This is a genomic window from Rhodocista pekingensis (assembly GCF_042665545.1).
Classification (GTDB): domain Bacteria; phylum Pseudomonadota; class Alphaproteobacteria; order Azospirillales; family Azospirillaceae; genus Rhodocista; species Rhodocista pekingensis.
The window spans coordinates 1-55,192 of the sequence record NZ_JBHTCM010000003.1 but is presented as its reverse complement, the minus strand read 5'-3'; the positions used below and the strand labels follow the sequence as shown (position 1 = coordinate 55,192).

The window sequence follows — 55,192 nt, the reverse complement described above, 5'->3', positions numbered from 1 at the left end:
TCGTGCCCCAGACCTCCTTCGAGGCCTGCATCTTGCGCGCGATCTTGTCCGTCCACCCGTGCGGAACATGGCAGTCCGGGCAACTCGCCCGCACGCCGGAACGGTTGCTGAAATGGATGGTGGTCTTCAGCTCCTCGAAGACGTTGTCGCGCATCTCATGGCAGCCGACGCAGAACGCCTCGCGGTTGGTCAGCTCCAGCGCGGTGTTGAATCCGCCCCAGAACAGCACGCCGGCCAGGAAACCGCCCAGCGTGAGGAAGCCCAGGCTGAGCCGGGTCGCCGGCCGGGAGAAGACCTGCCAGGACCGCGTCAGGAATCCGGGAAGCCTCATCGCCCGCCGCCGTCGCCGGGCGTCGGCTCCACCAGTGCATCGAAGGGCCGGAAGCGGTTCTCCACCACCGGCTGCGCGTCGGTCTGCGGGACATGGCACTGGGTGCAGAAATAGCGGCGCGGCGCCACCGCGCCCAGCGTCTGCCCGTCGCGCGTCTGATAGTGGCTGATGCTGACCATCGGCGCCTGGACCTGCTCGGTATACTGGCGGCTGTGGCAGGTCAGGCACTGGTTGTGTTGGAGATTGACCTGATAGCCCGCGATGTTGTGGGGGATGACCGGCGGCTGTTCGGGATAGTTGCGGGCCCGCCGCCGGTCGTCGGTGATCTCCCTGGCCAGGGGCGGGGCCGCCACTTCGTCGGTGAAGCCGACCGGCGGCCGGAAGGGCGTGGGCTCAACCGTGTTGTCCCGGTCGCCCCGGCCCGTGCCCTCCTGGGCCGCTCCCGGCGCCAGCGCGGTGCACGCGACCACCAGTCCGCCCGAGAGCAGCGCCATCCGCAGGGTTGCGCGCATCCCGTTCCCCTCCCTATGCCTGCACCGGCACTACCTTCACGGCGCATTTCTTGAAGTCGGTCTGCTTGCTGATCGGGTCCGTGGCGTCGAGCGTCACCTTGTTGATCAGCCGCGCGCTGTCGAACCAGGGCACGAACACCACCCCGCGCGGCGGGCGGTTGCGGCCCCGTGTCTCCACCCGGGTGCGGATCATGCCGCGGCGCGACGCCACCTCGACCTCCGAGCCGCGGCGCAGGCCGCGCGCCTTCGCGTCGTCGGGGTGCATGAACACCACCGCCATGGGAAACGCCTTGTAGAGTTCCGGCACCCGCATCGTCATCGAGCCGGAGTGCCAGTGCTCCAGCACCCGCCCCGTCACCAGCCAGAGATCGAATTCCGCATCCGGGGATTCGGCCGGGGCCTCGTAGGGGTAGCTGATGATCTTGGCCTTGCCGTCGGACATGCCGTAGAAGCGCACTCCCTCGCCTGCGGGGACGTAGGGGTCCAGGCCCTCGCGGTAGCGCCAGCGGGTCTCCTTGCCGTCCACCACGGGCCAGCGCAGCCCGCGCACCTCGTGGTAGGTGTCGAAGGGCGCCAGATCGTGCCCGTGATGCCGGCCGAAGGCGGCATATTCCTCGAACAGCCCCTTCTGGACATAGAAGCCGAAATGCTCGGACTCGTGGTTGGCATAGCCCGCCGCGATGTCCGACAGGGGATAGCGGTCCGTCTCCCCGTTGGCGAACAGCACCTGGTAGAGCGTGCGGCCGCGGTAGGCGGGATTGGCGGCCAGGATCTCCTCCGGCCACACCTCGTCCGTCGTGAAGCGGCGGGAGAACTCCATGAGCTGCCAGAGGTCGGAGCAGGATTCTCCGGGGGCGGGGACGAGCTGGTGCCAGAAATGGGTGCGCCGCTCGGCATTGCCGTAGGCGCCCTCCTTCTCCACCCACATGGCGGCCGGCAGCACGAGGTCGGCCGCCATGGCGGTTACCGTGGGATAGGCGTCGGTGACGACGATGAAGTTGTCCGGGTTGCGGTAGCCGGGCCAGGTCTCCTGGGCCGTGTTGGCGGCCGCCTGGAGGTTGTTGTTGCACATCACCCAGTAGGCGTTGAGCTTGCCGTCCTTCAGCATGCGGTCCTGCAAGACCGCGTGGTAGCCGGGTTCGCCGCTCAGCAGGCCGGCGGGGATCTTCCAGATTTCCTCCGCCCGCTGCCGGTGGCCGGCGTCCGTCACCACCATGTCGGCGGGCAGCCGGTGGGCGAACACGCCGACCTCCCGCGCCGTGCCGCAGGCGCTGGGCTGCCCCGTCAGGGAGAAGGGGCCGTTGCCGGGCTGGGAAATCTTGCCCGTCAGCAGGTGGATGTTCGTGACCAGATGGTTGCACCAGACGCCGCGGACATGCTGGTTGAAGCCCATGGTCCAGAAGGACACCACCTTGGTCTTCGGGTCGGCGTACAGCTCCGCCAGCGCCAGCAGGCGCTCCTTCGGCACGCCGGTCAGCCGGGCCGTGTGCTCCAGCGTGTAGGGTCTGACCAGTTCGGTGTAGCGGGCGAGGTCGCAGGGCTTGGCGTCCGCGGCCTCGCGGGCATGGGTCGCCCGCATCTCCAGCTCATGCTCGGGACGCAGGCCGTAGCCGATGTCGGTCGCACCTTCGTGGAACGTGGTGTGCCGGGTGACGAAGTCCTTGTTGATCCGGCCGGTGCTGATGATGTGGTTGGCGATCCAGTTCAGGATCGCCAGATCGGTGCCGGGATGGAAGACCATCGGCACGTCGGCCAGATCGAAGGTCCGGTGCTCGAAGGTGGAGAGCACGGCCACTGTCACATGCGGGGCGGACAGGCGGCGGTCGGTGACCCGGGTCCAGAGGATCGGGTGCATCTCCGCCATGTTGCTGCCCCACAGCACGAAGGCGTCGGCCTGCTCGATGTCGTCGTAGCAGCCCATGGGCTCGTCCATCCCGAAGGTGCGGATGAAGCCCACCGCGGCCGACGCCATGCAGTGCCGGGCATTGGGGTCCAGGTTGTTGGACCGGAAGCCCGCCCGCATCAGCTTGGACTGGGCGTAGCCCTCCCAGATCGTCGCCTGGCCGCTGCCGAACATGCCGACGGCCTTCGGCCCCTTCTCCTTGAGCACCCGCTTCCACTGCCGCGCCATCTCGTCGAAGGCGCGGTCCCAGGTGACCGGCATGAACTCGCCGTCCTTGGCGTAGCGGCCGTCGCGCATGCGCAGCAGCGGCGTGGTCAGCCGGTCGGCGCCGTACATGATCTTGGACAGGAAGTAGCCCTTGACGCAGTTCAGGCCGCGGTTGACCTCGGCCTGCATGTCGCCGTGGGTGGCGACCACGCGGTCGTCCTTGACCCCCACCATGACGCCGCAGCCCGTGCCGCAGAAGCGGCAGGGCGCCTTGGACCAGCGGAGCTGTGCCGCCTCCCCGACCGCGAGCGGGGCCTGCGCCGAGGCCGGCAGGCTGATGCCGGCGGCCACGGCGGCGGTGGCCACCGCCTGGGCCTTGATGAAGTCGCGCCGGGACAGCCCGGTCGGGATCGTCTGCATGCCCGTCATCTCGTCCCCCCTTCCGCACCCGCTTCCCGTTCCGCCACCTCCTGGTGGTGGAACACCATCACCGCCGACATCACGCCGGGCAGGAGCTGGATGCGGGTCAGCGCCTCGGCGATGGCCCCGGCGCTCGCCCCCTCCACCGTCACGATCGCCTTCGCCCCCTCCTCGACCTGGAGTTCGGCGCCCGGCACCCCGGCCAGCCCCGCCCGCACCGCTGCGGCATGGCCGGGGGCGCGCTGGACCAGCAGGCTGGCGATGTGGAGTTCCCCGCTGTCCTCAGTCCCCATGGCCAGCCTCCCCGGGCAGGGCCTCTGCGGCGGCCACCCGCACGACGCCGGCGGGACAGGCGGAGACGCAGGCGCCGCAGCCGGTGCAGGCATCCGCCGCGACCGCGGGATCGGCCCGGCCGCCCAGGCGCACGGCGAAGCGGATGGCGCCGGCCGGACAGGCGTCGCCGCAGCTCCGGCAGTAGGTGCCCCCGGCGGCAAGGCAGCCGGAACCGATCTCCGCCCGCAGCCGCCAGGGCGGCAGGGTCCGCGGCAGGAACAGCGGCTCCGGACAGGCCTCGGCGCAGGCGGCGCAGAAGCTGCACTCGCCGCGGCCGAAATCCATCGCCGGAAAGCCGCCGTCGCCCGTCGTCAGCGGCCCCGGCCCGCAGGCCGCCACGCAGGCGCCGCAGCGGGTGCAGAGATCGGTGAAGGCCCGCTGCACGGACCAGGGGGGCCGGACGGGGTCGGGGATGGGGCGGCCGCCGCGCAGGAAGCGCCGCCGCGCAAGGTCGATGTCGGGCATGGCGGGGCCCCTAGACCTGCGGCGGGCCGGGCGGGCCCATGACGAGCTGGTACATCCAGACCAGGAAGCCGTAACCGCCGACCACGGCCACCGCCAGGAAGGGCCAGATCACGAAGGCCAGGAAGAAGAAGGCGACCAGCTCGACCCGGCGGCGGTCGCGGGAACCGCGGCCGTCGGGGTCGGCATCGGAGGGGCCAGAGGGCGGGGCGGACTGGGCGGACGCGGACGGGGCAGGAGCCTGGGACATGACAACCCTGCTGGGCGAACCGGAGGATCTGGCCGGATGCCGGCCGCCGCGGGAGTCCGTCGGCGGGAACCCCCTCGGCGTGCCCCCCTCGGCGCGCCCCGGTCGGTGAACGGCAGCCTCTGTCCTGCCAACCTGGGGCGGCGCATTTGGTTCCTGGCGTTCCCCCGGCACCGGAATTTGTCCCCGCCGCCTGTTCAGGCGGCCGGGCCGTCACGCGGCCGGCAGCGTTTGGCCGGATAGGAAGCCGTCAGGGGCGGAACGACGATGACAGGGATGAGGCGGATGACGGGCAGGATGGGAAGACGGGCGCCGGCCCTGCTGCTGGCTGCCGCCCTGGCCGGCGCTGCCGCTCTGGCGGCCCCCGCCGGGCAGGCCCGCCCCCAGGGAGCCGGAGCGGCCGATCCTGCGACGGGTGGCCCCGTGGCGACCGGGTTCGACGCCACGCACCTGCAACAGGCCTACCAGCGGGGGCTGGGGGAACTGGCGCAGGCGGAGCTTGCCCTGTCCCGGACGACGCGGCCGGAGCTGCGGGCACTCGCCCAGGCCGCGCGGGAGCGGCTGACCGGGCTGAACGGAACCCTCGCCGAGATCGCCCGCCGGCTCGGCGTCACGCTGCCGACGGAGCCGCTTGCGGAGGACCGTGCCGTGCAGGACCGGCTGGCCACGCTGGAGGACCCGGCCTTCCAGGACGGCTTCCTGCGCGACCGCGCCCAGGGCCTGATGCGGCAGGTGAACACGCTGGAGAAGCTGGCCGCACAGGCCACCGATCCGGCGCTGCGGGACGCGGCGGCGCAGGCCCTGCCCGGCCTGGACGCGCTGCGTCGGCAGGCCCTCGACCTGCGGGTCGCCCTGGCGCCGGTCGGGGACGGGCCGGTGGGTGCCGTGCCGGGCGCGGACCGCCCGGCGGGGACCGCGCCCCCGTGAGAACGGTGGGCGTCATCCTGGCGGGCGGGCAGGCCCGCCGGCTGGGCGGTGGCGACAAGGGGCTGGTGCCGGTCGGCGGGACCCCGATGCTGGAGCGGATCGTCGCCCGCTTCGGCCCGCAGGTGGACCGGCTGGTGCTGAGCGCCAACGGCGATCCGGGACGCTTCCGCCGCCGCCCGTCGCTGGCCGGACTGCCGGTGCTCCCCGATGCCGGCGTGGACGGGGCGCCAGCGGGGGGAGATGAAGACGGCGCCGGCCCCCTGGCCGGCATCCTCGCCGCCCTGGACTGGATCGCCGGGCAGGGGCTTGACGCCGCGCATCTGGTGAGCGTGCCCACCGACTGCCCGTTCCTGCCGGCCGACCTCGTCGCCCGCCTTGCCGCGGCCTCTGGCGCTGCCCCGGCTCCCGGCACGGTGGCCGTCGCCCGTTCCCGCCCGGACGGCAGCGGGCGGACCCCGCCCCGGCTGCATCCCGTGCTGGCGCGCTGGCCGGTCGTCCTCCGCCCCGACCTGTGCTTGGCCCTGCACCGGGACGGGGTCCGCAGCGTCGGGGCGTTCCTGGCGCGCTGTTCCGTGGTCCCCGTCGATTTCGCCCCCCTCGATTGCGGAGCCGGGACCGCCATCGACCCCTTCTTCAACGTCAACACCCCCGGCGATCTGGCCGCCGCCGACCGCCTCGCCCGCGCCCTGGGCACGGACTGACGCAGCCCCCCGACCGGCGGCGGCACGCCGCGCCCCTACAGGAAAGACTTGCAGCGGGCGGCATTTTTCAGAGACTGCGGGCTGTGCCGGACTGCCATGCCTGCCCAGGGTTGAACCATGCTCCGCTTCATCCACGCGGCCGACATCCATCTCGACAGCCCGCTGGCGGGTCTCTGCCTGCGGGCGGAGCATCGCGCCGACGACTTCGCCCGGGCGCCGCGCCGCGCCTTCGAACGCCTGATCGACCACGCGCTGCGGGAGCGGGTGGACCTTGTCCTGATCGCCGGCGACCTGTTCGACGGCGACTGGCGGGACTTCTCCACCGGCCTCTTCTTCGTCTCGCAGATGGCGCGGCTGCACGGGGCGGGCATCCCGGTCGGCATCATCAAGGGCAACCATGACGCCGCCAGCGTCGTGACCCGGGCGCTGAGCCTGCCGCCGAACGTGCATGTCTTCGGCACCTCCCGGCCCGAGACCTGGGAGCCGCCGGGGCTGGGCGTCGCCGTCCACGGCCAGAGCTTCCCGAACCGGGCGGTGCCGGAGAACATCGCGCTGGACTATCCGGCGCCGCGGCCCGGCCTGCTGAACATCGGCCTGCTGCACACTTCGCTGGACGGTCGGCCCGGGCATGCGCCCTACGCGCCCTGCGCCCTGCGCGATCTGGCCGCCCGCGGCTACGACTACTGGGCGCTCGGCCATGTCCACGGGCGCGAGGTGGTGTCGCGGAACCCGTGGGTGGTCTATCCCGGCAATCTCCAGGGCCGCCACGCCAACGAGACGGGGGCCAAGGGCTTCACCCTGGTCACGGCGGAGGGGCAGTCCATCCGGTCGGCGGAGCCTGTCACGGCCGACGTGGTGCGCTGGGCCCGCGTGGCGCTGGACCTGACGGGCTGCGACAGTTTCGACGACGCCTGCGGGCGGATCGGCACGGGGCTGGAGACGGAGCTGGAGGCGGCGGACGGCCGGGCCCTGGCCGTCCGGCTGACGCTCTCCGGCCGCACCGCGGCGCACCGCGCGATCGCCGGCGACCTGGAGCGCATCCGCGCGGAATGCGCCGCCCTGGCCGAGCGGGCCGGCGATGTCTGGATCGAGCGCGTCGTCGTGGAGACGGCGGAGCCCGGCCGCGACGGCCCCCCCTCGGCCGACGCCTTCGCGGAGCTGCTGCGCACGGTCGAGGCCATCAAGGCCGATCCGCAGGAGATGGCCGAGCTGCGCCAGGACCTGGAGCAGGCGCTGGCGAAGGTGCCGCCGCCCGCGCGCCGGCTGGTCGGGCTGGAGGAGCTGGACGACGGGCGTCTGGCCACGGTGCTGGAGGGGGCGGCGGCCACGCTGCTGCACCATCTGCTGGACGGGTCGCGGTAGGGAGGCGGCGGTGCGGATCGACAGGCTTGTTCTGGAGCGTTACGGCCACTTCGAGGACAGGGAGCTGGACCTCTCCGGGTCCGACGTGCTGCTGCACGTCGTCCACGGCCCGAACGAGGCCGGCAAGTCCACGACCTTGCAGGCGATCTACGACCTGCTGTTCGGCTTCGGGCACACGACCGACTACGCCTTCCGCCACGACACCGGCAGCCTGCGGATCGGCGCCACCCTGGTGAACCGGGACGGCCGCTCCTTCGCCTTCCGCCGGCGCAAAGGGCGGGGCGACACCATCCTGTCCGCCGACGGCACCGCCCTGCCGGAGGCGGTGCTGGCCCCGTTCCTGGGCGGCACGACGCGGGAGGAGTTCGAGCGGCTGTTCGGCCTGGACCACCGCCGCCTGCGCGAGGGCGGCGACGCCATGCTCGACGCCCGGGGCGACATCGGCCGCAGCCTGTTCGAGGCGGGCAGCGGCACGGCGGGCCTCTCCGCCGTGGCGGAGGCGCTGAAGGCCGCCGCCGACGAGATCGGTGCCCCCAACGCCCGCGCCTCCGCGAAGAAGCCCTATTTCGCCGCCCTTGCCCGTTTCGAGGAGGCGCAGCGGCGCTGCCGCAACGACGGGCTGCGGACAGAGGACTGGACGAAGGCGGTCCGCGCGGCCGAGGAGGCGCAGGCCCGGCGCGACCGCATCGCCACGGATCTCTCCGCCCTCCAGGCCGAGCGCAACCGGATCGAGCGCCTGTGCCGCGTGCTGCCCCTGCTGCGCCGGTTGGAGGCGCTGGAGGCGCTGCTCGGCACGCTGGGGGACGGCCCCGACCTCGACGACGGGTTCGAGGCCGAGTGGCGCCAGGCGCTGGAGACGCAGCGGGCCCGGGCCGACCAGTTCCGCGCCCGGCGGGAGAACCGCGACGCCGCGAAGGCCGCGCTCGACGCGCTGGGCGGCATCGGGCCGTGGGCGCAGCACGAGAAGACGATCAACGACCTGGTCTCCGGCCTGGGCGAGTACCGCAGCTTCATGGAGTCGATCCCGAACCGGAAGCGCGACCTCGCCGCCGGCGGGGAGCGGATCGCCGACCTGCTGCGCCGGCTGGGGCTGCCCGGCCGCGACCCCGGCAGCGTCGCCACGCTCATGCCGGACGCGGCGACGGTGGCCCGCATCCAGACGCTGCGCACCGGGCGCACCACCCTGGACGCCGACCACAGGAACGCGGCAGAGGAACTGCGCGAGGCGGAACGCCGGACGGCCCGCGCCACGGCGGCCCTGGAGGCGGCCGGAACGCCGGCCGACCCGGCCGACCTGGAGGCGGGGTTCGAGCGGCTGCGGGAGATGGGCGATGTCTGGGCCCCGCTGCGGGAGGCGGACGCCGCCCTCGATCTGGCCCGCCGCGAACTGGCGGACGCCCTGCTGGCCGTGGGCCGCGGCGGCTGGCAGCCGGAGGCGCTGCTGGCGCTGCCCGTGCCGTCGGTGGAGTCCCTCCACCAGTTCGAGGCGCGCCGGAGTGCGCTCACCCGCCGACGGGACGAGCTGGAGGAGACCCGCGCCCGGCTCCAGGCCGAGCTGGACGGCATCGCGCTCGACCTGCGGACGCTCCGGGCCGACGGCGAGGTGCCGACGGAGGCGGCCGTCGCCGCCGCGCGGGAGCGGCGGGACACCGGCTGGCGGCTGATCCGCCGCCGCCATGTCGAGGGGGCGCCGGTCGCCGCGGAGGAGATCGACGCCTTCCGCGCCGGCACGCCGCTGGCGGACGCCTATGAGGCGACGGTGCGCCACGCCGACGGTCTGGTGGACCGCAAGGAGCGCGAGGCCGCGCGGGTGGAGCGGGACAGGCAGCTCCGCGGCCGGCTGGAGAGGACGGAGGCGGAGCTGCGGAAGGCCACCGCCGCCGTGACGGAAGCCGGGGACGCCCTGGCCGCCTGGACCGCCGAGTGGGAGGCGGCGTGGCGGCCGGCGGGCCTCAGCCCCGGCTCGCCCGACGACATGAAGGGCTGGCTGGAGCGGCGGCAGGCCGCGGTCGAGCGGCTGGGCGCCGTCCGCAGGGCGGAAGCGGCCCTGGCGACGCGGCGCGGCGCGGAGGAGGCGCTGCGCCGCGGGCTGCTGGCCCTGGCCGACCGGCTGTCCCTGCCCGACGCCGGGCGGCTGACGACGCCGGAACTGCGCGACGCCGTGAAGGCCGCGGTCGGCCGGGCGAAGGCGGCCTGGACGGAGGCGGCCGCCGCGCGCAAGGCACTGGCCGACGCCCGGACGGAAGAGACCGAGCGCCGCGGCGCCCTGGAGGCGGTGCAACGCCGGTTGGCGGACTGGATGGCGCGCTGGGCCGAGGCCGCGCCGCGGCTCGGCCTGTCGCCCGCGGCCACGGCGGAGGAGGCCGAAGCGGCGCTGGCGCTCTGGCAGCAGGTGGCGCTGGAGGAGAAGGGGCAGGCGGAACAGCGCCACCGGCGCGACCAGATGCAGGAGGCGACGGATGCCTACCGCGCCCGTGTCGCCGCCCTGCTGCGCGACCTGGGCGGGGCCGCCGGCGACATCGACCCGGCGGCGGACCCGACCGAGCTGGTCCCGCTGATCCAGAAGCGGCTGGCCGAGAACCGGGACCTGGGCATCCGGATCGCGGAGGCGCGGAGCCGGCTCGCCACGGCGGAGGACGAGGCGGGCAAGGCCGAGCTGGCGGCGCGCGACGCCGACGACGCCGTCGTCGCCCTGCGCGAGCGGCACGGGCTGGACGCGGCGCTGGACGTGATCGCGGCGACCCGCGCCGCCGCGGAGCGCCGCCGCCTGCGCCGGGAGATCGCCGATCTGGCCGGCCGGCTGCTGGAGGCGGGGGACGGGCTGGACGGGGCGATGCTCCGCGCCGAGGCCGCCACCGTCGATCTTGATGCCGCGATGGCGGAACGCCAGCGCCTGGAGCCGGAGATCACGCGCCTCCAGGCGGAGCTGGAGGCCGCGGTGCAGGAGCTGGCGACCGCCAGGGCCGAGCAGCGGACCCTGGAGAAGAGCGAAGGGGCCGCCGACGCCGCGGGGGAGATGAACAACGCCGCGGCGGAGATCGGGGCGCTGGTCGAACAGTGGCTGCGCACCCGCACGGCCGGAATCCTGCTCAACCGCGCCATCGAGCGCTACCGGCGGGAGAACGAGCATCCGCTCATCAGCCGGGCGAGCGCGATCTTCGCGGCGGTGGCCGGGACCGGGGACGACCCCATCGTCCGGCTGTCGGTGGACTATGCCGACGAGGCCCATCCGGTGCCGATCGCCCACCGCCGCGACGGCCGCCGGGTGCCGGTGACGGGGCTCAGCGAGGGGACGCGGGACCAGCTCTATCTGGCCCTGCGGATCGCGTCGGTGGAGCGCTACATCGAGAACCGGGAGCCGCTGCCCTTCATCGCGGACGACCTCTTCATCACCAGCGACGAGGAGCGGACGGCACCGGGCATCCGGGCCCTGGCCGAACTGGGGCGGCGGACGCAGGTCATCCTGTTCACCCACCATCGCTATGTCGTGGAGGCGGCGCAGGACGCCGTGCCGGCCCGCCAGCTCCGGGTCCATTCGCTGGCGCCGCAGTCGCTGCTGCAACCGGCATAGGGCGGACGCCCGGGGCCTGTATCGGTTCCATGGATCGGGCCGGTGGATCGAACCTGCGGATCGGCCCGTGGATCGACGTTGACAAGGCGGCGGGGGACGTTATAGTCCGCCCCCTCTGGAAACGGGTCGGACCGCTGCCTGCCGGCAGGGGAGCCCGGTCGTTCGTATTTATGGAAGGCGGCCGCCGGTCACGGGTGATCGGTCAGGCACCTGATCCGATCAGTGGTGGGCACAATGTTCGCAGTCATCCGCACCGGCGGCAAGCAGTACAAGGTCGCCAACGGCGACGTGATCAAGGTCGAGAAGCTGGTCGCCGATGCCGGCGCCACCGTCACGCTCGACGACGTGCTGATGGTCAGCGACGCCGGCAAGACCACCATCGGCACCCCGGTGGTTCAGGGCGCTGCCGTCACGGCCGAGGTCGTGGCCCAGTCGCGCGGCCCGAAGATCATCATCTTCAAGAAGAAGCGGCGCCAGAACTACCGCCGCAAGAACGGCCACCGCCAGGACCTGACGGTGCTGCGCATCACCGGCATCCAGGCCTGACCGCCGTCCAGGAAAGCAGGAGTCCCAATCCATGGCACATAAAAAGGCAGGCGGTAGCTCCCGCAACGGCCGCGACAGTGCGGGCCGTCGTCTGGGCGTGAAGCGGTTCGGCGGCGAGCAGGTGCTGTCGGGCAACATCATCATCCGCCAGCGCGGCACCAAGTACCATCCGGGCGCCAATGTCGGCCTGGGCAAGGATCACACGATCTTCGCCACCACCGACGGCACCGTGAAGTTCCACACCGGCCTCAAGGGTCGGACCTTCGTCTCCATCGTTCCTATGGCGGACGAGGCTGTTCCGGCGGTCGCCGCCGAGTAACGCCTGTCCCCCTCGGGGATCACGGGACTTGCGGTCGGGGGAGCGGGCAACCGTTCCCCCGATCTGCGTTTGCGGGGCGCGTCACGTCGGTGGGGCAGGCCGCCCGGACTGCCGACGGCGTACCCCGGTCCCTGTCGCCCCTACCGGTCCCGCCCCTCTTTTCCGCCCGGGCCGTCTCCCCTCCGGCCGGGCCTGCGCTATGCTGGGGCGGTGGCCCCGTCCGGTTCCGCTGTCCGCGCGTCCCGAAAGTCCCGACCATGAAGTTCCTCGACCAGTGCAAGATCTACCTGAAGAGCGGCGACGGCGGTCCCGGTGCCGTCGCCTTCCGGCGTGAGAAGTTCATCGAGTTCGGCGGGCCCGACGGCGGCAACGGCGGCCGTGGCGGCGACGTGATCATCGAGGCGGTGGACGGCCTCAACACCCTGATCGACTACCGCTACCAGCAGCACTTCAAGGCCAAGCGCGGCGGCCATGGCATGGGCCGGTCGCGCTCCGGTGCCAAGGGCGAGGACGCGGTGCTGCGGGTGCCGGTCGGCACCCAGGTGCTGGACGACGACCAGGAGACGGTGCTGGCCGACATGACGGAGGTCGGCCAGCGGATCGTGCTGCTGAAGGGCGGGGACGGCGGCTTCGGCAACGAGCACTACAAGAGCTCCACCAACCGCGCGCCGCGCCACTTCACCCCCGGCTGGCCGGGGGAGGAGCGCTGGGTCTGGCTGCGCCTGAAGCTGATCGCCGACGCCGGGCTGGTCGGCCTGCCCAATGCCGGCAAGAGCACCTTCCTGGCCGCCGTCAGCCGCGCCCGGCCGAAGATCGCCGATTACCCCTTCACGACGCTGACCCCGAACCTGGGCGTCGTGCAGGCGGGGGAGGAGGAGTTCGTCCTGGCCGACATCCCCGGCCTGATCGAGGGCGCGCACGAGGGGCGCGGCATCGGCACCCGGTTCCTGGGCCATGTCGAGCGCACCCGTGTGCTGCTGCATCTGGTGGACGGCACGCAGGAGGATGTCCAGCTCGCCTACCGCACCATCCGGCGGGAACTGCGGCTCTATGGCGGCGGCCTTGCCGAGAAGCCGGAGATCGTGGCCCTGAACAAGATCGACGCGCTGACGCCGGAGGAGCTGGAGTTAAAGCGCACCAAGCTGCGCCGCTCGGCGAAGAAGCCGGTGATGCTGCTGTCCGGCGCCACCGGCCAGGGCGTGCAGGAGGTGCTGTTCGAGCTGCTGCGGCACATCCGCGAGGCGCGCGGAGCCGAGGCCGAGGCAGCGGAGGCGATCGAGCGCCGCATCCGCTACGCGCCGATCGAGGAATAGGGCCGGCGGCGGCACGGCCCGCGATCGCCGGCATTGACCGGCGGGGAACTCCGCGCCGATAACGGGGGCTCCCCAGCCTGCCCGCGTGCCGCCATGTCCGCTCCCACCGAGTCTCCCGCCGAGTCCAGCGCTGTCTCCACCGACGCTCCCCTGGCCGGGGCGCGGCGGCTGATCGTCAAGATCGGTTCGGCCCTGCTGGTGGACGACCACCGCATCCGGCGCGACTGGCTGGACAGCGTGGCCGACGACATCGCCGCCCTGCGCGCCCGCGGGGTGGAGGTGGTGGTCGTCACCTCCGGCGCCATCGCCGTGGGTCGGGAGCATCTCGGCCTCGTCGGCCGCCCGCTGCGGCTGGAGGAGAAGCAGGCCGCCGCCGCCACGGGGCAGATCCGCCTTGCCGCCGTCTACCAGGAGACGCTGGCGCGCCATGGCATCACCGTGGCGCAGGTGCTGCTGACGCTGGACGACACGGAGATGCGGCGGCGCCACCTGAACGGCCGCGCCACCATCGAGGCGCTGCTGAAGCTCGGCGCCGTCCCCGTCATCAACGAGAACGACACGGTCGCCACGGCGGAGATCCGCTTCGGCGACAACGACCGGCTGGCCGCCCGCGTGGCCCAGATGATCAGCGCCGACACGCTGGTGCTGCTGTCCGACATCGACGGGCTCTACACCGCCGACCCGCGCAAGGACCCCGACGCCCGCCATGTCCCGGTGGTGACGGAGGTGACGCCGGAGATTGTCGCCATGGCCGGGGAGCCGCCGCCGGGCTACAGCTCGGGCGGCATGGTGACGAAGATCGCGGCGGCCCGGATCGCCATGGCGGCCGGCTGCCGCATGGCCATCGCCAAGGGCAAGCGCCTGAACCCGCTGGCCGCCCTGCTGGAAACGCCCGCCGCGGGCGGGGCGCCGGCGACCTGGTTCCTGCCGCAGGCGGAGCCGCTGACGGCGCGCAAGCGCTGGATCGCCGGGGCGCTGAAGCCGCACGGCCGGCTGACCGTGGATGCCGGCGCGGTGGCGGCGCTGGCCCGCGGCGGCAGCCTGCTGCCGGCCGGCGTGCGGGCGGTGGAGGGGGAGTTCGAGCGGGGCGATCTGGTCCAGGTGCTGGGGCCGGACGGGCGCGAGGTCGGGCGCGGCCTGTCCGCCTATTCGGCCGAGGATGCCCGTCGGCTGGCCGGGCGCCGCTCGGCGGAGATCGAGGCGCTGCTCGGCTACCGCGGCCGGGACGAGATGATCCACCGCGACGATCTGGTGGTCGGCTGAACGGGCCGGCCGGCGGGAACCGGCACGGACGGCGTCCGGGGCCGGGAACGCCATCCGGGCCGTCAGACCCGCATCAGGAGGCGGGCTGGCTCGACAGCACGCAGTTGTCCTTCTCGTCCATCAGGAACAGCACGGTGCCGGCGGGATTCTGCAAGCTGGTGTCCAGCGCGAAGATCAGCCGGTTGATCTTCTTGGCGGCCAGAGACTCCGGCACCCCGTCGGACATGAAGTTGTAGGTGCCGGAGATACCCAGCGGGAACATCCGCACCTGCGCCCCTTCGTAGGTGGCCTCCGCCGACATCATCATCGAGCTGGAATCGATCTTCCAGGCCGTCGTCATGCTGCTGCCGACGAAGCCGCCGAACGCCTTCTTGCAGGCAGCATCGGCGCCGGGGTTGCGGCTGCCGTTCTGTTCCACGCCATAGAGGTTCGTCAGCGTCACCGTGCTGGTGCCCGACTGTTCCGCAGCAAGGGCGGGCAGGGCCGTGAGGGAGAGAAGGGCGAGACCGCTCGCAACGCTCTTCCAGGGGCTCATGGGATTCCAGGTGTTCATGGGTTCCTCCGTTCCGGGTCGTGACGGCATCCAGGCCATCCGACCGGTTGTTCTATGACCATCACGATTGATGGTGGTCACGACTATCGGCGTGTTCCCGGAAACGAGTCAACAATTCGGCGCGCATTTCCCTCTGGACCGGATTCGTTAGGGTTGCAACCGATGGCGCCGGATCAGCCGCCGGACACAGGTTTGCCGGCAACCTTGGTGCTGAGAACCAGCAGGGAATGGGTGGTGCCGAAGGGGGCGAGGTCGGTCACCACGCGGTCGAGCTGGCGGACGCTGCCGGCCGCGATCTTCAGCAGGTAGCTGTCCTCCCCCGTCACCTCATGGCATTCCAGCACCTCGCCGCGGGCGGCGGCGAACGACTCGATCTCGCCGTCGCGTCCGGGAAAGGCCCGGATGCGGACGAAGGCGGTCAGGGCAGCTCCCAGGGCGGCGCGGTTGACCTCCGCCCGGTAGCCCTGTATCAGCCCGGCCAGTTCCATCCGTCGTACCCGTTCCGCGACGGCCGGTGCGGTCAGCCCGACCCGGCGACCCAGCTCGGCGAAGGGCAGGCGGGCATCCCGTTGCAGCTCCTCCAGGATGCGCCATCCCGTGGCGTCCAGAGGGCGGGAGGCGGCGACAGAGTGTCCGGGTGGGGATGACGGGGCGTCCATGCGCGTGATTCTATATCGCCGCGCACCCATTCCGCCATTCTGCCGCAACGGCCGGAAAGGCATAGTCGGCGTCGTGTCAGGCCAGACGGAGTTCCCCCGTTGCTTGCAGAGATCGGTGTCTTCCTCCGGGGCATCATACTCGGCATCGCCATCGCCGCCCCGGTCGGCCCCATCGGACTGCTCTGCATCCGGCGGACGCTGGAGCGCGGCATCGCTGTCGGTATCGCCACCGGCATGGGGGCGGCCATCGCGGACGCCCTGTTCAGCGCCATCGCCGCCTTCGGCGTCAACGCCATCCTGGAACTGGTGATCGGGCACGAAGGCGAACTGCGGATCGTCGGCGGCCTGTTCCTGCTGGGGGTGGCGCTGCACAGCTTCCTGCGCGAACCGCGCCCGCCGGCGCAGGAGCCGGAGGCGCGGAATCTGCTGGCGGCGACCGGCAGCGGGCTGGCCCTGACCATGGGCAATCCCGTCACCATCCTGGGCATCACGGCCCTGGTCGTGGGCTTCAGCGGCGGGCTGGAGACCTATCAGGCGGTCACGCTGGTGGCCGGCATCTTCGTCGGATCGGGGATCTGGTGGTTCATCCTGTGCGGCGGCGTCAGTCTGGTGCGCCACCGCATGACCCGCCGCTCGGTGCTCTGGATCAACCGGGGGACGGGGATCATGCTGGGCGCCCTGGGCATCTGGGCTCTGGGTGGGGTCGGCTGGAACTGGCTGGTCGGCTGAGGGGACGCCCCGGACGCCGGAACGCGGACAGCGTGTCGCGCTTGCATGAGATGCCGGGATTGCCACCTGGGATGCCATGCGGCGCCCTGCGCCCGACGCGGGCGTGTGTGCAGATTTAAATCCACTTTTTCTGGCGTGGTGTATAGGCCACCCTCTGATCCCTGTCTGGCGGAGCCCTCCTGTCGATGCCTGTGGTGCTTGGTCCGCAAGACGATGTCCCCATGCTCCGTGCCGACGGGGTCGCGGCCGCCGCGTCCGCACAGGAGGCGGCGCGTGACGCGCTGAACGTGTTGCCGCTCGCCATGCTGCCGCTGGAGACGGCGGGCCTCGCCGGGGCCCGGCTGGTCAAGACCACGCGCCTTGAGAGCCTGGTGGAGGTGTTCGATTCCGGCGGGGCGGGCAGCGGCCGGCGGGAAATCGCGGCGGCTGTCGGTGCCATGGCCGGACCGGCCGACTCCACGGAGCGGGATGTCAGGCTCTTGCAGGCGGTCGCCCGCATGGCGTCGTTCGACGTCTTCAACCTCTGCACGGCGCTCCGCGAACTCCGGGTCGCACCGCCGCGGGGGGAGCGGGTGGGGCTGTCTCCGCGCAAGCGGCGGGAGCTGGCGGGCCATCTGCGCCCCTACACCCGCGCCCTGACCGACGGGGTCTTCGGTGCCACGGTTCCGGCCGGGGTGCCGCTGGATGACGGGCTGGTCCAGCTCCACCGCGCGGCGGTCCGCGCCAACCTGGACGCCATCGCCCGCCGTCTCCGGATCGACCGGCAGGCGCTGCCCGACCTGCTGACCCGCTACGCCGACGCCGCCCTGTCGCTGGCCTATTACCAGAGCTGCGACCGCGGCCTGCGGCATCTGCTGGGGGACTTCTCCGCCTGGCTGGGGGCGCTGACGGCGATCGCCGTCGTCACCGGCACGCCGGCGAACATGCGGCTGGTGCAGGAGGTGCAGGGGGCGCTGGCGGAACTGACCCTGCGGCTGGACGACTGTCTGCGCCACCTGGAGCGGCATCTCCAGCACTACTGGCGGCAGCCGACCCCGCTCACGGGCGCGCAGGGCCAGCGGGTGCTGTCCGCCTACCAGGGCGCCATCGGGGCCATGCTCTGCGGGCTGGTGACGAAGCTGACCGGCTGGGAGCAACGCTTCGGCGATGTGCCGGGCTCTCCCGGCCAGCGCATCGACTGGCTGCGCCAGGAGATGCTGCCGGGCCTGCCCGAACTGCGCCTCACCTCGGAGCAGGCGGTGCTGGACATCACCCGCCTGTCCGCCTGACGCCTTTCCGCCTAACGCCTGTCTGCCCGGTCCGGGGCGCGCCTACGGCCGTCGGGATCAGGGTATCGGGATCAGGGCAAAGGAAAGCCCCGGACGCGGTGTGCGTCCGGGGCCCGGAGTTGTCGAGGACGGAGGCGGGGAACAAGGGGGAACCCGCCGCCTCCCGTCCGCTCAGGCCGCCACGGCGGTGGAGCCGTCCTGACCGGACAGCGCCGCCTCGGCGTCGAGCACCGTGGCCACGGCGTGGATCACCGCGGCGATGCGGACCGCATCCTGGATGTTCTCCGTGGACATGCCCTTGTGCAGCACCTCGCGCTCATGCGCCTCGATGCACATGCCGCAGCCGTTGACGGCGCTGGCGGCAAGCGACCACAGCTCGAAATCCACCTTGTCCACGCCCGGATTGCCGATGACGTTCATGCGCAGCCGCGCCGGCAGCTTCTTGAAGTCGGCGTTCCCGGACAGGTGGACGGTGCGGTAATAGACGTTGTTCATGCCCATGATGGCGCCGGCCGCCTTCGCGGCGGTCAGGCCGGCGGCGTCCAGGTGCTGGGCGGCCTCGGCCACGATGGCGCGGGTCACGTCGTCGTTGCGCGCGGCAAAGGCGGCGGCGATGGCGGCGCCCCAGGCCTGTCCCGGCTTCAGCGACGAGGTCGTCAGCACGGAACCGAGATTCAGCCGGAGGTCCTTGGCGTAATCGGGCAGGCGCGCCTTCAGCGCATCGATCGACATGGGTCAACTCCCCTTGATCGGTGATGATGTCGCCGCGGCCGCACGCCGGGCGCGACACCGGAAGGGGCGCCGGAAGGCCGCGGGCGGTGGGCTTGACGGACGGGGTCGGATTTTCGGAGGTTCGCAGGCGGGCGCCGATGGGCGCCCGCCTGCTGGGGGCCTGTCAGGAGGGTCAGGCCGCCTTGAGAACCTCGTCGCCCTTCTGCCAGTTGCAGGGGCAAAGCTCATCGGTCTGAAGAGCGTCAAGGGTCCGGAGAACCTCATTGACGTTCCGGCCGACCGAGAGGTCATGGACCGAGGCGAAGCGGATCACGCCTTCCGGGTCCACAATATACGTAGCGCGCAAAGCGACGCCTTCAAGCTTGTGCAGGATGCCCAATTCGCTGGAAAGCTCGCGCTTGAGGTCGGCGAGCATCGGAATCGGCAGATCCTTCAGGTCGGCGTGGTGCTGGCGCCACGCCAGATGCACGAACTCGCTGTCCGTGGAGGCGCCGAGGACCTGGGCGTCGCGGTCGGCGAACTCCCCGCTCAGCTTGCCGAAGGCGGCGATCTCGGTCGGGCACACGAAGGTGAAGTCCTTCGGCCAGAAGAAGACCACCAGCCACTTGCCCTTGTAGGTGTCGTTGTTGATCTGGGTGAAGGCGGTCTTCGGGTCGGTGGACACCACGGCCTTCAGGTCGAAGGCGGGGAACTTGTCGCCAACGGTCAGCATGATCTCACGCTCCAATTTCAGGTCGGGAAAAGAGGGGGATCTGGAAACGAGGCTCCGCGTGCTGCAAAGCAGCGTGTTTTTAGAACCGTTCGAAACTTGGCGGTTGCGCTGCGGAATTGCCAATCGAAATTTCCGCTGGCCGTGATAGGAAGAAGCGATGACCGCCATCACGCTGCGCCAGCTCCGCTATCTGGTCGCCCTTGCCGACACGCTGCATTTCGGCCGGGCCGCGGCCGCCTGCCATGTCAGCCAGCCCAGCCTGTCGGCCCAGATCCAGCAGCTCGAATCCATCCTCGGGACGGCGCTGGTGGAGCGGACGAAGCATCGCGTGCTGCTGACTCCGGCCGGGACGGATACCGTCCGCCGCGCCCGCGACGTGCTGGCGGCGGTGGGCGATATGTCGCAGATGGCGCGGGCCGCGGGCCAGCCCCTGTGCGGTGCCCTGCGGCTGGGGGTGATCCCGACGATCGGTCCCTATCTGTTGCCCCGCGCCCTGCCCGGGCTGCGACGGGACTACCCGACCCTGCGGCTCTATCTGCGCGAGGATCTGACCGGGCGCCTGCTGGACCGGCTGCGCTCGGGCGACCTGGACGCGGCGGTCCTGGCCCTGCCGGTGGCCGAGCCGGGGCTGGAGACGGTGGATCTGTTCGAGGAGCCGTTCCTCGTTGCGCTGCCGCAGAACCATCCCCTGACGGAGCGTGCCGCGGTGCGGCAGTCCGACCTCTCCGGGGAGGTCCTGCTGCTGCTGGAGGACGGGCACTGTTTCCGCGACCAGGCGCTGGATGTCTGCCGCCTCTCCGGCGCGCGGGAGGACCCGGGCTTCGCCGCCACCTCGTTGCCGACCCTGGTGGAGATGGTGGCCGGTGGCCTCGGCCTCACGCTGCTGCCGGCGCGGGCGGCGCCGCTGCTGACGGCGGCCGGGCAGGTCGTGCTGCGCCCCTTCGCGGCTCCCGTGCCGGTCCGCCGTGTCGGCCTCGCCTGGCGCCGCGGCTCGGCCCGCGAGGCCGACCTGCACCGGCTCGCCGGCCATCTGGCCGAGGGCGCGCGGGCCTGCCCGGGCTGAGCCGGGCCGGGCATCCGCGGGGGGCCACCGGTCCGTGGCACCGGACGGCGCGCCGTCTTTACGGCTCCTTTATGCGGCCGCGCGAACCCCGTCTCGATCCTTTATGCGACCTTCACCGATCCTGCCCCCCGTGTGAGACCACGCAAGGGGGGAATCCCATGCCCGATATCGTCTTTCTGGGGCTCGTGCTGGTGGCCTTCGCTGCCTTTGCCGGCCTGACCTACGGCTGCGACCGGCTCTGACGGAGGCCTCCGATGATCGTCGATCTGATCGCCGGCGGCCTCGTGGCGGCCGGCCTGCTCGTATATCTCGTCTACGCGCTGCTGCGCCCCGAGGAGTTCTGACGCCATGACCGCGGAAGGACTCCTCCAGATTCTCCTCTATCTCGGCCTGCTGGCGGCGGTGACGCCGCTGCTCGGCCGCTACATGGCGCGGGTGTTCGAGGGTGAGCGCACCCTGCCGGGCATCGTGCTGGGTCCGCTGGAGCGCGGGCTCTACCGCATCGCCGGGATCGACCCGAGGCGCGAACAGCACTGGACCGGCTACACGCTGGCCCTGCTGTCGTTCAACCTGCTGGGGCTGCTGCTGCTCTATGCCCTCCTGCGCTTCCAGGCCTGGCTGCCGCTGAACCCGGCGGGGCTGGGGCCGGTCGGGCCGGACCTCGCCTTCAACACGGCCGTCAGCTTCACCACCAACACGAACTGGCAGTCCTACGGGGGTGAGACGACGCTGTCCTATCTCTCCCAGATGCTGGGTCTGACGGTGCAGAACTTCGTCTCCGCCGCCACCGGCATCGCCGTGGCCATCGCGCTGATCCGCGGGTTCGCCCGGCGTTCGGGAAAGACCATCGGCAATTTCTGGGCCGATCTGGTGCGGGCCACCCTCTACGTCCTGCTGCCCTTCTCCTTCCTGGGGGCGCTCGTCCTCGTCTGGCAGGGTGTTCCGCAGAACTTCGACGCCTATGTCACCGCCACCACGCTGGAAGGTGGGAGCCAGGTTCTGGCCCAGGGACCGGCGGCCAGCCAGATCGCCATCAAGCAGCTGGGCTCCAACGGCGGCGGGTTCTTCAACGTCAACTCCGCCCATCCCTACGAGAACCCGACGGCGCTGACGAACCTGCTGGAGAGCTTCTATCTGCTGATGATCGCCGCGGCGATTGTCTACAGCTTCGGTCGCATGGTCGGGGATACCCGCCAGGGCCGCGCCCTCTGGACCGCCATGTTCGTCCTGTTCGTGGCCGGCCTGGCGGTGACCTGGTGGAGCGAGGCGCAGGGCAACCCCGCCGTCACCGCCCTGGGCGTCGAGACCGCCGCCGGTGGCAACATGGAAGGCAAGGAGGTCCGCTTCGGCACCGCGCTCTCGGCGCTCTGGGCCGTCGCCACCACCGCCGCCTCCAACGGTTCCGTCAACGCCATGCATGACAGCTTCATGCCGCTCGGCGGCATGGTGCCGATGCTGAACATGATGCTGGGCGAGGTGATCTACGGCGGTGTCGGCGCCGGGCTCTACGGCATGCTGGTCTTCGTCATCCTGGCCGTCTTCATCGCCGGCCTGATGGTCGGCCGCACGCCGGAATATCTCGGCAAGAAGATCGAGGCGCGGGAGATCAAGCTGGCCGTGATCGCCGTGCTGGTGTTCCCGCTGGGCATCCTGGGCGGGGCGGCGCTGACGGCGGTCGTGCCGCAGATGCTGGCCAGCGTGCAGGACCCGGGGCCGCACGGCCTGTCGGAGATCCTCTACGCCTATACCTCCGCCACCGGCAACAACGGGTCCGCCTTCGCCGGCTTCGGGGCCAACACGCCCTGGCACAACACGGGCCTCGGCCTCGCCATGCTGCTCGGCCGTTTCGCGGTGATCGTGCCGACCCTCGCCATCGCCGGATCGCTGGTCGCCAAGCGGGCCGTGCCCGCCGGGCCGGGCACTTTTCCGACCCATGGCGGCCTGTTCATCGCCCTGCTGATCGCCACGATCCTGATCGTCGGCGGCCTCACCTTCTTCCCGGCGCTCGCCCTCGGCCCCGTTGCCGAGCATCTGAGCCTGAACGCCGGCACCCTGTTCGGAGCCGTCCCATGACCGACCATGTGAAACGAGCCGAAGCCGCGCACCGGCGCATCTGGCGACGCTACACGAAGGACAACAGCGCCCCCGTCCTCAACTCCACCCAGGCGACGCTGCTGGACGGACGGATCGCGCGGCAGGCGCTGGGAGAGGCCTTCCTCAAGCTGGACCCGCGCCGGCTGGTCCGCAATCCGGTGATGTTCGTCACCGCCGTCGTGGCCCTGCTCACCACCCTGATCTTCGTCCGCGACCTCGTGACAGGGGGCGGCGCCCTTGCCTCCCGGGAGATCGCCTCCTGGCTGCTGCTCACCGGCGGCGACCCCTCCGTCACCGGGCAGATCGCGGCCTGGCTCTGGTTCACCGTGCTGTTCGCCAACTTCGCCGAAGCCGTGGCGGAAGGGCGCGGCAAGGCCCAGGCCGCCAGCCTGCGCCGGACCCGGACGGAGACCCCGGCCAAGCGCGCGACCACGGCGGACGGCGCCTTCTGGGAGCAGGTCCCGGCCACAAGCCTGCGCGCCGGCGACCTCGTGGTGGTGGAGGCAGGCGACACCATCCCCGGCGACGGGGAGGTGGTGGACGGCATCGCCACCGTGAACGAGAGCGCCATCACGGGCGAGTCCGCCCCAGTGATCCGGGAATCGGGCGGCGACCGCTCCGCCGTCACCGGCGGCACGGTGGTGGTTTCCGATCGCATCGTCGTGCGCATCACCGCGAACCCGGGGGAGAGCTTCCTCGACCGCATGATCGCGCTGGTCGAAGGCGCCAAGCGGCAGAAGACGCCCAACGAGATCGCCCTGACCATCCTGCTGGTCGGCATGACCATCATCTTCCTGCTGGTGACGGTCACGCTGCAAGGGTTCGCCAGCTATTCCGGCTTTCTGATCCCGGTCGCCTTCCTGATCGCGCTGCTGGTCACGCTGATCCCGACCACCATCGGCGGGCTGCTGTCCGCCATCGGCATCGCCGGCATGGACCGGCTGGTGAAGTTCAACGTCATCGCCAAATCCGGCCGGGCGGTGGAGGCGGCCGGCGACGTGGGTGTGCTGCTGCTGGACAAGACCGGGACCATCACGCTGGGCAACCGTCAGGCGGCAGAGTTCCTGCCGCTCGGCGGGGTGCATGAGCGGGAGCTGGGGGAGGCGGCCCTGCTTGCCTCGCTCTCCGACGACACGGCGGAGGGCAGGTCCATCGTGGCGCTCGCCCGCCAGAAGTTCGGCTTTTCCTCCGGGTCCTTCGATCCGCAGGGCCTGGATTTCATCCCCTTCACCGCCCAGACGCGGATGAGCGGGGTGAACATCGGCCCGCGGTGCATCCGCAAAGGAGCGGCGGACACCATGCGGGCCTGGGTGGAGGGACAGTCCTCCATCGGTTACGCACCGGGCCGCGAGCTGGCCCAGCGGGTGGAACAGGTCGCCCGGTCCGGCGGCACGCCGCTGGTGGTGGCGGACGGCGCCCGTGTGCTGGGCGTCGTCCACCTGAAGGACATCGTGAAGCCCGGAATCCGCGAGCGGTTCACCACCCTTCGGGAAATGGGCATCCGCACCGTGATGATCACCGGCGACAATCCGCTGACCGCCGCCGCCATCGCGGCGGAGGCCGGGGTGGACGACTTCCTGGCGGAAGCCACGCCGGAGAAGAAGCTGGAGCTGATCCGGCAGTACCAGGCGGAGGGCAGGCTGGTCGCCATGTGCGGCGACGGGTCGAACGATGCCCCCGCCCTGGCCCAGGCCGATGTCGGCGTCGCCATGAACACCGGCACCCAGGCCGCGCGGGAGGCCGGCAACATGGTGGACCTGGACAGCGATCCCACCAAGCTCATCGAGATCGTCATGATCGGCAAGCAGCTCCTGATGAGCCGCGGGGCGCTGACTACCTTCTCCATCGCCAACGACGTGGCGAAGTACTTCGCCATCATCCCGGCCCTGTTCGTCGCGGCCTACCCGCCGCTCCAGGCGCTCAACATCATGGGTCTGGAAAGCCCGGCCAGCGCCATCCTGTCGGCCATCATCTTCAACGCCCTGGTGATCCTCTTCCTGATCCCGCTGGCGCTGAAGGGCGTCGCCTACCGCCCGGCCCCGGCGGCCACGCTGCTGGCCCGCAATCTTGCCCTTTACGGGCTGGGGGGCCTCGTCGTGCCGTTCCTCGGCATCAAGGCGATCGATCTCGCCATCACCAGCCTCGGCCTTGTCTGAGGAGAGAGACCATGTTGACGCATCTGCGCCCCGCCCTGACCCTGATCCTGGCCATGACCGTGCTGACGGGACTGGCCTATCCGCTGGCTGTCACCGCCGTCGCCCGCCTGGCCTTCCCCGAGCAGGCGGCGGGCAGCCTGATCCACCGTGCCGACGGTACGGTGCTGGGGTCCGCCCTGATCGGGCAGACCTTCACCCGGCCGGAGTACTTCTGGTCGCGCCCCTCGGCGGCCGGCGACGGCTATGACGCCGCCAACTCCTCGGGCACGAATCTCGGGCCGTCCAACACCGCTCTCGTCGCCGCCGTGCAGGCCCGGATGGACGCGCTCAAGGCGGCCAATCCGGACGCCGTCGGGCCGGTCCCGGTCGATCTGGTGACCGCGAGCGGCAGCGGCCTCGATCCGCACATCTCCCCCGCCGCCGCCCTCTGGCAGGCGCCGCGGGTCGCGGCCGCGCGCGGGCTGGAAACCGACCGGGTCGTTGACCTGATCGACCAGGCGACGGAAGGTCGCGTCTTCGGCTTCCTGGGCGAGCCGTCCGTGAACGTGCTAAAGCTCAACCTCGCGCTGGATGCCCAGGCGCCGGCGCCCGGCCAGCCGGAACCCAGCCGTCCGGATGCCCGGTGACGGTGCCGCGGGCGGAACCCGGTTCCGCCCGCCTTTCTTTCCCGAGAAGGCGCATGGCCAGACCCGAGGACCAGGACCGCCCGTCGCCCGACGCCCTGCTGGAGCAGGCCCGACGGGAGCAGCGCGGCAAGCTGAAGATTTTCCTGGGGGCCGCCCCCGGCGTCGGCAAGACCTACGCCATGCTGGAGGCGGCCCAGTCCGCCCGGCGGGACGGTGTCGATCTGGTCGTCGGCATCGTCGAGACGCATGGCCGGGCGGAGACCGAGCGGCTGGCCTACGGCCTGGAGATCGTGCCGCGCAGCCGCATCGACTACCGCGGCCGCTCCTTCGACGAGATGGACCTGGACGCCATCCTGGCCCGGCGGCCGGCGCTGGTCCTGGTGGATGAACTCGCCCACACCAACATTCCCGGCAGCCGGCACCTCAAACGCTGGCAGGACGTCGAGGAGCTGCTGGCGGCCGGCATCGACGTCTGGTCCACCCTCAACGTCCAGCACCTCGACAGCCTGAACGACGTTATCGAGCGCATCGCCGGGATCAAGGTGCGCGAGACGGTGCCCGACAGTGTCCTGCGCGGGGCGGACGAGATCGAGATGATCGACCTGCCACCGCAGGAGCTGCGCAAGCGCCTGGAGGAAGGCAAGGTCTATGTGCCGGCGCAGGCGCGCATGGCGGTGGAGAAGTTCTTCTCCGTCGGCAATCTGACGGCACTGCGCGAGATGGCGCTGCGGCAGGCGGCGGAGCGGGTCGATGCCCAGATGCTCTCCTACATGCGCCGCAACGGCATCGCCGGCCCCTGGCCGACCCGTGACCGCATCCTGGTCGCCATCGGGCCGGAGCCGAGCGCGGCGACCCTGGTGCGGTCGGCCCGGCGCATGGCGGACCGCCGGCAGGCACCCTGGACCGTCGCCTATGTCGAGACGCACCGCCATCAGACCCTGCCCGAGGCCAGGAAGGCCCATGTCACGGAGGCGCTGCGGCTGGCGCAGCAGCTCGGCGGCGAGACGGTGGTCCTGCCGGGCGACGACATCGCCGGTGAGCTGATCGGCTGGGCCCGCGCCAACAATGTCAGCCAGATCGTGCTGGGGCGGAGCCGACGCCGCCGCCTGCCCGGGCGGACCCTGACGGACGACATGCTGAAGCGGGCCACGGCCTACGATCTGCTTCTGGTCGGCGGGACGGAGGAGAAACCGGAACCGTCGGGGCAGGGGTCGGCAGGACAGGCGCTCGCGGGGCCGGCCGGATCGGACCGGCGGGGCTGGCGGGCCTATGCCTGGGCGGGACTGGCGCTGATCCTGGCCACGGTCCTGTCCTGGGGTGTCTTCAGCGTTCTGCCGGTGGCCAATGTCAGTCTCGTGTATCTGCTCGCCGTGCTGATGATCGCCACGCGGTTCGGGCTGGTCCCGTCCATCGTCACGGCGGTCCTGGCGTTCTTCGCCTTCAACTTCTTCTTCACCGAACCCCGGCAGACCTTCCTGGTCAACACCTCGGAGGACCTGCTGACCATCGGGTTCTTTCTGGTTGCGGCGGTGTTCACCGGCCATCTGGCCTCCCGGCTGCGCGCCCAGATCGAGCTGTCCCGGACCAGCCAGCGGCGGACCGCCAACCTCTACGACTTTGCCCGCAAGGTCGCCTCCGCCGCCAGCGAGGACGATGTGCTCTGGGCCGTGGTGCATCATGTGGCGGCGACCCTGAAGGCGAAGGCGCTCGTGCTGCTGCCGCAGGACGGGGAGCTTGCGATCCGCGCGGGCTATCCGCCGGAGGACCGGCTGGACCAGCGGGCCGCCGCCGCGGCGCAATGGGCCTGGAGCAACGGCGAGCGGGCCGGCCGCGGCTCCGACACGCTGCCTGCCGCCGAATGGCTGTTCCTGCCGCTGAAGACCCAGCGCGGCACCGTCGGCGTGCTGGGCGTGCAGGGGTACGAGGGCGGCAGCCGCCTGTCCGCCGATCAGGCCCGGCTGCTGGACGCGCTGGCCGACCAGGCGGCCCTGGTCCTGGAACGCACCCAGCTCGTGCGGGACATCGAAGCGGCCCAGATCGCCGGCGAGAAGGAGCAGCTCCGCGCCGCCCTGCTGTCATCGCTCTCCCACGATCTGCGCACGCCGCTCGTCTCCATCCTGGGATCGGCCAGCACCCTGCTGACCCTGGAGGACGAGCTGGACGACAATGCGCGCCGAGAACTCGCCCGCACCATCCAGGAGGAGGCGGAGCGGATGAACCGCTTCGTGCAGAACCTGCTGGACATGACGAAGCTGGGCAGCGGCGGGTTGAAGCCGAAGACCGACTGGACCGATCTTTCGGACATCGTCGGCCGGGCCCTGGCGCGGGCGAAGCCGCTGCTGAAGCGCCGCCGGATCAAGGTGGACCTCGCGCCGGACCTGCCGCTGCTCCAGCTCGATCCCGTGCTGATGGAGCAGGTCCTCTTCAACCTGCTGGACAACGCGGCCAGATACAGCCCGAAGGAGGGCGCCATCACGGTCTGGGCGCGCCGGCGGGGCGACCGGGTGGTGGCGGAGGTCTGCGACCAGGGCCCCGGCATCCCCGTGGCGGACAGGGAGCGGGTGTTCGACATGTTCTACCGCGTTGCCGGGGGCGACCAGCAGGCCGCGGGCACCGGCCTGGGGCTCGCCATCGCCAAGGGCATCGTGGAGGCGCACGGCGGCAGCATCGGCGTGCTGGACGGCATGCATGGCGTCGGCGCCTGTCTCGTCCTGCGCCTGCCCGTGCCGGAGGAGGCGCCGCCGGCGCCGACGGAGGTGCCGGCCGAGATGGCGGCGGGCGGTGGGCGGGCATGAGCCGCATCCTCGTGGTCGATGACGAGGCGCAGATCAGGCGCTTCCTGCGCATCAGCCTCACCGCCAACGGACACGCGGTCCTGGAGGCGGAGACGGGAGCGGAGGCCGTGGCCCTGGTGCGGGCCGAAGTGCCCGATCTCGTGATCCTGGATCTCGGCCTGCCCGACATGGACGGGCAGGAGGTGGTCAGCGCCATCCGGGAGATCGGCCGGGTTCCGATCCTGGTGCTTTCGGTGCGGACGGGAGAGACCGACAAGGTGGAGGCGCTCGACCGCGGGGCGGAGGACTATGTCGCCAAGCCCTTCGGCATCGCCGAACTGATGGCGCGGGTCCGGGTGGCGCTGCGCCGCTCCCCGCAGGAGTCCCGGCCGGCCGTCGTCGTCGCGGGGGGCGTCATGATCGACCTGGACCGCCGCGTCGTCGAGCGTGACGGGGCAGAGGTGCGGCTGTCGCGGCGCGAGCAGGACCTGCTGTTCGTGCTTGCCCGCAGCGCCGACCATGTGCTGACGCACCAGCAGATCCTGCGGGAAGTCTGGGGACCGGCGCATGTCGAGGACACGGCCTACCTCCGGGTCTATGTCAACCAGCTCCGTCAGAAGCTGGAGCCCGACCCCGGCCAGCCCGCCCTGATCGTCACCGAACCGAGCGTCGGCTACCGGCTGCGGACCGACGGGGGTTAGGGCACCGGTTCCCATGCCTGCTTCCGGCAGGCGGCTCCGCCTCAGTCCAGGGACTGGCCGAAGCCGCTTTCGCTGCGGTAGGCCGGTCTCCGGGGAGGCATGTCCGCGTCGCCGGGAGCCGGGCCGGGCTGTCCCTTGTCCGGCGCGGCGGGAGTGGCCGCGTCCTCCGGCCCGCCCTCGGTTTCCGTCCGTGGAGGCGCGGGGGCGTCGGCGGGGACCGTCTCCGGGGCGGAACCCCCACCGGCCGGGCTGTTCGCGTCGGGTGTCCTCAGCCGGGCGCGGAACTGCTCCTCCGCGACATCGGCGGGGGATTCGTTGCCCAGGGTTCCCGGCCGGTCGCGGCTGTCCGCCGTCATGCTCGCCTCCATGATCGTCCGGGCATCGGGCCCGGGCTCCTGCCCGGCAAACAGCGACGGGGCCGGGCCGTCACGCCCGGAACCTGTCCGGTCAGGCACCGGGGGCGAGCGCGAAATCCACGGCCGCCGCACAGTGAATCTCCGTTGTGTCGAAGACGGGCAGGGGGCTGTGCTCCTGGCCGATCAGCAGACCGATCTCGGTGCAGCCCAGGATCACGCCGTCCGCTCCGTGCGCCTGCATCCGGTCGATCACCCCGCGGTAGGCGGCGCGGCTGTCCTCCCGGATCTCGCCGCGGCACAGTTCCTCGTAGATGATCCGGTGGACGGTGGCGCGGTCCTCGGGGTCCGGCACCACCGGCTCCAGCCCGTGGCGGTGCAGCCGCTCGGCATAGAACGGATGCTCCATCGTGTAGCGGGTCGCCAGCAGCAGCGGCCGCCGGACGCCGGCCTGCCGGCAGGCCGCGGCGGTCGTGTCGGCGATGTGGATCACCGGCAGGCCCGCCGCCTCCTCCACCGCTGCGGCCATCAGGTGCATGGTGTTGGTGCAGATCAGCAGCGCCTCGGCCCCGCCGGCACGCAGGCGGCGGCCGGCATCGACCATGCGCTCCGTCAGCACGCTCCAGCGCCCCTCCGCCTGGAGGGCGGCGATTTCCGCGAAGTCCACGGAGAACAGCAGCAGCCGGGCCGAGTGCAGTCCGCCCAGCCGGTCCCGCACCATCCGGTTCAGCAGGCGATAGTAGACGGCCGTGCTTTCCCAGCTCATGCCGCCGATCAGACCCAGGGTACGCATGCGGAGGCTCCTTTTCCCGCACCGTGCGCGGGTCCGTGGTCGTCGCAGGGCCGGCACCGGCCGGCGGGATGCGCGCCTGCGCCGGAAAGCGGCCTTGCGGTGGCCGGTCCCGGCGCGGTATCGGGGACGGTACCAGTCCTTCAGGGGTTCCGCCAATGCGCCCGCGCCAGTTCGCCCTTGCCGCCCTTCTGCCCGTCCTGCTGACGGCCTGCATGGCCCCTCCGGCCCGGCGGGAGGCGCAGGGGTCCGCCACCGACGGCCACCAGGCCTGTCTTGCCCAGTGCAACCGGGAGGCCGATGTCTGCTTCGATCAGCGCTCGGCACAGGACGGCAACACGACCTACGGCATGGGCGCCACCTGCCAGACCGAGCTGAAGTCGTGCCTCACCCGCTGCGGCGGGCGCTGACCGGCGGGCGCTGACCGGCGGAGGCTGACCGGGGGCGCCGACCGGCGCGCGCGCCAGGCCGTCCCCCGGGGGCGTTCCCGCCCGGACGGGATCGCCCTTTTCCGGCCGTGATCGGCTGCTTACATTGCGACCATGATGCCCAGGTTCCTTTCTCCCCTCGGCCGCGGCGGTGTCGCGCTCGCACTCCTCCTCGCGGCAGCCCTTGTTCCCGTTCCGGCCTCGGCGCAGCGCGCGGTGCCGGACACCCGGGAACAGATCCAGCTCTCCTTCGCGCCCGTCGTGAAGCAGGTGACCCCGGCGGTGGTGAACATCTACACCACCCGCACGGTGCGCCAGCGGGTCTCGCCGCTGTTCGACGACCCGCTGTTCCGCCGCTTCTTCGGCGACGCTCTCGGCGGCGTGCCGCGGGAGCGGATGGAGGCGTCGCTCGGGTCCGGCGTGATCGTCAGCGCCGACGGACTGATCATCACGAATGCCCACGTCATCCAGGGCAGCGACCAGATCCAGGTCGTCCTGGCCGACCGGCGGGAGTTTCCGGCCAAGCTGGTGAGCCAGGACGAGCGGGTGGACCTCGCCGTGCTGCGCATCGACACCAAGGGCGAGCAACTGCCCTTCCTGCATCTGCGCGACTCCGACGATCTGGAGGTCGGCGACCTGGTGCTCGCCATCGGCAACCCGTTCGGTGTCGGGCAGACGGTGACCAGCGGCATCGTCTCCGCCGTGGCCCGCACGGCGGCGGGCGTGTCGGACTACAACTTCTTCATCCAGACCGATGCCGCCATCAATCCGGGCAATTCGGGCGGTGCGCTGGTCACCATGGACGGCCGCCTGATCGGCATCAATTCGGCGATCTATTCCCGCAGCGGCGGCTCCATCGGCATCGGCTTCGCCATCCCCTCCAACATGGTCCGCACCGTGATCGACGCGGTGGCCGCCGGCGGCAAGCTGGTGCGCCCCTGGATCGGGGCCGACGGGCAGGCGGTCACGGCCGACCTCGCGGCCGGACTCAACCTTGTCCGGCCCGGCGGCGTCCTGATCAACCAGGTCCGTCCCGGCGGCCCGGCCGACAAGGCGGGCCTGCGCCGTGGCGATGTCATCACCGGCGTGAACGGGCGCGAGGTGGACGGACCCGATGCCCTGCGCTACCGCATCGCCACCCTGCCGATCGGCGGCAAGGCGACGCTGACCGTGCTGCGCGGCGGCAAGGAACAGCAGCTCACGCTGGGGCTGATCGCCCCGCCGGAGGACCCGCCGCGGGAGGTGACGACCCTCCAGGGCCGGACCCCGCTGGCCGGGGCGGAGGTCGGCAACCTGAACCCCGCCCTGATCGAGGAGATCGGCTTCTCCGGCGCGCAGGACGGGGTGGTGGTGCTCCAGGTCGCGCGCGGCTCGCCCGCTGCCATGACGGGGCTGCGGCCGGGCGACGTGATCCTGCGGATCAACGGCACGGCCATCACCCGGGTGCGTGACCTGTCGGCCGAACTGGCCCGCCGGGCACGGTCCTGGACCATCGACGTGCAGCGCGGCGACCAGGTGTTGACCACCACGGTCGGCGGTTGACGCAATGGCGTTTGCCGCCCGCGGGCGGGGCGGGCATGCTGGGGCCCGGCCGCCTTCCGCCGCCCGGTGAGGACCATGTCGGGTACGTTGTTCGAGGATCAGGCCCCCCGCCCCCTGGCCGACCGGCTGCGGCCGCGCCGGCTTGAGGATGTCGTGGGCCAGGAGCACCTGCTGGCCCCCGAGGGACCCGTCGGGCGGCAGGTCAAGGCGCGGCGCCTGACCTCCATGATCCTCTGGGGGCCGCCGGGCTGTGGCAAGACCACCATCGCCCGGCTGCTGGCCCAGTCCACCGATCTGCATTTCGAGCCGCTGTCGGCCGTCTTCTCCGGCGTGGCCGATCTGCGCAAGGTGTTCGAGGCTGCCAAGGCGCGGCGCGCGATGGGGCAGGGGACCCTGCTCTTCATCGACGAGATCCACCGCTTCAACCGTTCGCAGCAGGACGGCTTCCTGCCCTATGTCGAGGACGGCACCGTCACCCTGGTCGGGGCGACGACGGAGAATCCCAGCTTCGAGCTGAACGCGGCGCTGCTGTCCCGCGCCCAGGTCTTCGTGCTGAACCGGCTGGACGAGGCGGCGCTGGAGAAGCTGCTGCAACGGGCGGAGGCGGAGACGGGCCGCCCCCTGCCGCTGGACGGGGATGCGCGGCGGGCGCTGAAGGCCATGGCGGACGGCGACGGCCGCTACTGCCTGAACCTGTGCGAGGAGCTGTTCCAGCTCCCCGAGGGCACGGCGCTGGACACGACCGGGCTGACGGCGGCGGTGCAGCGGCGGATGCCGCTCTACGACAAGGCCCAGGAAGGCCACTACAACCTGATCTCGGCGCTGCACAAGTCGCTGCGCGGGTCCGACACGGATGCGGCGCTCTACTGGTTCGCCCGCATGCTGGCGGGCGGGGAGGATCCCCGCTACATCGCCCGCCGGCTCTGCCGCTTCGCGGTGGAGGATGTCGGCCTTGCCGATCCGCAGGCGCTGACCCAGGCCATCGCCGCCTGGGAGGCCTATGAACGGCTGGGCAGCCCGGAGGGCGACCTCGCCATCGCCCAGCTCGTCATCTATCTGGGCACCGCGCCCAAGTCGAACGCCGGCTACAAGGCCCATGGCGCCGCCCTGCGCGCGGCGCGGGAGACGGGCAGCCTGATGCCGCCCATGCATATCCTGAACGCCCCGACCAGGCTGATGAAGCAGCTCGGCTACGGGCACGGCTACGCCTACGACCACGATACGGCGGAAGGCTTCAGCGGGCAGAACTACTTCCCCGACGGGATGGAGCGTCAGGCCTTCTACAATCCCGTCGAACGCGGATTCGAGCGGGAAATCCGCAAGCGCCTGGACTACTGGGCCCGGCTCCGGGCGGAACGGCAGGGACAGGGCTGAGGAAGCCCCCTTCCGGCCCGGCCGGGGTGATGTGCCGAAGCCACACCCCGTCGCCACTTTCATCGCTGTAACATTTTCGTCATCGCTCCGTCGCGGATCGGGAGTAACCGGGCCGCCAGCGGCGGGGCGGCCCGTCCGCGTTCGGGGCAAAGGGCATCCCCCGGATGTGCTGCCGCCCGCCTTGCAGGCCTGGATGTCCAGCCGCCTGAACCGACTGATGAGGACCCAAGTGCAGCTCAAGCGTGCTCTGAACGCCGGGCTTTCCGCCCTGGCGCTGCTCGTGCCGGCCGGCGTCGCGGCCCAGACCGCCCAGCCGTCGGAACCCGCCCTGGAGGAGATCATCGTCACCGCGCAGCGGCGCAGCGAGAATCTCCAGGAGGTGCCGGTGTCCGTGGCGGCCATCTCCGGCGACACCTTCCGCGACTATCTGGCCGGTGGCGGCGACGTGCTGGCGCTGTCGGCCCGCGTGCCCGGCCTCTATGCGGAGACCTCGACCGGCCGCATCTTCCCGCGCTTCTACATCCGCGGCCTGGGCAACAACGACTTCTACCTGGGCGCCTCGCAGCCCGTCTCCATCATCATCGACGACGTGGTGATGGAGAACGTGGTGCTGAAAAGCTCGCCGCTGTTCGACACGCAGCAGGTCGAGGTGCTGCGCGGGCCGCAGGGCACCCTGTTCGGCCGCAACACCACGGCCGGCATCATCAAGTTCGACTCGATCGCCCCGAGCCATGAGACCCAGGGGCGCGGCACCGTCACCTACGGTACCTTCGGCACGGTGACGGCCGATGCCGGTGTCGGCGGCTCGCTGATCGACGGCGTGCTCGCCATCCGCGCCTCCGCCATGGTGCAGCACCGCGGCGACTGGGTGGACAACACAGCCGACGGCACCAAGCTGGGCGGCTACGACGACAAGGCCGCCCGCGTCCAGTTCCTGCTGACCCCGGGCGAGGACACGGATGTCCTGCTGAACGTCCATGGCCGCGATCTCGACGCGACCTCCACCCTGTTCCGCGGCTACGCCCTGACCAAGGGCAGCCACAAGCTGAACGGCAACTACGACAAGGACAAGGTCGCCTACAACGACGGCGACGCCAACGACCAGTCCTATGAGGGCTGGGGCAGCTCGCTGAAGGTCGACCACGACTTCGGCAATGTCGTTCTGACCTCGATCACCGCCTACGAGACGACGAACGGCTACAGCCGCGGCGACACCGACGGCACCGCCGGCAACTTCGCCGAGTCCCAGGGCAACATCGACGACCTGGACCAGTGGACGCAGGAGCTGCGCCTCGCCAGCGACACGACGGGTCCGCTCAACTGGCAGGTCGGCGGCTTCTACTTCGATTCCGACGAGCAGCTCACCTTCCGTCCGTACAACTTCTTCGAGACGGGCGGGGCCAGCGGCTTCGTCACGCTGGGCAACGAGAACAGGTCCTGGGCCGTGTTCGGTCAGGCCGGCTACCGGATCACCGATGATCTGAAGCTCACCGGCGGCCTGCGCTGGACCGAGGACAAGAAGGAGATGAACGTCCTGCGCGCCTTGCAGGCCGGCACCTTCACCAGCGTGGAGGACGGCCGCCGCATCACGCAGGCGTCCTACACCGGCATCCGCCATGTCGAGCTGAAGGACGACGAGCTGAGCTGGGATGCCAGCGCCTTCTATGACCTGACCGACGAGGTGTCGGTGTTCGGCCGCATCGCCCGCGGCTTCCGTGGCCCGACCATCCAGGGCCGCACGGTCTCCTTCAACGGCGCCCCGACGACCGCCACCTCGGAGACAATCCTCTCCTACGAGGCCGGCCTGAAGAGCAGCCTGCTGGACGACCGCCTGCGCCTGAACGGTGCCGTCTACACCTACACGGTCAACGACATCCAGCTCACCGCCTTCGACGGCAACGGCACCGCCCGTCTGCTGAACGCGGACAAGGGCGTCGCCTATGGCCTTGAGGTGGATGCCGAAGCCTACCTGACGCCGGACTTCATCGTCACCGCCGGCCTGACCTACACCGACACGGAGATCAAGGACGACCAGGTCACCACGTCGGTCTGCTCGGGCGGTGTCTGCACGGTGAAGGACCCGCTGGTGAACGGCCGCGCCAAGATCGACGGCAACCCGTTCCCGAACGCGCCGGAATACATCCTCAGCCTGACCGCCCGGTACAACATGCCGCTGGCCGACGGCAGCAACCTGTTCCTGTTCACCGACTGGAACATGACCGGCCGCACGAACTTCGTGCTGTACGAGTCGGAGGAGTTCTACAGCAAGGGCGACTTCGAGGGCGGCCTGAAGATCGGCTACGAGAACCCGGACCGGACCTACGAGGTGGCCCTGTTCGGCCGCAACATCACCAATGAGAAGAACGTCAAGGGCGTGATCGAGAACTATCTCGCCGCCGTCGTGAACGATCCGATGACCGTCGGCATCTCGTTCACGGCCAGGCTGCCGTAAGGCGGCAAGGCCCCGCATCCGTCAGGACGGCCCCGATGTCCGCATCGGGGCCGTTCCTGTTCAGGGGCGGGTCCGTTCAGTACGCGCGGTCCAGCAGGGTGGGCTTGCCGGGCAGGGTGGAGGAGATGCTCTCCTGTACCCGCAGCTTGCGCTCGCCGGGCGAATAGCGGGGCGGGGGCGGCGGTTCCTCGTAGATCTGCCGCAGCCGCTCGAACTCGGCCTTGTGGAACTCGTACTGTTCCTGGAAATCGGGGGTCGGCCGCCGCCGGCCGATGATGACGATCTCCTCCGGCGGCTCCTCTGCCGCGTCGGAGCCCGGGGCCTGCGGAGCGCCGGCCGGTGGCGGCGTGCCCTGCGCCCGGGCGGGCCCGGGCAGAAGGAAAAGGGCGGCCAGCGCCGCGCCCGTCATCCAGTTCCGCAACCGCATGTCCGACCGTCCCGGCCAAACCGTTGGGATGCCGAGCATAGCCGAACGATCGGGGCGAGGGCAGGGCCTGCCTCCGCCATCTTTGCTGGCGCTCCGGAAAGGCGCTAGGGTCGCGGCCGTTCCGCCGCCGAGCCCGCCATGCTGCCCGATCCGTTCCCTCCCGCCTTCGACCTCCATGTCGGCATCGACTGGACCGGCGCGCAGCCGGCCCGCGGCATCGCCATCGCTGTCGTTTCCCCCGCGGACCGGATCGTGCGGCCGGTGCCGCCGCCGGGCCGCCACTGGCGGCGGGAGGAGGCGGTGGACTGGCTGCTGGACCGGCTCGCGCAGGGCCGGCGCCTGCTGGTCGGCATCGACTGCGCCTTCAGCCTGCCCTGGGTCTCCGGCGCCGGCTATCTGGACGGCCGCGTGCCGGGGGTGACGGACCTGTTCGCGCTCTGGGATCTGGTGGAGGCGGCGGCCGGCGGCGCGCCGGACGATTTCGCGGGCGCCGTCGTCCACGATCCGCGCTTCGCGCCCAGCTTCTGGATCGCCGGGCCGACGCCGCCGCACTGGGGCGACGGCTCCACCAAGCGCCGGCGGGTGGAGGTGGCCGCCGCCGTCGGCGGCTTCGGAACGCCGGTGTCGGTCTTCAAGCTGGCGGCCGCGGCGAAGCAGGTGGGCAAGGCGTCGCTCGCCGGCATGCGGTCGCTGCGCCGGCTGCGGCGGGAGGCCGGCGACCGTCTCGCCGTCTGGCCGGCGGAGCCGGTCGGCGCCCGCTCGGTGGTGTGCGAGATCTACCCGACCCTGTTCCGCCGGCGCGCCGGGCACGGCACGACCAAGCTGCGCACCCTGGCGGAGCTGGAGCGGGCGCTCGCGGCCTTCGGCTGCGCATTGCCGCCCGGCTTTCCGGAGGGCTTTGACGACCATACGGGCGATGCCATGATCTCGGCCGCCGGGCTTCTGGCCCTTGCGGGCGCGGCGCGCGTCTGGACGGCGCCGGACGCGGAAGCGGCCCGGCGCGAAGGGTGGATATTCGGGGTGGACGCATGAAGATGATCCTGGCCGTGGCCGCGGGCGGCGGTCTCGGGGCCGTGGCCCGCTATCTGACGGGTGTCGGCCTCGGGCACTGGCTGGGCACCGCCTATCCCTGGGCGACGCTGACGGTGAACGTGACCGGCAGTTTCGCCATGGGCCTGCTGGCCGGTCTGGGCGCCCATGTCTGGCAGCCGGCCCCGGAACTGCGGGCCTTCCTGATGGTGGGCGTGCTCGGCGGCTTCACCACCTTCTCCAGCTTTTCGCTCGACGTTGCCCTGCTGGTCGAACGGGGTGCAATCGGCGCCGCGGCAGCCTATGTTGCGGCCTCTTTCCTGTTGTCGGTCGGCGGCCTGTTCGCCGGTCTGGCGCTGATCCGGACGGCGGTTGCATGAGCGAGAGTGAGAAGAAGCAGGTCGAGACCCGGCTGGTCGGGGACGACGAGGGCGAGGTCCGGCTGGACCGCTGGTTCAAGCGGCACTATCCGCTGCTCTCCCACATCCAGCTCCAGAAGCTGCTGCGCACGGGGCAGGTCCGGGTGGATGGCAAGCGGGCGGAGGCCAGCACGCGCCTGCTGCCCGGCCAGTCCGTCCGCATCCCGCCGCTGCCCGACGCGCCGCCGCCCGACGCGGTGCGGCCCAAGGCGCGGCCGGAGGTGGACGAGCGCGCGGCGAAGGAGCTGCGCGCCCGGGTCCTGTTCCGCGACCACGACGTCATCGTGCTGGACAAGCCCGCCGGGCTCGCCACCCAGGGCGGCACCAACCAGGTGAAGCATCTGGACGCCATGCTGGACGCCCTGAAGTTCGAGGCGGAGGGGCGGCCCAAGCTGGTCCACCGGCTGGACAAGGACACCTCGGGCTGCCTCGTGCTGGCGCGCAGCGCCGCGGCGGCGGCCAAGCTGACGGCCGCCTTCCGCTCCCGCGAGGCGCGCAAGATCTACTGGGCGGTGACGGTCGGCGTGCCCAAGCCCATGAAGGGCCGCATCGACCTGCCCGTCGCCAAGGAGGCCGGCACCCGCGGCGAGCGCATGACCGTGGACGAGGACGAGGGTGTCCACGCCATCACCTACTACACGGTGCTGGAGCACGCCCACAAACAGGCCGCCTTCGTGGCGCTGTGGCCGCGCACCGGGCGCACCCACCAGCTCCGCGTCCACATGGCCGCCCTCGGCACGCCGATCCTGGGCGACGGCAAGTATGCCGGCCAGGGCGCCTTCCTGGAGGGGGCGGGGGAGCTGCCGCGGCAGCTCCATCTCCATGCCCGCCGGATCATCCTGCCGCACCCGCGCGGCGGCGTCATCGACGTGACGGCCCCCCTGCCGAAGCACATGCGACCGGCCTGGGACTATTTCGGCTTCGAGGACAAGCGGAAGGACGATCCCTTCGCGGAACTGGAGTTCTGAGGTCGCGGCGCCGGTGGTCCGACCCGCCGGCACCGTGTTCCGGCCCCGGCTCCGCGGGCTTCAGCCGAACAGGTAGACGCCGTAGCCCAGGTAGAAGAGAACACCCCCGACAAGGCCGGCGACCGTCAGCCGGTCGGCCAGGGTTTCCATCTGGATCATGCGCGCGCGCTTCATCATGGGTCCGCTCCCGGCCGGACGCACCGCCCCGGCGGGAGCGCCCGTGCTGCAAGGGTCGATGCGATGGTTGGAGCGGTTCTAGGCGACCGTCTCGTGCCGGACAGTGACCGTCGTCACCGTCGCCGGACCGCGCGGTTCCGGCCTGTCCCGCCGTCCACGCGCGGGTGCTTCCGCCGTGGGCCGGGCGGTGCTATCTCAGCCGCAGTCTCCGTAGCCGGACCGGCCCGCCCGTGAAACTCGCCCTTTTCGATTGCGACGGCACCCTGGTGGACAGCCAGTACGCCATCGTCGCCGCCATGACGGCAGGGTTCGCCGCCGCCGGTCTTCCGGCTCCGCCGGCCGAGGCGGTGCGGCGGGTCGTCGGTCTGCCGCTGGTCGGGGCCGTGGCGAAGCTGGCGCCCCTGCTGGAGCCGGCCCTGCATGTGGAGATCGCCGAGGCCTACAAGGCCGCCTTCCACGAGAACCGTCTGCTGGCGCGGGTTCCCGAACCGCTGTTCCCCGGCGTGGTGGAGGCGCTGGACGCGCTGGAGGCGGCGGGCTGCCTGCTCGGGGTCGCCACCGGCAAGTCGCGCCGCGGCCTGCTGGCGACGCTGGACCATCACGGCCTGCGCGGGCGTTTCGTCACCTTGCAGACCAGCGACCTGCTGCCCGGCAAGCCGCATCCCGACATGGTCCACCACGCCATGGCCGAGGCGGGGGCGATGCAGGAGGAGACGGTGGTGATCGGGGATACCACCTTCGACATGCTGATGGCCCGCAACGCCCGCGTGCCGGTGGTCGGCGTCTCCTGGGGCTATCATGAGGTGGACGAGCTGACCGCCGCCGGGGCGGACCGGATCGTCACGGACTGCGCGGCCCTGCCGGCGGCCGTGCTCGCGCTGATGACACCGACGGGGTCGCCGGCCCTGAACTGATGTTCCGGAACGCAAGAAGGTCTGGATGAAGCGGGTCTACAGAGAGGTCGGGGTGGCCGCCGTCGAGGGCGGCTGGGAGGTCCGGCTGGACGGGCGCAGCCTGAAGTCGCCCGCGCGCGCGGCGCTGGTGCTGCCGACGCGCGCCCTGGCGGAGGCCGTCGCCGCCGAATGGGATGCCCAGACGGACACGGTGCAGCCGCAGTCCATGCCGATGATGCAGCTCGCCAGCACGACCGTGGACCGCATCGTGCCGCAGCGCGCCGCTATCGTGGACGGGGTCGCGGCCTATGCCGGCACGGATCTGCTCTGCTACCGCGCCGACCATCCGCGCTCCCTGGTGGCGCGGCAGGAGGAGGCGTGGCAGCCCCTGCTGGACTGGGTGGCCAGCCGCTACGACGCGGTGCTGCTGCCCACCACCGGCATCGTCCACCGGCCGCAGTCGGAGCTGACCCTGGCCGCCCTGCGCCGGGCGGTGGAGGCGCAGGACGACTGGCGCCTGTCGGGGCTGCAGAACGCGGTCGCGCTCTCCGGCTCGCTGGTCGTGGCGCTGGCGCTGCTGGAGGGGCGGATCGACGCGGAGGAGGCCTTCGCCGTCTCCCTGCTCGACGAGGCGTGGCAGAGCGAGACCTGGGGCGAGGACGCCGAGGCGGCTGCCCGCCGCGCCGCGATCCGGGCCGACCTGGGGGCAACGGAGCGGTTCCTTCACCTGCTCGCCGGATAGGCTTGCCGCAATGACAATGCGCGCCGTCCGCCGTGCGGGAATTTTCATTGCACCGCAGTTGGCAACCTAACGTCCGGATGCTATGCCAACCGTCGCGCCGTGACGGTTGGCCCGGCGCAGTCTCAGAGGAAGATCAAGGGATCATGCAGGAGATTCTGGCCAAGCTCGAGGCGAAGCGTGCGGCTGCGCGCCTGGGCGGTGGTGAACGTCGGATCGCGGCCCAGCACTCCAAGGGCAAGCTGGCCGCCCGTGAGCGCATCGATGTCCTGCTCGACGAAGGCTCCTTCGAGGAGTGGGACATGTTCGTCGAGCATCGCTGCATCGATTTCGGCATGGATGCGCAGAAGGTGCCCGGCGACGGCGTGGTCATCGGCCACGGCACCATCAACGGCCGTCTGGTCTTCGTCTTCAGCCAGGACTTCACGGTCTTCGGCGGCTCGCTGTCCGAGGCGCATGCCGAGAAGATCTGCAAGGTCATGGACCAGGCGATGAAGGTCGGGGCGCCCGTCATCGGCCTGAACGATTCCGGCGGCGCGCGCATCCAGGAAGGCGTGGCCTCGCTGGGCGGCTATGCCGAGGTCTTCCAGCGCAACGTGCTGGCCTCGGGCGTGGTCCCGCAGATCTCGCTGATCATGGGGCCGTGCGCCGGCGGTGCCGTCTACAGCCCGGCCATGACCGACTTCATCTTCATGGTGAAGGACAGCTCCTACATGTTCGTCACCGGCCCCGACGTGGTGAAGACGGTGACGCACGAGGTGGTGACGGCCGAGGAGCTGGGCGGGGCGGTGACGCACTCGCACAAGTCCGGCGTCGCGGACATGGCGTTCGAGAACGACATCGAGACGCTGCTCCAGACCCGCCGCCTGTTCGACTTCCTGCCGCTCTCCAACCGCGAGCCGCCGCCGGTGCGCCCGACGCCCGATCCGGCGAACCGCGAGGAGATGTCGCTCGACACGCTGATCCCGGCGAACCCGAACAAGCCCTACGACATGAAGGAGCTGATCCTGAAGGTCGTGGACGAGGGCGACTTCTTCGAATTGCAGCCGGACTACGCCAAGAACATCATCACCGGCTTCGGTCGCATGCAGGGCGCCACGGTCGGCTTCGTGGCGAACCAGCCGATGGTCCTGGCCGGTTGCCTGGACATCCAGAGTTCCATCAAGGCGGCGCGCTTCGTCCGCTTCTGCGATGCCTTCAACATCCCGATCGTCACCTTCGTGGACGTGCCGGGCTTCCTGCCGGGCACGGCGCAGGAGTATGGCGGCATCATCAAGCACGGGGCGAAGCTGCTGTTCGCCTATGCCGAGGCCACGGTGCCCAAGGTCACCGTGATCACCCGCAAGGCCTATGGCGGTGCCTACGACGTGATGGCGTCCAAGCATCTGCGCGGCGACGTCAACTACGCCTGGCCGTCCGCCGAGATCGCGGTGATGGGGCCGAAGGGGGCGGTGGAGATCATCTTCCGCCAGGACATCGGCGATCAGGCGAAGATCGAGGCGCGCACCGAGGAATACCGGGAGAAGTTCGCCAACCCGTTCGTGGCCGCCAGCCGCGGCTACATCGACGACATCATCCGGCCCCACGGCACCCGCCGCCGCCTGTGCAAGGCGCTGGCAATGCTGAAGAACAAGAATCTCCAGAACCCCTGGAAGAAGCACGATAACCTGCCGCTCTGACCATCGTCAGGGGGCCCAACAGGAGGGAGAAACGTCCATGTCGCTGCAACAGATCCTGACCGAGATGCAGTCCAGTTCCAGCCGCTTCAACGGCCTGAACTCGACCGTGAAGTTCGATTTCGGGGACCAGGGCAGCATCTTCATCGATGGCACCAAGACCCCGCCCGTGATCACCGAGGGCGGCGAGGATGCCAAGTGCGTCCTGAAGATCAGCCTTGAGGACTTCATGAAGCTGCAACACGGCCAGCTCTCGCCCATGATGGCCTTCACCATGGGCAAGCTGAAGGTGCAGGGCGACATGGGCGTGGCGATGAAGCTGTCCACGATGCTGGACGACTGACCTTTCCGGCGGAACGGCTGCCGCTCCGGCGGCGGATGACGGGCGGCGGCTTCGGCCTGCCGCCCTTTCCGTTTCGGGCACCTTCCGGCACCGGCGGGCGGGAGGCGCCTCAATGCTGGTAGCCGGCCCCGTGGCGGACCTTGCCGCGGAAGACCCAGTAGGTGAAGGCCGTGTAGAGCAGGGTGGTCGGGATCAGGAAGGCCAGCCCGACCAGCAGGAAGACCTGGCTTTCCGGCGGGGACGCGGCATCCCAGAGGGTGAAGGCCGGCGGCACCAGATAGGGCCACAGGCTGATCGCCAGCCCCAGATAGGAGAGCAGGAACAGCGCCATCGCCAGGACGAAGGGCGCCGTCTCCCGCCGTTGCCGCAGGGCGCCGGCCAGCGCCGCCGCTACGGCGGCCGTGACCAGCGGCACCGGCGACAGATAGTAGAGGTTCGGCAGGCTGAACCAGCGTTCGCGGATCGCGTCGCTGTGCAGCGGCGTCCACAGGCTGACGACGGCGATGAAGACCAGCACGCCCAGCAGCGCCAGCCCGGCCACCCGGTAGCACCAGTCCTGTAACGCCCCGTCCGTCTTCATCACCAGCCACGCCGCGCCCAGCAGCGCATAGCCCGACACCAGCGCCACGCCGGTCATGACGCTGAACGGCGTCAGCCAGTCGAACAGGCCGCCGGCATAGTCCCGGCCCTCGACCTCGAAACCCTGGATGAAGCCGCCCAGGATGACGCCCTGCGCGAAGGTGGCGAACAGCGAGCCGAGGTGGAACGACCAGTCCCACAGCCGCCGGCTGGTGTCGGCCTTGAACCGGAACTCGAAGGCCACGCCGCGGAAGATCAGCGCGATCAGCATCAGCAGCAGCGGCAGGTAGAGGGCCGGCAGCAGTACCGCATAGGCCAGGGGGAAGCCGGCGAAAAGGGCGGCCCCGCCCAGGATAAGCCAGGTCTCGTTGCCGTCCCAGATCGGCGCCACGGAGTTCATCATCAGGTCGCGGTCGGCATCCCCGTCCGGCGCCCAGGGAAACAGGATGCCGACCCCCAGGTCGAAGCCGTCCAGCAGGACGTACATGAAGACCGCGAAGGCGCCGATCCCGGCGAAGATCAGAGTCAGGTCCACGTCGATGCCGCTCATGCCGTCTCTCCGTCAGGTCCCCGGGATCATGCGGGTCTGGATCATGCAAGCCTGGATCATGCAGGAGGGCTCACTCGGCCGGGCGGTGCCGGAAGGGAGCGGGTCCCTCCGGCGGGGCGTCCAGCCCTTCCTCCGCCTTGGAAAGGGGGCGCTTCGGCCGCCCGGCGGTCGGGTCGGCGGGCTGCACCGGACCGCCGGGGCCGCGCTGGAACAGCCGCACCAGGTAGTAGGTCCCGGCACTGAAGACGATGCAGTAGACGACGAAGAAGGTGATCAGGGAAGCCAGCACCCCCGGCCCCGTGATGGCGGGGGAGACGCTGTCGGCCGTGCGCAGCAGGCCGTACACGGTCCAGGGCTGGCGACCCACCTCCGTCGTGATCCAGCCGGCCAGGATGGCGAGAAAGCCGATGGGCGTACACCAGACCAGGGTGCGCAGGAACCAGCGCGTGTCGTAGAGCCGACCCCGATAGCGAAGCCAAAGGCTGTATCCCCCCACCGCCAGCATGATGAGGCCCAGCCCCACCATGACGCGGAAGGAGAAGAAGACGGGCAGTACCGGCGGCCGGTCGGCGGGCGGCACCTCCTTCAGGCCGGTGACGACGCCGTTCCAGTCGTGCGTCAGGATCAGGCTGCCCAGGTTCGGAACCTCGATGCTGAAGCGGTTCGTCTCCGCCTCCTGGTCGGGCAGGGCGAACAGGATCAGGGGCGCGCCGGCCCGCGTCTCCCAGTGCCCCTCCATGGCGGCCAGCTTCGTCGGCTGGTGTTCCAGCGTGTTCAGTCCCGAGAGGTCGCCCACCACCACCTGCGCCGGCGCCAGCACGGCGATCAGGCCCAGCGCCATCGACAGGCCGATGCGGGCATGGTCCTGGTGCCGGCGCCGCAGCAGGTGCCAGGCGCTGACCCCGGCCACGACGAAGGCCGTCGTCAGGAAGCAGGCGATCACCATGTGGAAGTAGCGGGTGGGGAAGGACGGGTTGAAGACGATGGCCCACCAGTCCGCCGGGAACAGGCGCCCGTCGCGCAGCTCGTAGCCGGCGGGCGTCTGCATGAAGCTGTTGGCCGAGAGGATCCAGAAGGCGGAGATCAGCGTGCCCAGCGCCACCATGCAGGCGGCGAAGAAATGCACGCGCCGCGGCACCCGGTCCCGCCCGAACAGCAGGATGCCCAGGAAGGTCGCCTCCAGGAAGAAGGCGGTCACGACCTCGTAGTTGATCAGCGGTCCCAGGATGTTGCCGCCGATGTCCGAATAGCGGCTCCAGTTGGTGCCGAACTGGTAGGACATGACGATGCCGGAGACGACGCCCATGCCGAAGGAGACGGCGAAGATCTTCGTCCAGTACTCCGAGAGCTGCCGGTAGATGTCCCGCCCCGTCCAGATCCAGCGTCCCTCCAGCACGGCGATCCAGGTGGCGAGCCCGATCGTGAAGGCGGGGAACAGGATGTGGAAGGAGATGGTGAAGGCGAACTGGATGCGGGCGAGAAGAACCGGATCGAGTTCCATGGCGGCAGACCTCGCGGAACCGGGTCGGCGCTCCGGGCGGGAGCCGTGACCCTGGGGCAGGCGTCGTCGTCGGGCCTGAAACACCCCGGAAGGGGGGCTTCGTTCCCGGGCGCGATGCCGCTGTGCGGAAACGCCGCAAGGGAAGGGTGGACGATGGCGGCGATGCGTGGCGGCCGGCGGCGCGGGGCGCTACAGTCGGCCCGCCGTTCCGCCCACCCGCCCCGCAACCAGGGTCCGATCCTGATGCCGATCCGCGACGCCGATCCCGGTTCCGATCCGGTAGCCCGCGCCCGCCACCGCCGCGGCACCCTGCTGAACCACCTGATCGTCTATTTCGGCACGATGGTGGTGCTGGTCCCGGTGAACTTCCTGACGACGCCCGACACGCCCTGGTTCCTGTTCCCGCTGGTGGCCTGGTTCGCGCCCTTGGGCCTGCATGTCGCCTGGGTCATGGGCCTGTTCGACCGGCCCCGGTCATGACGGCCCCGGTCGTGACGGACCCCGCCGACACCGGCGCGGCTGCCGCCGTACCCGACTGCGAGAGCTGCGGCGCCTGCTGCGCCTATTCCTGGGAATGGCCGGCGCTGCTGGGACCGGGCGACGGTGCCGGCATTCCGGACTATTTCATCGAGGACGGGCGGATGCGCTGCGACGGCGACCGCTGCTCCGCCCTGGCCGGCATGCTGGGCGAGGCGGTCCACTGCCGGGTCTACGATGACCGGCCGCTGGTCTGCCGCGAGTTCACCGCGGGCAGCGACGACTGCCGCGAGCTGCGCCGGCTGTTCGGCTTCGACTCGGGCTGAGCCGCCGCCCGGCCGTCAGCCGGCGGTCGGCGATGGTGTCCGGCCGGCGACGGCATGCAAAAGATGCACGGGGCAACGACCGTTCCGACTGGTCCCGACATTGACATTGGCACCCGAATTGGGTGCATTTCCGGGCACCCGGCGGGTAGCCGGTGGAATAGATGAAAAAGGCCAGGCTCGAAATGTTCTCCAAAATTCTGATCGCCAACCGCGGTGAGATCGCCTGCCGCGTCATCAAGACGGCACGGCGGATGGGCATCAGGACGGTGGCGGTCTATTCGGAGGCGGATGCCGGCGCGCTGCATGTGGAGATGGCGGACGAAGCGGTCGCCATCGGTCCGGCCCCCAGCGCCCAGAGCTATCTGGTGGCGGACCGCATCATCGAGGCGTGCCTCCGGACCGGCGCCCAGGCGGTCCATCCGGGCTACGGTTTCCTCTCCGAGAAGGCGGAGTTCTGCGAGAAGCTGAAGGCCAACGGCATCGTCTTCATCGGCCCCGATGTCCATGCCATCGGCGCCATGGGCGACAAGATCGAGTCGAAGAAGCTGGCGAAGACGGCCGGTGTCTCCACCGTTCCGGGCTATCTGGGCGTCATCGCCGATGATACCGAGGCGGTCGCCATCGCGCGCGAGATCGGCTACCCGGTGATGATCAAGGCGTCCGCCGGCGGCGGCGGCAAGGGCATGCGCGTCGCCTGGAACGACGCCGAGGCGCGCGACGGGTTCCGCAGCGCCACGAACGAGGCCCGCTCCAGCTTCGCCGACGACCGGGTGTTCATCGAGAAGTACATCATCGATCCGCGCCACATCGAGATCCAGGTCCTGGCCGATGCGCACGGCAACTGTGTCTATCTGGGCGAGCGCGAATGCTCGATCCAGCGCCGACACCAGAAGGTGATCGAGGAGGCACCGTCGCCCTTCCTGGACGCGGCGACCCGCCGCGCCATGGGCGAGCAGGCGGTGGCCCTGGCCAAGGCGGTCCAGTACCGCAGTGCCGGCACGGTGGAGTTCATCGTCGACAAGGACCGTAACTTCTACTTCCTGGAGATGAACACCCGTCTCCAGGTGGAGCATCCGGTGACGGAGATGGTCACCGGCCTCGACCTGGTGGAGCTGATGATCCGCGTCGCGGCCGGGGAGAAGCTGCCCTTCACCCAGCAGGACGTGACGCTGACCGGCTGGTCGATGGAGGCCCGCGTCTACGCCGAGGAACCGACGCGCAACTTCCTGCCCTCCACCGGCCGGGTCACCCGCTACCGCCCGCCGGCGGAGGCGACGAACCCCGACGGCACCGTCGTCCGCGTCGATACCGGCGTGTACGAGGGCGGCGAGATCAGCATGTTCTACGATCCGATGGTCGCCAAGCTGATCACCTACGGCCCCGACCGCGCCGCCGCCATCCGCGCCATGGGAACGGCGCTGGACGGGTTCGAGATCCGCGGCGTCGGCCACAACATCAGCTTCCTGGCTGCCGTGATGCAGAAGGAGCGGTTCCGCGACGGCCGCCTCTCCACCAACTTCATCGCCGAGGAATTCCCCGACGGATTCCACGGCCTGAGCCCCGATCCGGAGACTCTGCGCCGCGTGCTGGCCGTGGCGCTGTTCTGCCAGCGCCGTCTGGCCGAGCGCGACGGCATGGTCAGCGGGCAGGTCTGCGGCCACGGCCGGCGCACCACCGACAACTGGATGGCCCGCTGCAACGGCGAGAACCATCCGGCCGCCGTGCACCCGCACGACCAGGGGGCGACGGTGGAGATCGGTGGCGAGACGCTGGATGTCGCCAGCGACTGGGAGCTGGGCCACACCCTCTGGACCGGCACCGTCGGCGGCCGGTCGATGGTGGTGCAGGTGGAGCGCCAGGGCATCCGCTGGAAGCTCTTCCATGCCGGTTCGACCTTGAGCGTGGAGGTGCTGACCGCCCGCACCGCCGACCTCGCCGGCCGCATGCCGGTGAAGCTGCCGCCCGACATGTCGAAGTTCCTGCTGTCGCCGATGCCGGGCCTGCTGGTCAGCATCGCCGTCAAGGAGGGCGACAAGGTCGAAGCCGGGCAGGAGCTGGCCGTCGTCGAGGCGATGAAGATGGAGAACATCCTGCGCGCCGACGCCACCGGCATCGTGAAGAAGGTCTATGTCCAGAAGGGCGCCAGCCTGGCCGTGGACGAGAAGATCGTGGAGTTCGAGTGAGCCGGAGGCCGGCGGCATGAGCGGCGGACGCACCGCGGTCCTCGCCCGCATCACCGGCCGGGTCCAGGGCGTGGGCTACCGTGCCTGGACCGTCCGCCGGGCGGCGGTGGCGGGGCTCGACGGCTGGGTCCGGAACCGGGCCGACGGCAGCGTCGAGGCGCTGTTCGTCGGCCCCGCCGCGGCGGTCCAGGCGATGCTGACGGACTGCGGGAGCGGTCCGCCGGCGGCCCTGGTCGCGGAGGTGCGGACGGAGCCGGCGGTCGACCCCGGCGCTACCGGCTTCGGACAGCGCCCGACGGCCTGACCGTCGCCACCGTCGCTTGCGGTGGTGCGCCAACCTTGGATTGATATTGATTGCCCCCTCTTTCGGGTTTAGGATGCATTGCCTTCACAAGCAACGCGGGGGCGTGTCCTATGTGGGGCTGTGTGCTGGTCTGCATGATGGTTGTCGGCCTGATGGGCCTGCTGTCGTTCAGGGCGGACCGGCGGCTCGACCCGGCGGACTGGCTACCCATGCAGTGGGACCTTGACGGGCAACCGACCTGGAGCGCGCCCCGCCGTGTCGCCCTGTTCTTCACGCCTGCGCTGGCGGCCCTGATCCTGACAAGCCTGCTCTGGATCACAAGCCCCGTGGGCGACAGCATGCTCGGGGCGGTGCCGTTGCTCGTCATCGTCTGCTTTGCCTTCGTGGCCGCCCACCTGCTGCATCTGAGCCTGCTCGCCCAGCGCCAGAAGCCCGGGTCGCATCTCGGCTAGGGGGCCGCTCCCGCACGGCCCCCGCCTTGCGCGTCTCTCCTGCGCCTCTCCCTCCGGCTCAGTCCGCCTCGCCCTGGGCGATCGCCTTCTCCAGGTCGCGCAGCCGCTTCTCCGCGTCGAACTCTTCGGCCACCTTCTGGTCCTGGGCCAGCATCTCGGCGCTGTCGATCTGCGAGAACATGATGACGCCCATGTCCGTGTAGGTCTTCTGCACCCGCGGACCCCACAGGCCGATGTCGCGCACGGTGGGAACGATGCGGGAGAACAGGAAGGTGCGGAACAGCCGCATCGCCTCCGAATGCTCGGCATGCTCGCGGATCTCGTCCACCGGCAGGTCCAGGTGCTCCAGGATCTCGAAGCCGGTGAAGCGGTCGCGCATCAGCCAGCAGGCCTCCTGCACGAACTCCTCGCGCTCGTCGCGCTCCTTCTGGGTCAGGTGCGGGTAGTAGTCGCGCAGCGCCAGCCGGCCGAAGGCGACGTGCCGCGCCTCGTCCTGCATGACATAGGCGTTGATCGCCGCGGACAGCGGGTTCTGCGAATAATCGCGGATGCGCTGGAACGCGGCCAGGGCCAGCCCCTCGATCAGGATCTGCATGGCCAGATAGGTGAAGTCCCAGCGCCGGTCGCTGATGGCCTGGTCCAGCAGGGTCTTCAGGTGCGGGTTGATCGGATAGGCCAGCTCGAACTTCTCCCGCAGCAGGCGGGAATAGGCCTCGACATGCCGCGCCTCGTCCGCGACCTGGGTCGCGGCGTAGAACTTGCTGTCGATGTCCGGCACGGTCTGCACGATCTTGGCCGTGCAGATCAGGGCTCCCTGTTCGCCGTGCAGGAACTGGCTGATCTGCCAAGCCTGGGCGTGGTGGCGGAAGCGCCGCCGCTCCGCCACCGTCATCCGGTCCCACATCGGGGTTCCGAAGATCAGCAGCGACTCGTCCGGCAACTGCATCGGATTCTCAGGATCCAGGTCCTGGGACCAGTCGATGCGGTCCGAAGCGTCCCACTGCTGCCGCTTGCCCTTGTCGTAGAGGGCGAGCAGCGACCCGCGCATGTCGTCGTAGTCCCAGGTGAAGGCGGTCTCGGCACCGCCCGGCACGAACCACTTCGTCTGCTCCACGGGCAGGGTGTAGTTGATCTGCGTCGCGGCCATCGGATGTCTCCTCCCATTGTTCCGGGCGCGGCTCATGACGGGGGTTGTTTCCCCCTTGTCGCCGGCTCCGGTGCGGAGCCGACGGGCCGCCCTCCTGATCCTGAAAGGAGATTAGAGCAATTACCCTAATCCCGCCAGCCCGATTCGCGGACCGGTCCCCCAGCCTTCCGGCAGGCTCAGCCGCGCCGTTCCAGCAGTCCCTGGATGCGGGCCAGATGGGCGCAGACGCGGCCCAGGCCGAGCAGGACGAAGCCCAGCAGCAGCCCGATCAGGCCGGGGGCGAAGGTCTCCACGGTCGGGCTGGTCAGCAGGAACAGGCTGACGAAGACGCTGCCGCCGCCGACGGCGTACAGCACCAGGGCCGTGATGGAACGGTCGTCCCTCATACTGCCCGCCCCCCGCAGGTGCCCGGACCGTCGCCGGCCATGAACAGCGCCTGGAAACCGTCGCGCAGGGCGGCGTCCACCTCCGGCAGGCTGAGGATGTGGCCCAGATCGGCCAGGGAGGTGACGCCGTGCTCGCGGATGCCGCAGGGCACGATGCCGTCGAAATGCGTCAGGTCCGGCTCCACGTTCAGCGCGACTCCGTGGAAGCTGACACCCCGGCGGACGCGGACGCCCAGGGCGGCGATCTTCGCCTCCCGCCCCGGCCGGCCGTAGGGCGAGAGATCGACCCAGACGCCGACCCGGCCGCAGCGGCGCTCCCCCCGCACGGCGAACTGCGCCAGCGTCCGGATCAGCCATTCCTCCAGCCGCCAGACGAAGTCGCGCACGTCGCCGCCGCGGGCCTGGAGGTCCAGCATGACATAGGCGATCCGCTGGCCGGGGCCGTGATAGGTGAACTGGCCGCCGCGGCCGGTCTGGTAGACCGGGAAGCGGGACGGGGTCAGCAGGTCCTCCGCCCTGGCGCTGGTGCCGGCGGTGTAGAGCGGCGGGTGCTCCAGCAGCCACACCGTCTCCGGCGCCGTGCCGGCGCGGATGGCGGTGACACGCTCCTCCATGAAGGCCAGGGCCTCGGGGTAGGGGACCGGCGCCTCGCTGATCCGCCATTCGACGGGCAGGCCCTCCTGGGGGGGCCTGCCTGCCGTGGTCCTGTCCGCCGTCTCGTTGTCCGCGTCCATTCTGGGTCCGTTTCGAGCCATGCCGCGGGCAGGGATGTGACCTCCGCTGCGGCGAAAAGGAAGGGGTGAGGGAATGGCTTGATCAGCCGTCCGGGATTTGCTATCTCCCCCGACACCCGCCGGCAAGGCCTACCAGCCCGCCGGCGTTCGCTTCAGGACCAGTGTGCGGTCGTGGCGGAACTGGTAGACGCGCAGCGTTGAGGTCGCTGTGGGGCAACCCGTGGAAGTTCGAGTCTTCTCGACCGCACCATTCCTTCTCATGTCCTGAACGCACCCGTCCTGCATGGCCGGTATCAGAGGCTCCCCCGCGATCCGCGGCGGTGACCTCTCCGGCCGGGGCGGCCTCAGCCCCGGCACCTTTCCCGACCGGCCCCACTGCACAACTGCAAGTCCTCGCTCCTGTGGGCCGGCGTTCCGCGCGATGGCCGGTCGCGCCGGATGCAACCGGCCGCGCCGCAAGGCCGTCGCCACCGCTTCCAGGCGCATCCCCGCTGGACATTCCCGCCTTCCCCGGCCTAAGCAGGAACACCTCCGCACGCGGTGGCGCGGGGGCAGAATTCCGCCCGAACCATGGGGTCCCCGGCATGTCCGACACGTTCCGCGACGCGGCGCTCGACTACCACCGGCTGCCGACTCCGGGGAAGATCAGCGTCACCGCCACCAAGCCGCTCGCCACTCAGCGCGATCTGGCGCTGGCCTATTCGCCCGGGGTCGCGGCGGCCTGCGAGGCCATCGTCGCCGACCCGGCGGAGGCCAGCCGTGTCACCGCGCGGGGCAATCTGGTGGCCGTCATCACCAACGGCACCGCCGTGCTGGGCCTGGGCCCCATCGGCCCGCTGGCGGCCAAGCCGGTGATGGAGGGCAAGGGCGTCCTTTTCAAGAAGTTCGCCGGCATCGACGTCTTCGACATCGAGATCAACGAGACCGACCCCGACCGGCTGGTCGACATCATCGCGGCGCTGGAGCCGACCTTCGGGGGCATCAATCTGGAGGACATCAAGGCGCCGGAATGCTTCCTGGTCGAGCGCCGGCTGCGCGAGCGGCTGAAGATCCCCGTCTTCCACGACGACCAGCACGGCACGGCCATCATCGTCGCCGCCGCCATCCTGAACGCGCTCGACCTGACCGGACGCGACATCCGCACGGTGAAGCTGGTCGCCAGCGGTGCCGGTGCCGCGGCGCTCGCCTGCCTGGACCTGCTGGTCGATCTCGGCATGCCGGTGGAGAACATCTGGGTCAGCGACATCGCCGGCGTCGTGTATGAGGGGCGGCGCGAGCTGATGGACGAGCGCAAGGCCCGCTACGCGAAGCGGACCGAGGCGCGCCGGCTGGGCGAGATCATCGACGGGGCGGACATCTTCCTGGGGCTGTCGGCGCCGCGGGTGCTGGCGGCGGAGATGGTGGCCCGCATGGCCGACCGGCCGATCGTGCTGGCACTCGCCAACCCGACGCCCGAGATCATGCCGGAGGAGGTGCGCGCCGTCCGTCCGGACGCCATCATCGCCACCGGACGCAGCGACTACGCCAACCAGGTCAACAACGTCCTCTGCTTTCCCTTCATCTTCCGTGGGGCGCTGGATGTCGGCGCCACCGTCATCAACGAGGCGATGAAGATCGCCGCCGTGCATGCCATCGCCCGTCTCGCCAAGGCGGAGGCGCATGACGTGGTCGCCATGGCCTATGGCGAACAGCCGCCCGCCTTCGGGCCGGACTACCTGATCCCCCGGCCGTTCGACCCGCGCCTGATCATCGAGATCGCGCCGGCAGTGGCGAAGGCCGCCATGGACAGCGGCGTGGCGACCCGGCCGGTGGAGGACTTCGCGGCCTACCGCGAGCAGCTCGGCCAGTTCGTCTTCCGCTCCGGCCTGCTGATGAAGCCGGTGTTCGCCCGCGCCAAGGCCGATCCCCGCCGCATCGTCTATGCGGAAGGGGAGGAGGAGCGGGTGCTGCGGGCGGCCCAGCAGCTCGTGGACGAGGGGCTGGCGCGGCCGATCCTGATCGGTCGGCGCGACGTGGTGGCCCGCCGGCTGGAACGGCTGGGCCTGCGCATCCGCGTGGACCAGGACGTGGATCTGGTCGATCCGACCTCCGATCCCGCCTTCACCGACTACTGGCAGACCTATCACGCCCTGATGGAGCGGCGCGGCGTCAGCCCCGACCGGGCGCGTCAGGTGCTGCGCACGAACACCACGGTGATCGGCTCGCTGATGGTGCGCAAGGGCGATGCCGACGCCCTGATCTGCGGCACCTTCGGCCTCTACGACTGGCACCTGAAGCATGTGCTGGACGTGATCGGCCTGAAGCCCGGCGTGCGGGTGCCGGCCGCGCTCAGCGTCCTGATCCTGACCCGCGGCACCTTCTTCCTGGCCGACACCTACATCACCCCGGACCCCGATCCGGACGAGATCGCCGAGATGACGGCGCTGGCCGCCGAGGAGGTCCGGCGCTTCGGGCTGGCGCCGAAGGTGGCGCTGCTGTCGCATTCCAACTTCGGCAGCCACAACGACGATTCGGCCGTGAAGATGCGCGAGGCGCTGCGCGAGATCGAGCAGCGCTGCCCCGGCCTGGAGGTCGAGGGCGAGATGCATGCCGATGCCGCCCTGTCCGAGGAGATCCGGCTGCGCATCTTCCCCAACTCGCGGCTCAAGGGGCAGGCGAACCTGCTGATCATGCCGAGCCGCGACGCCGCCAACATCGCCTTCAATCTGGTGAAGGTGCTGGGCGAGGGGCTGGCCGTCGGCCCGGTCCTGCTGGGCGCCAGCCGGCCGGTCCATATCCTGACGCCCAGCGTCACGGTGCGCGGTATCGTCAACATGTCGGCGCTGGCCGTGGTGGACGCGCAGATGCATGCCGCCGGCGAAGGGGCCGCCGTCCCATCCGCCACCGCCGATGCCTGAGGGCCGCCATGCCGATGAGCCAGGGCCTGGACGAGCGGTCGCCCGAGGAGCGGCAGGAACCTCCTGACCGGGAGCGCGAGCGGGAGCGCAGCCGCGAGACGGATGAGCAGGAGGCCCGGCTGCGCACCGTGCGCGGCATGCTGGAGGCGGAGGAGGCGGACGGTCTCGCCGCGCTCCTGGCCGACTGGCACGCCGGCGACGTGGCGCACCTGATCGAGCAGTCGGACGCGGAGGAGCGCGGGCGACTGGTCGCCCTGCTGCGGCCGTCCTTCGATGCCGAGATCCTGGCCTATCTGCCGCTCGACCTCCGCGACGAGGTCGTGGCCCTGCTCAATCCCAAGGAGCTGGCCGCCGCCGTCGCGGAACTCGACACCGACGACGCCGTGGACGTCATCCAGGACCTGGATGACGAGGCGCAGCAGGCGATCCTGGAGAACCTGCCGGCCGACACCCGCGCCCTGGTCGAGGAAGGACTGACCTTCCCGGAGTCGTCCGCCGGCCGCCTGATGAGCCGGGAGTTCATCTCCGTCCCCCAGTTCTGGACCGTGGGCAAGCTGGTGGATCACCTGCGCGCCGAGGCGGGGAACGAGGACAGCGCTCTGCCGGAGCAGTTCTACGACATCTTCGTCGTGGACCCGATGCACCGCGTCATCGGCGCGGTGCCGCTGTCCCGTGTCATGCGCTCGAAGCGCACGGTGCGGCTGATGGACATCCTGACCAAGGATATCCACAGCTTCTCCGCCACCGCCGACCAGGAGGAGGTGGCGCGCAGCTTCCGCCGCTACGGGCTGGTCTCCGCCCCCGTCGTGGACAGGGCCGGCCGTCTGATCGGCGTGGTCACCGTGGACGACGTGGTGGACGTGATCGAGGAGGAGGCGGAGGAGGACATGCTGCGCCTGGGCGGCGTCGGCGAGGGTGACCTCTACCGTGCCGTGCTGGATACGACGAAGTCCCGCTTCTCCTGGCTGGCGATCAATCTCGTCACCGCCATCGTCGCCTCCGTCGTCATCGGTTTCTTCGAGGCGACGATCGCGCAGGTGGTGGCGCTGGCGGTCCTCATGCCGATCGTCGCCAGCATGGGCGGCAATGCCGGCACACAGACCCTCACGGTGGCGGTGCGGGCGCTGGCGACCCGCGAGCTGTCGGAGGCGAACGCGGCGCGCGTGATCGGCAAGGAGATGCTTGTCGGCACCGCCAACGGTGCCCTGTTCGCCCTGCTGGCCGGCGGCATCGCCTATCTCTGGTTCCGTGACCCGCTGATCGGGCTGGTCATCGGTATCGCCATGATCGTCAACATGATGTGCGCGGGGCTGTTCGGGGCTCTGATTCCCTTCGCCCTGCACCGGATGAAGATCGACCCGGCGGTCGCCTCCAGCGTCTTCCTGACGACGGTCACCGACGTGGTCGGCTTCCTGGCCTTCCTCGGGCTCGCCAGCCTCATCCTGCTCTGATCCCCGTCCGGATTCAGCCATCCCACCTAGAGCATTTCCGTCCTTGAGGCAATCGCGGGGGATTCCCATGCGTGGGTAACTGTGATTCAAGATGCTGGCTGGAGAGGAGGC

53 protein-coding genes and 1 tRNA gene (1 of these 54 cut by a window edge) are annotated in these 55,192 nt (G+C 70.7%); 36 read left to right on the top strand and 18 right to left on the bottom strand.

Annotation, left to right across the window (positions count from 1 at the left end; all coding sequences use genetic code 11):
- The 6 genes in view from ACFQPS_RS00280 to napE are tightly spaced (at most 13 nt apart) and all read right to left on the bottom strand, a layout consistent with a single transcriptional unit that may run on beyond the window.
- Positions 1-331 carry the 5' portion of a NapC/NirT family cytochrome c gene (locus tag ACFQPS_RS00280; RefSeq protein ID WP_377355447.1) on the bottom strand. Its footprint begins 329 nt before the window's first position, so 331 of the gene's 660 nt are visible here — the first part of the coding sequence; it begins with the start codon at positions 329-331; its stop codon lies beyond the left edge, outside the window.
- A complete protein-coding gene (locus ACFQPS_RS00275) occupies positions 328-843 on the bottom strand; it encodes a nitrate reductase cytochrome c-type subunit (RefSeq protein WP_377355446.1) in 516 nt (171 codons plus the stop codon). The genes ACFQPS_RS00280 and ACFQPS_RS00275 overlap by 4 nt, the downstream gene beginning before the upstream one ends.
- A 13-nt stretch (positions 844-856) precedes the next feature.
- Entirely contained in the window at positions 857-3,382 is a 2,526-nt protein-coding gene (gene napA, locus ACFQPS_RS00270; protein ID WP_377355445.1) for a nitrate reductase catalytic subunit NapA, read from the bottom strand.
- Positions 3,379-3,666: a chaperone NapD gene (locus ACFQPS_RS00265; RefSeq protein WP_377355444.1), complete on the bottom strand. Its 288-nt coding sequence runs from the start codon at positions 3,664-3,666 to the stop codon at positions 3,379-3,381. The genes napA and ACFQPS_RS00265 overlap by 4 nt, the downstream gene beginning before the upstream one ends.
- On the bottom strand, positions 3,656-4,171 hold the full coding sequence (gene napF, locus ACFQPS_RS00260; protein WP_377355442.1) for a ferredoxin-type protein NapF: 516 nt from the start codon (positions 4,169-4,171) through the stop codon (positions 3,656-3,658). The genes ACFQPS_RS00265 and napF overlap by 11 nt, the downstream gene beginning before the upstream one ends.
- Before the next feature lie 10 nt (positions 4,172-4,181).
- Positions 4,182-4,418 (bottom strand): periplasmic nitrate reductase, NapE protein, encoded by a 237-nt coding sequence (gene napE, locus ACFQPS_RS00255; RefSeq protein WP_377355441.1) that lies wholly within the window; start codon positions 4,416-4,418, stop codon positions 4,182-4,184.
- 294 nt (positions 4,419-4,712) lie between these two features.
- Between napE and ACFQPS_RS00250 the strand changes: the two genes are divergently transcribed.
- The 8 genes from ACFQPS_RS00250 to proB all read left to right on the top strand — a co-directional run bounded on the left by ACFQPS_RS00250 (position 4,713) and on the right by proB (position 14,417).
- Entirely contained in the window at positions 4,713-5,342 is a 630-nt protein-coding gene (locus ACFQPS_RS00250) for a DUF4142 domain-containing protein (RefSeq protein ID WP_377355440.1), read from the top strand.
- Positions 5,339-6,043: a molybdenum cofactor guanylyltransferase MobA gene (gene mobA, locus ACFQPS_RS00245; protein WP_377355438.1), complete on the top strand. Its 705-nt coding sequence runs from the start codon at positions 5,339-5,341 to the stop codon at positions 6,041-6,043. The genes ACFQPS_RS00250 and mobA overlap by 4 nt, the downstream gene beginning before the upstream one ends.
- A 117-nt stretch (positions 6,044-6,160) precedes the next feature.
- Positions 6,161-7,405: a metallophosphoesterase family protein gene (locus tag ACFQPS_RS00240; RefSeq protein WP_377355436.1), complete on the top strand. Its 1,245-nt coding sequence runs from the start codon at positions 6,161-6,163 to the stop codon at positions 7,403-7,405.
- Positions 7,406-7,415: 10 nt separating this feature from the next.
- Positions 7,416-10,976, top strand: coding sequence for an AAA family ATPase (locus tag ACFQPS_RS00235; protein WP_377355435.1), 3,561 nt, complete (start codon positions 7,416-7,418; stop codon positions 10,974-10,976).
- A gap of 234 nt (positions 10,977-11,210) precedes the next feature.
- Positions 11,211-11,522: a 50S ribosomal protein L21 gene (gene rplU, locus ACFQPS_RS00230; RefSeq protein WP_012565679.1), complete on the top strand. Its 312-nt coding sequence runs from the start codon at positions 11,211-11,213 to the stop codon at positions 11,520-11,522.
- 31 nt (positions 11,523-11,553) lie between these two features.
- Positions 11,554-11,841, top strand: coding sequence for a 50S ribosomal protein L27 (gene rpmA, locus ACFQPS_RS00225; RefSeq protein WP_377355433.1), 288 nt, complete (start codon positions 11,554-11,556; stop codon positions 11,839-11,841).
- A 257-nt stretch (positions 11,842-12,098) separates the two neighbouring features.
- The gene (gene obgE, locus ACFQPS_RS00220; RefSeq protein ID WP_377355432.1) at positions 12,099-13,154 is read left to right on the top strand and encodes a GTPase ObgE; all 1,056 of its coding nucleotides are present in this window, start codon (positions 12,099-12,101) and stop codon (positions 13,152-13,154) included.
- Positions 13,155-13,247: 93 nt separating this feature from the next.
- The gene (proB, locus tag ACFQPS_RS00215; RefSeq protein ID WP_377355431.1) at positions 13,248-14,417 is read left to right on the top strand and encodes a glutamate 5-kinase; all 1,170 of its coding nucleotides are present in this window, start codon (positions 13,248-13,250) and stop codon (positions 14,415-14,417) included.
- Between the two features lie 73 nt (positions 14,418-14,490).
- Here the strand turns inward: proB and ACFQPS_RS00210 are convergent, their stop codons facing one another.
- Together ACFQPS_RS00210 and ACFQPS_RS00205 are read right to left on the bottom strand one after the other, a co-directional pair.
- Complete coding sequence (locus tag ACFQPS_RS00210) at positions 14,491-14,970, bottom strand: hypothetical protein (protein WP_377355429.1); 480 nt, start codon at positions 14,968-14,970, stop codon at positions 14,491-14,493.
- Positions 14,971-15,143: 173 nt separating this feature from the next.
- Positions 15,144-15,629: an Lrp/AsnC family transcriptional regulator gene (locus ACFQPS_RS00205; protein ID WP_377355428.1), complete on the bottom strand. Its 486-nt coding sequence runs from the start codon at positions 15,627-15,629 to the stop codon at positions 15,144-15,146.
- A 99-nt stretch (positions 15,630-15,728) separates the two neighbouring features.
- On the opposite strand from ACFQPS_RS00205, the gene ACFQPS_RS00200 reads away from it, so the two are divergent.
- Together ACFQPS_RS00200 and ACFQPS_RS00195 are read left to right on the top strand one after the other, a co-directional pair.
- Positions 15,729-16,358: a LysE/ArgO family amino acid transporter gene (locus ACFQPS_RS00200; protein WP_377355426.1), complete on the top strand. Its 630-nt coding sequence runs from the start codon at positions 15,729-15,731 to the stop codon at positions 16,356-16,358.
- A 221-nt stretch (positions 16,359-16,579) separates the two neighbouring features.
- Positions 16,580-17,626, top strand: a complete 1,047-nt coding sequence (locus ACFQPS_RS00195) for a hypothetical protein (protein WP_377355424.1) — start codon at positions 16,580-16,582, stop codon at positions 17,624-17,626.
- A 171-nt stretch (positions 17,627-17,797) separates the two neighbouring features.
- On the opposite strand, the gene ahpD is transcribed toward ACFQPS_RS00195, so the two are convergent.
- Together ahpD and ACFQPS_RS00185 are read right to left on the bottom strand one after the other, a co-directional pair.
- The gene (gene ahpD, locus ACFQPS_RS00190; protein ID WP_377355422.1) at positions 17,798-18,358 is read right to left on the bottom strand and encodes an alkylhydroperoxidase, AhpD family; all 561 of its coding nucleotides are present in this window, start codon (positions 18,356-18,358) and stop codon (positions 17,798-17,800) included.
- Positions 18,359-18,530: 172 nt separating this feature from the next.
- Positions 18,531-19,238 carry a peroxiredoxin gene (locus ACFQPS_RS00185; RefSeq protein ID WP_465269605.1) on the bottom strand — a complete coding sequence of 236 codons (708 nt, stop codon included), beginning with the start codon at positions 19,236-19,238 and terminating at the stop codon, positions 18,531-18,533.
- Between ACFQPS_RS00185 and ACFQPS_RS00180 the strand changes: the two genes are divergently transcribed.
- The 7 genes from ACFQPS_RS00180 to ACFQPS_RS00150 all read left to right on the top strand — a co-directional run bounded on the left by ACFQPS_RS00180 (position 19,228) and on the right by ACFQPS_RS00150 (position 28,484).
- Positions 19,228-20,133 (top strand): LysR substrate-binding domain-containing protein, encoded by a 906-nt coding sequence (locus tag ACFQPS_RS00180; RefSeq protein WP_377355420.1) that lies wholly within the window; start codon positions 19,228-19,230, stop codon positions 20,131-20,133. The genes ACFQPS_RS00185 and ACFQPS_RS00180 overlap by 11 nt on opposite strands.
- A gap of 254 nt (positions 20,134-20,387) precedes the next feature.
- Positions 20,388-20,477: a K(+)-transporting ATPase subunit F gene (gene kdpF / locus ACFQPS_RS00175; RefSeq protein WP_377355418.1), complete on the top strand. Its 90-nt coding sequence runs from the start codon at positions 20,388-20,390 to the stop codon at positions 20,475-20,477.
- A 4-nt stretch (positions 20,478-20,481) separates the two neighbouring features.
- Entirely contained in the window at positions 20,482-22,206 is a 1,725-nt protein-coding gene (kdpA, locus tag ACFQPS_RS00170) for a potassium-transporting ATPase subunit KdpA (RefSeq protein ID WP_377355416.1), read from the top strand.
- A complete protein-coding gene (gene kdpB, locus ACFQPS_RS00165; RefSeq protein WP_377355414.1) occupies positions 22,203-24,383 on the top strand; it encodes a potassium-transporting ATPase subunit KdpB in 2,181 nt (726 codons plus the stop codon). The genes kdpA and kdpB overlap by 4 nt, the downstream gene beginning before the upstream one ends.
- 11 nt (positions 24,384-24,394) lie before the next feature.
- Entirely contained in the window at positions 24,395-25,009 is a 615-nt protein-coding gene (gene kdpC / locus ACFQPS_RS00160; RefSeq protein WP_377355412.1) for a potassium-transporting ATPase subunit KdpC, read from the top strand.
- Positions 25,010-25,062: 53 nt separating this feature from the next.
- Entirely contained in the window at positions 25,063-27,804 is a 2,742-nt protein-coding gene (locus ACFQPS_RS00155; protein ID WP_377355410.1) for a DUF4118 domain-containing protein, read from the top strand.
- Complete coding sequence (locus ACFQPS_RS00150; protein WP_377355408.1) at positions 27,801-28,484, top strand: response regulator; 684 nt, start codon at positions 27,801-27,803, stop codon at positions 28,482-28,484. The genes ACFQPS_RS00155 and ACFQPS_RS00150 overlap by 4 nt, the downstream gene beginning before the upstream one ends.
- 41 nt (positions 28,485-28,525) lie before the next feature.
- On the opposite strand, the gene ACFQPS_RS00145 is transcribed toward ACFQPS_RS00150, so the two are convergent.
- Complete coding sequence (locus ACFQPS_RS00145) at positions 28,526-28,840, bottom strand: hypothetical protein (protein WP_377355406.1); 315 nt, start codon at positions 28,838-28,840, stop codon at positions 28,526-28,528.
- A gap of 91 nt (positions 28,841-28,931) precedes the next feature.
- On the bottom strand, positions 28,932-29,630 hold the full coding sequence (locus ACFQPS_RS00140) for an aspartate/glutamate racemase family protein (protein WP_377355405.1): 699 nt from the start codon (positions 29,628-29,630) through the stop codon (positions 28,932-28,934).
- A gap of 155 nt (positions 29,631-29,785) precedes the next feature.
- Here ACFQPS_RS00140 and ACFQPS_RS00135 point away from each other — a divergent pair, with 155 nt between their 5' ends.
- The 4 genes from ACFQPS_RS00135 to ACFQPS_RS00120 all read left to right on the top strand — a co-directional run bounded on the left by ACFQPS_RS00135 (position 29,786) and on the right by ACFQPS_RS00120 (position 35,423).
- Entirely contained in the window at positions 29,786-30,037 is a 252-nt protein-coding gene (locus ACFQPS_RS00135) for a hypothetical protein (protein ID WP_377355402.1), read from the top strand.
- 234 nt (positions 30,038-30,271) lie between these two features.
- Complete coding sequence (locus ACFQPS_RS00130; RefSeq protein ID WP_377355400.1) at positions 30,272-31,597, top strand: DegQ family serine endoprotease; 1,326 nt, start codon at positions 30,272-30,274, stop codon at positions 31,595-31,597.
- Between the two features lie 75 nt (positions 31,598-31,672).
- Positions 31,673-32,971, top strand: a complete 1,299-nt coding sequence (locus tag ACFQPS_RS00125) for a replication-associated recombination protein A (RefSeq protein WP_377355398.1) — start codon at positions 31,673-31,675, stop codon at positions 32,969-32,971.
- A gap of 217 nt (positions 32,972-33,188) precedes the next feature.
- Complete coding sequence (locus ACFQPS_RS00120; RefSeq protein ID WP_377355396.1) at positions 33,189-35,423, top strand: TonB-dependent receptor; 2,235 nt, start codon at positions 33,189-33,191, stop codon at positions 35,421-35,423.
- A gap of 76 nt (positions 35,424-35,499) precedes the next feature.
- Here ACFQPS_RS00120 and ACFQPS_RS00115 read toward each other — a convergent pair whose 3' ends face one another.
- On the bottom strand, positions 35,500-35,850 hold the full coding sequence (locus ACFQPS_RS00115; RefSeq protein WP_377355394.1) for a hypothetical protein: 351 nt from the start codon (positions 35,848-35,850) through the stop codon (positions 35,500-35,502).
- A 138-nt stretch (positions 35,851-35,988) separates the two neighbouring features.
- On the opposite strand from ACFQPS_RS00115, the gene ACFQPS_RS00110 reads away from it, so the two are divergent.
- The 7 genes from ACFQPS_RS00110 to ACFQPS_RS00080 all read left to right on the top strand — a co-directional run bounded on the left by ACFQPS_RS00110 (position 35,989) and on the right by ACFQPS_RS00080 (position 42,094).
- Positions 35,989-36,882 (top strand): hypothetical protein, encoded by an 894-nt coding sequence (locus ACFQPS_RS00110; protein WP_377355393.1) that lies wholly within the window; start codon positions 35,989-35,991, stop codon positions 36,880-36,882.
- A complete protein-coding gene (crcB, locus tag ACFQPS_RS00105) occupies positions 36,879-37,259 on the top strand; it encodes a fluoride efflux transporter CrcB (RefSeq protein ID WP_377355391.1) in 381 nt (126 codons plus the stop codon). The genes ACFQPS_RS00110 and crcB overlap by 4 nt, the downstream gene beginning before the upstream one ends.
- Complete coding sequence (locus tag ACFQPS_RS00100; protein ID WP_377355389.1) at positions 37,256-38,266, top strand: RluA family pseudouridine synthase; 1,011 nt, start codon at positions 37,256-37,258, stop codon at positions 38,264-38,266. The genes crcB and ACFQPS_RS00100 overlap by 4 nt, the downstream gene beginning before the upstream one ends.
- A 407-nt stretch (positions 38,267-38,673) precedes the next feature.
- The gene (locus ACFQPS_RS00095) at positions 38,674-39,357 is read left to right on the top strand and encodes an HAD-IA family hydrolase (protein ID WP_377355387.1); all 684 of its coding nucleotides are present in this window, start codon (positions 38,674-38,676) and stop codon (positions 39,355-39,357) included.
- Positions 39,358-39,382: 25 nt separating this feature from the next.
- The gene (locus ACFQPS_RS00090; protein ID WP_377355385.1) at positions 39,383-40,078 is read left to right on the top strand and encodes an ATP12 family chaperone protein; all 696 of its coding nucleotides are present in this window, start codon (positions 39,383-39,385) and stop codon (positions 40,076-40,078) included.
- A 143-nt stretch (positions 40,079-40,221) separates the two neighbouring features.
- Positions 40,222-41,754, top strand: a complete 1,533-nt coding sequence (locus ACFQPS_RS00085) for an acyl-CoA carboxylase subunit beta (protein WP_377355383.1) — start codon at positions 40,222-40,224, stop codon at positions 41,752-41,754.
- A 37-nt stretch (positions 41,755-41,791) separates the two neighbouring features.
- Positions 41,792-42,094: an SCP2 sterol-binding domain-containing protein gene (locus ACFQPS_RS00080; protein ID WP_377355382.1), complete on the top strand. Its 303-nt coding sequence runs from the start codon at positions 41,792-41,794 to the stop codon at positions 42,092-42,094.
- Between the two features lie 109 nt (positions 42,095-42,203).
- Here ACFQPS_RS00080 and cydB read toward each other — a convergent pair whose 3' ends face one another.
- Both cydB and ACFQPS_RS00070 read right to left on the bottom strand, forming a co-directional pair.
- A complete protein-coding gene (gene cydB, locus ACFQPS_RS00075) occupies positions 42,204-43,223 on the bottom strand; it encodes a cytochrome d ubiquinol oxidase subunit II (RefSeq protein ID WP_377355380.1) in 1,020 nt (339 codons plus the stop codon).
- Positions 43,224-43,293: 70 nt separating this feature from the next.
- The gene (locus ACFQPS_RS00070; RefSeq protein WP_377355378.1) at positions 43,294-44,724 is read right to left on the bottom strand and encodes a cytochrome ubiquinol oxidase subunit I; all 1,431 of its coding nucleotides are present in this window, start codon (positions 44,722-44,724) and stop codon (positions 43,294-43,296) included.
- Between the two features lie 153 nt (positions 44,725-44,877).
- Here ACFQPS_RS00070 and ACFQPS_RS00065 point away from each other — a divergent pair, with 153 nt between their 5' ends.
- From ACFQPS_RS00065 to ACFQPS_RS00045, 5 genes are all read left to right on the top strand, one after another.
- Positions 44,878-45,204 (top strand): 2TM domain-containing protein, encoded by a 327-nt coding sequence (locus ACFQPS_RS00065; RefSeq protein ID WP_377355376.1) that lies wholly within the window; start codon positions 44,878-44,880, stop codon positions 45,202-45,204.
- On the top strand, positions 45,201-45,527 hold the full coding sequence (locus tag ACFQPS_RS00060) for a YkgJ family cysteine cluster protein (RefSeq protein WP_377355374.1): 327 nt from the start codon (positions 45,201-45,203) through the stop codon (positions 45,525-45,527). Before ACFQPS_RS00065 ends, ACFQPS_RS00060 begins: the two co-directional genes overlap by 4 nt.
- Before the next feature lie 182 nt (positions 45,528-45,709).
- Complete coding sequence (locus ACFQPS_RS00055; RefSeq protein ID WP_377355534.1) at positions 45,710-47,710, top strand: acetyl-CoA carboxylase biotin carboxylase subunit; 2,001 nt, start codon at positions 45,710-45,712, stop codon at positions 47,708-47,710.
- A 16-nt stretch (positions 47,711-47,726) separates the two neighbouring features.
- Positions 47,727-48,014, top strand: a complete 288-nt coding sequence (locus ACFQPS_RS00050) for an acylphosphatase (protein WP_377355373.1) — start codon at positions 47,727-47,729, stop codon at positions 48,012-48,014.
- A gap of 134 nt (positions 48,015-48,148) precedes the next feature.
- Positions 48,149-48,466 carry a hypothetical protein gene (locus tag ACFQPS_RS00045; protein ID WP_377355372.1) on the top strand — a complete coding sequence of 106 codons (318 nt, stop codon included), beginning with the start codon at positions 48,149-48,151 and terminating at the stop codon, positions 48,464-48,466.
- Between the two features lie 58 nt (positions 48,467-48,524).
- Here ACFQPS_RS00045 and ACFQPS_RS00040 read toward each other — a convergent pair whose 3' ends face one another.
- The 3 genes from ACFQPS_RS00040 to lipB form a co-directional block, all read right to left on the bottom strand.
- A complete protein-coding gene (locus ACFQPS_RS00040) occupies positions 48,525-49,613 on the bottom strand; it encodes a ferritin-like domain-containing protein (protein WP_377355370.1) in 1,089 nt (362 codons plus the stop codon).
- Positions 49,614-49,789: 176 nt separating this feature from the next.
- The gene (locus ACFQPS_RS00035) at positions 49,790-49,999 is read right to left on the bottom strand and encodes a hypothetical protein (protein WP_377355369.1); all 210 of its coding nucleotides are present in this window, start codon (positions 49,997-49,999) and stop codon (positions 49,790-49,792) included.
- The gene (gene lipB / locus ACFQPS_RS00030; protein WP_377355368.1) at positions 49,996-50,733 is read right to left on the bottom strand and encodes a lipoyl(octanoyl) transferase LipB; all 738 of its coding nucleotides are present in this window, start codon (positions 50,731-50,733) and stop codon (positions 49,996-49,998) included. The genes ACFQPS_RS00035 and lipB overlap by 4 nt, the downstream gene beginning before the upstream one ends.
- 165 nt (positions 50,734-50,898) lie before the next feature.
- Between lipB and ACFQPS_RS00025 the strand changes: the two genes are divergently transcribed.
- From ACFQPS_RS00025 to mgtE, 3 genes are all read left to right on the top strand, one after another.
- Positions 50,899-50,983: transfer RNA gene (locus tag ACFQPS_RS00025), tRNA-Leu, on the top strand.
- Between the two features lie 334 nt (positions 50,984-51,317).
- A complete protein-coding gene (locus ACFQPS_RS00020; protein WP_377355366.1) occupies positions 51,318-53,630 on the top strand; it encodes an NADP-dependent malic enzyme in 2,313 nt (770 codons plus the stop codon).
- An 8-nt stretch (positions 53,631-53,638) separates the two neighbouring features.
- Entirely contained in the window at positions 53,639-55,081 is a 1,443-nt protein-coding gene (mgtE, locus tag ACFQPS_RS00015) for a magnesium transporter (RefSeq protein WP_377355364.1), read from the top strand.
- Positions 55,082-55,192 lie beyond the last annotated feature (111 nt).

Coding starts and splice junctions, on each gene's coding strand:
- crcB (WP_377355391.1), top strand. CDS start 36,879: ATGAAGATGATCCTGGCCGTGGCCGCGGGCGGCGGTCTCGGGGCCGTG.
- ACFQPS_RS00275 (WP_377355446.1), bottom strand. CDS start 843: ATGCGCGCAACCCTGCGGATGGCGCTGCTCTCGGGCGGACTGGTGGTC.
- ACFQPS_RS00100 (WP_377355389.1), top strand. CDS start 37,256: ATGAGCGAGAGTGAGAAGAAGCAGGTCGAGACCCGGCTGGTCGGGGAC.
- obgE (WP_377355432.1), top strand. CDS start 12,099: ATGAAGTTCCTCGACCAGTGCAAGATCTACCTGAAGAGCGGCGACGGC.
- ACFQPS_RS00065 (WP_377355376.1), top strand. CDS start 44,878: ATGGCGGCGATGCGTGGCGGCCGGCGGCGCGGGGCGCTACAGTCGGCC.
- rpmA (WP_377355433.1), top strand. CDS start 11,554: ATGGCACATAAAAAGGCAGGCGGTAGCTCCCGCAACGGCCGCGACAGT.
- ACFQPS_RS00140 (WP_377355405.1), bottom strand. CDS start 29,630: ATGCGTACCCTGGGTCTGATCGGCGGCATGAGCTGGGAAAGCACGGCC.
- napF (WP_377355442.1), bottom strand. CDS start 4,171: ATGCCCGACATCGACCTTGCGCGGCGGCGCTTCCTGCGCGGCGGCCGC.
- ACFQPS_RS00110 (WP_377355393.1), top strand. CDS start 35,989: ATGCTGCCCGATCCGTTCCCTCCCGCCTTCGACCTCCATGTCGGCATC.
- ACFQPS_RS00150 (WP_377355408.1), top strand. CDS start 27,801: ATGAGCCGCATCCTCGTGGTCGATGACGAGGCGCAGATCAGGCGCTTC.
- napA (WP_377355445.1), bottom strand. CDS start 3,382: ATGACGGGCATGCAGACGATCCCGACCGGGCTGTCCCGGCGCGACTTC.
- proB (WP_377355431.1), top strand. CDS start 13,248: ATGTCCGCTCCCACCGAGTCTCCCGCCGAGTCCAGCGCTGTCTCCACC.
- ACFQPS_RS00185 (WP_465269605.1), bottom strand. CDS start 19,238: ATGGCGGTCATCGCTTCTTCCTATCACGGCCAGCGGAAATTTCGATTG.
- ACFQPS_RS00045 (WP_377355372.1), top strand. CDS start 48,149: ATGATGGTTGTCGGCCTGATGGGCCTGCTGTCGTTCAGGGCGGACCGG.
- ACFQPS_RS00135 (WP_377355402.1), top strand. CDS start 29,786: ATGCGCCCGCGCCAGTTCGCCCTTGCCGCCCTTCTGCCCGTCCTGCTG.
- ACFQPS_RS00120 (WP_377355396.1), top strand. CDS start 33,189: ATGAGGACCCAAGTGCAGCTCAAGCGTGCTCTGAACGCCGGGCTTTCC.
- napE (WP_377355441.1), bottom strand. CDS start 4,418: ATGTCCCAGGCTCCTGCCCCGTCCGCGTCCGCCCAGTCCGCCCCGCCC.
- ACFQPS_RS00180 (WP_377355420.1), top strand. CDS start 19,228: ATGACCGCCATCACGCTGCGCCAGCTCCGCTATCTGGTCGCCCTTGCC.
- ACFQPS_RS00125 (WP_377355398.1), top strand. CDS start 31,673: ATGTCGGGTACGTTGTTCGAGGATCAGGCCCCCCGCCCCCTGGCCGAC.
- kdpF (WP_377355418.1), top strand. CDS start 20,388: ATGATCGTCGATCTGATCGCCGGCGGCCTCGTGGCGGCCGGCCTGCTC.
- ACFQPS_RS00020 (WP_377355366.1), top strand. CDS start 51,318: ATGTCCGACACGTTCCGCGACGCGGCGCTCGACTACCACCGGCTGCCG.
- ACFQPS_RS00070 (WP_377355378.1), bottom strand. CDS start 44,724: ATGGAACTCGATCCGGTTCTTCTCGCCCGCATCCAGTTCGCCTTCACC.
- ACFQPS_RS00205 (WP_377355428.1), bottom strand. CDS start 15,629: ATGGACGCCCCGTCATCCCCACCCGGACACTCTGTCGCCGCCTCCCGC.
- ACFQPS_RS00055 (WP_377355534.1), top strand. CDS start 45,710: ATGTTCTCCAAAATTCTGATCGCCAACCGCGGTGAGATCGCCTGCCGC.
- ACFQPS_RS00035 (WP_377355369.1), bottom strand. CDS start 49,999: ATGAGGGACGACCGTTCCATCACGGCCCTGGTGCTGTACGCCGTCGGC.
- ACFQPS_RS00115 (WP_377355394.1), bottom strand. CDS start 35,850: ATGCGGTTGCGGAACTGGATGACGGGCGCGGCGCTGGCCGCCCTTTTC.
- lipB (WP_377355368.1), bottom strand. CDS start 50,733: ATGGACGCGGACAACGAGACGGCGGACAGGACCACGGCAGGCAGGCCC.
- kdpC (WP_377355412.1), top strand. CDS start 24,395: ATGTTGACGCATCTGCGCCCCGCCCTGACCCTGATCCTGGCCATGACC.
- kdpB (WP_377355414.1), top strand. CDS start 22,203: ATGACCGACCATGTGAAACGAGCCGAAGCCGCGCACCGGCGCATCTGG.
- ACFQPS_RS00210 (WP_377355429.1), bottom strand. CDS start 14,970: ATGAACACCTGGAATCCCATGAGCCCCTGGAAGAGCGTTGCGAGCGGT.
- ACFQPS_RS00155 (WP_377355410.1), top strand. CDS start 25,063: ATGGCCAGACCCGAGGACCAGGACCGCCCGTCGCCCGACGCCCTGCTG.
- mgtE (WP_377355364.1), top strand. CDS start 53,639: ATGCCGATGAGCCAGGGCCTGGACGAGCGGTCGCCCGAGGAGCGGCAG.
- ACFQPS_RS00050 (WP_377355373.1), top strand. CDS start 47,727: ATGAGCGGCGGACGCACCGCGGTCCTCGCCCGCATCACCGGCCGGGTC.
- ACFQPS_RS00080 (WP_377355382.1), top strand. CDS start 41,792: ATGTCGCTGCAACAGATCCTGACCGAGATGCAGTCCAGTTCCAGCCGC.
- ACFQPS_RS00085 (WP_377355383.1), top strand. CDS start 40,222: ATGCAGGAGATTCTGGCCAAGCTCGAGGCGAAGCGTGCGGCTGCGCGC.
- rplU (WP_012565679.1), top strand. CDS start 11,211: ATGTTCGCAGTCATCCGCACCGGCGGCAAGCAGTACAAGGTCGCCAAC.
- ACFQPS_RS00250 (WP_377355440.1), top strand. CDS start 4,713: ATGGGAAGACGGGCGCCGGCCCTGCTGCTGGCTGCCGCCCTGGCCGGC.
- cydB (WP_377355380.1), bottom strand. CDS start 43,223: ATGAGCGGCATCGACGTGGACCTGACTCTGATCTTCGCCGGGATCGGC.
- ACFQPS_RS00145 (WP_377355406.1), bottom strand. CDS start 28,840: ATGACGGCGGACAGCCGCGACCGGCCGGGAACCCTGGGCAACGAATCC.
- ACFQPS_RS00060 (WP_377355374.1), top strand. CDS start 45,201: ATGACGGCCCCGGTCGTGACGGACCCCGCCGACACCGGCGCGGCTGCC.
- ACFQPS_RS00195 (WP_377355424.1), top strand. CDS start 16,580: ATGCTCCGTGCCGACGGGGTCGCGGCCGCCGCGTCCGCACAGGAGGCG.
- ACFQPS_RS00090 (WP_377355385.1), top strand. CDS start 39,383: ATGAAGCGGGTCTACAGAGAGGTCGGGGTGGCCGCCGTCGAGGGCGGC.
- ACFQPS_RS00040 (WP_377355370.1), bottom strand. CDS start 49,613: ATGGCCGCGACGCAGATCAACTACACCCTGCCCGTGGAGCAGACGAAG.
- ahpD (WP_377355422.1), bottom strand. CDS start 18,358: ATGTCGATCGATGCGCTGAAGGCGCGCCTGCCCGATTACGCCAAGGAC.
- kdpA (WP_377355416.1), top strand. CDS start 20,482: ATGACCGCGGAAGGACTCCTCCAGATTCTCCTCTATCTCGGCCTGCTG.
- ACFQPS_RS00265 (WP_377355444.1), bottom strand. CDS start 3,666: ATGGGGACTGAGGACAGCGGGGAACTCCACATCGCCAGCCTGCTGGTC.
- ACFQPS_RS00240 (WP_377355436.1), top strand. CDS start 6,161: ATGCTCCGCTTCATCCACGCGGCCGACATCCATCTCGACAGCCCGCTG.